Here is a 56,694-nt window from a genome sequence, read left to right as displayed (position 1 = left end):
TGTTGATCGCATCGATCAGGCGTTTGGCCAGCGCCGGGTAGTTTTCGTCGAAGTGGTGACCGCCTGGTAGCTCCAGGGCCTCACCGACGGCGGTCTTGGTGGTGCAGCCGCTTTCGTCGACTTCTTCCTTGCCATAGATGCACAGCACCTTGGCGGGCGGCAACTGGGCCATGTCGGGGCCGGTATCCAGTTCCATGCCGGCCTTGCCCAGCCAGCCATCGACATGAATCTCGAAGCTGCCGCTGCGGGCAAAGGCCAGCAGGATGATCGCGTCGACACGCTGCTGCTCGGCCTCCGGCAGTTTGTTGTAGATCGCCGGCAGCACATCGGCGCCGAAGCTGTAGCCGATCAGGATAAAGCGCTTGATGCCCCACTTCTGACGGTAGTGCTGCATCAGTTCGGTCAGGTCGACGGCGGTCTGTTCCGGGCTCTTGTGCTGCCAGTAGTAGCGCAGGGTGTCGATGCCGACGACCGGATAACCCATCTTCGCCATTTCGCCGGCGGCATCGCGGTCGAGGTCGCGCCAGCCGCCGTCGCCGGAGAGGAACAGGGTCACGGTGTCGGTGGTCTGGCCGGCCGGGACTTCGACCACGGGAATCGCCAGGCCGCCGTTCTCGTTGCCCACCAGCATCTTGCGCAGTTCGTTGTTCAGCACCTGTGGCAGGTGGATATCGTAGTCGCTGATGCTGGTCTCGGCGTTGGCCTGGTCGCGCACGAAGGCCGCGCTCGGATCATCCGGACCGTCGTTCCAGGCCACCAGCCAGTGGCCGTGGGCCGCCGACTTGGGAACCGGCGTGGTGCAACCCGGCTGTTCGAGGGCAAAGCCGACCGAGATGGCCTGGGCTTTGTCATCGGTCTGCGTCGCCAGCCAGTTCCAGGCCAGGGAAGCGCCCGGGCCGATACCGCTGACCAGCGTCGCCGGGCCGCTCAATTGTTGCCGGGCGTTGTCCAGGGCCTGTTGCTGCAGCTCGCAGTCGTCCTTGGGCAGGATCACCTGGACGATCTGCGCCGCGCCGCCACGGCTCAGTGCGGCCAACTGCTTGTCGCTCAGGGCGTCTTCGGCGAGGGTGGCGACGATGACCTGGGCCTTGGGCTTGGTGCCGGGAATCAGGCGGGTCAGGGTCGAGCCATCGGCCTGGCTCAGGTGTTCCAGGGTGGGTTCCGGCGCAGGACGGTTCCAGAACCAGTAGCCGGCGCCCGCGAGCGCGGCCAGGACTAACACTATTACCAGTAAAACCCGCCAGGAGCGTCGAATCATCAGCGTTTCACCAATCCAGTCAAGCCACCCGCGATCAGGGCGGCAGTATCAGCCAGAGCGACCAGCGGATCGAGTCCGGCTGGCACGGCCATGTAACGAGGTTCCCAGTCAGGCTGGAACTTGTCTTTGAAGCGGCGCAGTCCCTGGAAGTTGTAGAGCTGCTCGCCGCGCTGAAACACCATCGAGCCCAGACGCTGGGTCAGGGGAGCGCCGCGCCGGGGTTGCAGGCCGGAGAGCGGCACCATGCCGAGGCTGAAGCGTGCATATCCATGATTTTTATAATGTTGAATCAGGCCGACCATCAGGAACTCCATGGTCAGTTTCGGTGCGTCGGGGTGCGAGCGCATCAGGTCGAGGCTGGCCAGTTCATGGCTGTGGGTCTCGAGCAGGTTGGCGAACGCCACCGGGCGACCTTCGAAATGAATGATCGCCACGCGGAAATGGTTGATGTATTCCGGGCTGAAACGACCCAGGGAGAAGCCTTTCTCGCGGACGTTCTTGCCGGTCAGCCAGGCATCGGAGATCACCTTGAGCTCGTCCAGGGGCGCTTGCCCCGGCTCGTAGATTTCCAGGGACAGGCCGTCGCGACTGCCACGGTTCCAGGTGTAGCGCAGGTCCTTCATCTCCTTGCCCTTGGATTCAAGGTCAAAGCGGTGCAGGTCGACCCGCGCTTCCTCGCCGAGCTTGATGGCGGTCAGGCCGATATCCATGTAGTACGGCAGGTTCTCGGCACGGACCTGATAGAACACCGGGCGCGCGTGGTGGGTATCGCAGAGGTCGCGGAATTGCCAGATCAGTTCGGCGCGTTGGCGTGCCGGACCGATCGGATCGTATAGCGCGACCAGGCTGCGGCCGCGACGGGCGTACATGAGGAAGGCGGTGTCGGTCGGATGGAACAGGAAGGCCTTGTCGCCGGTCAGGGCCAGGCCGCCGTCGGGCTGGTCGGAAGCCATCAGGATCTTGTGGGCACGCTGCAGTTCTTCGGCATTGGGCTGATGGATCACCGGGCGTTCGGTGCGTAGCAGCCAGGTCAGCGAGACCACCACCAGCAGTACCGCGGCGCCCAGCAACGAGCGCAATCCGCGCGGGGCGTCGCCGTCCAGTGCGAACTGCCACCAGAGTTCATGGCTGTAGGGCACGTCCTGGTAGGCGAACAGCAGCAGCCACACCGAAGCCCCCAGTACGCACAGGCTGGCCACCAGGTAGAGCGGCGAGAACGGCAGCTCGGTCAGGCGGCTCGGGCGGTAGAAGGAGCGCCGGAAAACCCCCAGCAGACAGGCCGTGGCCGTCAGCATGCTGGCTTCTTCCCAGTCGAAGCCCTTGAGCAGCGAGAGCAGGGCGCCCACCAGCAGCAGGATCATGGTCAGCATCCAGGCCGCCGAGAGGCGTCGGCGCAGGCCCTGCGCCAACAGCAGGCACAACACGCCCACCAGGCTGGCACCGAAGTGCGAGGCGTCGATCAGGCGATCCGGCACGAGGAAGTCGATGCCTTCCAGGCGGGTGTCGATTTCCGGGGTGGCACCGGAGAACAGCAGGGCCACGCCGGAAAGGAATACCAGCACCGCGAGGATCGGCGCGGCCAGGCCGGATGCCACGCGCATGCTCTGGCGCGAGGCGATCAGGCGCTGGGCCTCGGTGCTCAGCAGTGTCAGGCAGGCCAGCAGCAACGGCAACAGTACATAGATCAGGCGATACAGCAGCAGTGCCGCTGCGAGCGGGGCAGCGCCCAGTTGATTGGCGAAGGCGGCCAGCAGGATCGCTTCGAACACCCCGACGCCACCGGGCACATGGCTGAGTACGCCTGCGGCCAGGGCCAGCAGGTACACCAGCAGGAATGCACCGAACGGCGGTGCTTCCGGCAGCAGCAGGTACAGCACTGTCGCGGCGGCAGCCACGTCCAGGGCGGTGATGACGAGTTGCAGCAGGGTCAGGCGCGCGCTGGGCAGGCGCAGGGTGCGGCGGCCGACCTTGACCAGCAGGTTGTTCGGGATGGGTTGTTCCGGCAGGCGACGACGATAGATACCCACGGCCAGCAGGGCGAACAGGGCGAGGATCGCCACGGCAATCGCGCCCAGCAGATAGGCGGGCAGGTGCAAGGCTTCGGAAGCGGCCGGCAGGTTGCTCAAGGTAGCCAGTGCCGCGAGCGGCGGCAGCGCGCAACCCAGCGACAGGCTGGCGAACAGCGTCATGCGCGCGACTTCGGCGGCCCCCAGGCCGTTGCGGGCGTAGAGGCGATAGCGTACCGAGCCGCCGGAGAGCAGCGACAGGCCGATGGCATTGCCGATGGCGAAGGCGGTAAAACCACCCAGGGCCAGGGTCTTGGCCGGCAGGTGGACGTCGGCATAACGACTGGCGGACCACTCATAGCCCAGCAGGATGATAAAGCCGATGGCGGTTGCCGCGATGGCCCCCCCCAGGGCCGGCTTGGGCACGCTGAGAATCGAATCGTGCAGCGCATCCAGGTCGAGTTCGATCAACAGATGGCGACAGGCGATCAAGGCAATGGCGAACAACAACAGGGTGACGGCCAGTCCAACGGATTGACGGTACTTGCTCAACAGATCCAGCCAGCGCAAACGGGCGGCTGCAATCGGCTGTGTCGCTGTGACGGTCTCTTGTGGTTCAGACGAGTTGGCGCGCATCAATCACCTCTAGGATTGTGCGCGACAGGATGGGGGTATCCAGCCAAGTTACCAATCCCTATGGACAAAATAATTACAAATATTAACGCGTCTCGCCGTCTTGCGGCGACCCACGCCCCGGGGCTGTTGTAGAGGAAGTTTGTTGCGAATTCAGCATAGCCTGTGCAGGCATTGACTCCGGTTTCCGTCGAGGGTTCGTTCTGCTCCAGCGCCATGTGCTGAACTGCTTTTTCGGCGGATACAAAAAAGGCCACTCTTTCGAGCAGCCTTTTCTGATGTTTGGTTGCGGGAGCCGGATTTGAACCGACGACCTTCGGGTTATGAGCCCGACGAGCTACCAGACTGCTCCATCCCGCGTCTGTGTGGCGGCATTCTACAGTCCAACGCCGGAGTGTCAACCGTTAATGATCCAGAGGGTCAAAATAATGCAAAAACACCCAAGTCTTCCGTTTGGATTGGATAAGTGTCAGACAATCAAGGTTTTTTTCTGATCGGGTGACGAGGGGTAGAGAAGAAACAAGCGGACACAAAAAAAGCCACTCTTTCGAGTAGCCTTTTCTGATGTTTGGTTGCGGGAGCCGGATTTGAACCGACGACCTTCGGGTTATGAGCCCGACGAGCTACCAGACTGCTCCATCCCGCGTCTGTGTGTCGGCATTCTACAGAGAAACGTTGATCTGTCAAACCATAATTTCGGAAAACCTCTTTATTGTTCAATTGCTTAGCCCTTCGAACAGGGTGTTTGAGGGGGCTTGGGGCCATGCCTGGCAAGGTTTTCAGCTCTATCGTGGGTGGTGTTTCGATTGAAAAACTAAATTCATATTGGTTATTTCCCACGACCTTGGAGGAAGAATCAAACTACTGGTGCTATATACAGGTGTCAGTGAGATACTGATGATCCGTGCCGTTTCTGCCTTTTGAATGAACACTGTCTTCCATGACGCAACGCAAAATCATCCACGTCGACTGTGATTGCTTCTACGCCGCCATCGAGATGCGCGACGACCCGAGCCTGGCGAGCAAGCCGTTGGCGGTGGGTGGGGCGGCAGATCGGCGCGGAGTGATCGCCACCTGTAACTACGAGGCGCGGGCATTCGGCGTGCGTTCGGCGATGTCATCGCGGCACGCCTTGAACCTGTGCCCGGACCTGGTGATCGTCAAGCCGCGCATGGATGCCTATAAGGAAGCGTCAAAGGAAATCCAGGCGATCTTTCGCGACTACACCGACCTGATCGAGCCGCTGTCACTGGATGAGGCCTACCTCGATGTGTCCGACAGCCCGCACTTTGCCGGCAGTGCGACACGGATCGCCCAGGATATCCGGCGCCGGGTATCGCGGCAGTTGCATATCACCGTCTCGGCGGGCGTCGCGCCGAACAAGTTCCTGGCGAAGATTGCCAGTGACTGGAAAAAGCCTAACGGGCTGTTCGTGATTACCCCTGATCAGGTGGAAGATTTTGTCGCCGGGCTACCGGTGAGCAAACTGCATGGCGTCGGCAAGGTCACGGCGGACAAGCTCGGGCGCCTGGGTATCGGCGACTGTCTGCAGCTACGTGAGTGGAGCAAGCTGGCCCTGGTACGCGAGTTCGGCAGTTTCGGTGAACGGTTATGGGGGTTGGCGCGGGGTATCGATGAGCGGTTGGTACAGAATGACAGCCGGCGGCAGTCGGTCAGTGTCGAAAATACCTACGATGTCGATTTGCCCGATCTGGAAAGCTGCCTGCAAAAGCTTCCGGAGCTGATGGAAACCCTCGCCGGACGCATGGCGCGGCTGGACAGCAGCTATCGGCCGGGCAAGCCGTTCGTCAAGGTGAAGTTTCATGATTTCACTCAGACCACGCTGGAGCAGGCTGGGGCCGCGCGGGATCTGGAGAGTTATCGACAGTTGCTCAGCCAGGCGTTTGCCCGTGGGGAGAAGCCCGTACGCCTGTTGGGCATCGGGGTGCGCTTGCAGGATTTGCGTGGCGGCCATGAGCAGTTGGAGTTGTTCAGCCGGTAAACAAACTGGCCACGTAACCTTGTAGGAGCCGGGCTTGCCCGCGAAGCTTCTGGCGGTCTTGCGGGCCTCATCGCTGGCAAGCCAGCTCCTACAGGGATCGTGTTCAGCTGGCTCCGGGGTCCGCGACCAGGCGTCCGGCATTCTTGGTCAGCGACTTGAGAAACTCGCGTTGCAACTCGGGATCGTTGCGTGTCAGTTCGATCAGGCTCTGTTCCAGCTCGCTCGCTTCTTCTTCCAGGCCCAGCTCGGACAGGCGCTTGACCCGATGTACCCATTGGCCGACATCGTCGCCCTCCAGGTCGTCATAGATCAGCGCATGGGCCTCCAGCAACTTGCCCCGAAGCTTGCTGCTGATGGACAGGCTCGAATCCGAATGGGCTTCATCCTGGGCGTCCTCGACGCGAATCGTCAGGCTGCTGATGTGATTCAGGTCCTGCTCGGCAAACGGGCTGTCCAGCAGGTTCAGGCGCAACACGCCATGGCGATCTGTGGTCAGCTCATAGGTTTGGCTACCTGCCACCACCTCCACCGGCCGCTCGGCCCATGGCAGGCTCGAATACTCCATGCGTTTGTCGCGCTGGACTTCTTCGATACCGGCCAGGTTCTGCTGCGCGCGCCCGTGGGACTCCACGTTCATGAACGGGTTGAGCCCGTCGATGCCGTAGCTGATCCAGTCGCGGGTCACGCTGGTGGGCAGGGAACCGAGGGCGAACATATTCACCACATTGGCGCCGATACCACCCACCAGCGCCACGGCGCCCAGCGGTATTTCATAGACTTTGCGCCAGGGCTGGTAAGGCGTGTAACGATCATAGCGACGGGTGACATCGAACTCGGTGACTTCGAAGGTCTTCTGCTCGTTGATCCGCACACGACGTTGCGGCAGCTCGAGGATCTTCGGGTCGCCGACATCGATCTGCAGGCTGTGCTCGAGCAGTTTGCGTTCGACGCGTTCCTCGTGCTCGCTGCGCTGTGACATCGGGTTGGCGCAGCCGCCGAGCAGCAGGGCGCCGCACAAGGCGGCGCCCCCGAGGGCTAAGGTACTTCGATTGAACATGAGGTCTCTATCTGGGCTCAGCGACGGATACGGGCCTGGAGGAACGCCAGCACATCGGCGACCGGCAGCGCTTGCGCCTCGGCCTCGGTACGGCTCTTGTATTCCAGGTTGCCTTCGGCCAGGCCGCGGTCGCTGACCACGATCCGGTGAGGGATGCCGATCAGTTCCATGTCCGCGAACTTGATGCCCGGGCTGGTTTTCTTGTCGCGATCGTCCAGCAGTACTTCGAAGCCCGCGGCCGTCAGTTCGGCGTAGAGCTTGTCGGTGGCTTCACGAACCTGTTCGGTTTCGTAGCGTAGCGGCACCAGGGCGATCTGGAACGGGGCGAGGCTGTCGCTCCAGATGATGCCGTTGTCATCGTTGTTCTGCTCGATGGCCGCGGCCACCACGCGGGAAACGCCGATACCGTAGCAGCCCATGGTCAGGGTCACCGGCTTGCCGTTTTCACCCAGGACCTGGCACTTCATCGCTTCGCTGTACTTGGTGCCGAGCTGGAAGATATGCCCGACTTCGATACCGCGCTTGATTTCCAGCGTGCCCTTGCCGTCCGGGCTCGGGTCGCCGGCGACGACGTTGCGCAGGTCGGCAACGGTCGGGACCGGCAGGTCGCGTTCCCAGTTCAGGCCGAAGTAGTGCTTGTCGTCGATGTTCGCGCCGACGCCGAAATCGCTCATCAGCTCGACCGAGCGGTCGATGATGATCGGCAGTGGCAGGTTCAGCGGGCCGAGGGAGCCGGCGCCGGCACCGATGGCGTCACGTAGTTCGGCATCGGAAGCCATGACCAGCGGACTGGCGACGCCAGGCTGGTTGGCGGCCTTGATTTCGTTCAATTCGTGATCGCCACGGATGATCAGGGCGATCAGCTTGCCCTCTTCCTCGGCATGGACGATCAGGGTCTTGACGGTCTTTTCGATCGGCAGGTTGTAGCCTTCGACCAGTTGCGCGATGGTTTTTGCATCGGGCGTGTCGACCAGGCGCAGTGCTTCGCTCGGTGCAGGGCGCGAGGTTTCCCGCGGCACGGCTTCGGCCTTCTCGATGTTCGCCGCGTAGTCGGAGCCGTTACTGAAGGCGATATCGTCTTCGCCGGACTCGGCCAGCACGTGGAACTCGTGGGAGCCGGCACCGCCGATGGAGCCGTTGTCCGCTTCGACCGGACGGAAACGCAGGCCCAGGCGGGTGAAGACGTTGCAGTAGGCCTGGTGCATGCGGTCGTAGGTGGCCTGCAGCGATGCCTGGTCGGCGTGGAAGGAGTAGGCGTCCTTCATGATGAACTCGCGACCGCGCATCAGGCCGAAGCGTGGACGGATCTCGTCACGGAATTTTGTCTGGATCTGGTACAGGTTGATCGGCAACTGCTTGTAGCTGCTCAATTCGTTGCGGCACAGATCGGTGATCACTTCTTCGTGGGTCGGGCCGGCGCAGAAATCGCGGTCATGACGATCCTTCAGGCGCAGCAGCTCGGGGCCGTACTGTTCCCAGCGGCCGGATTCCTGCCACAGTTCGGCTGGCTGGATGCCCGGCATCAGCACTTCCAGGGCACCGGCGGCGTTCATTTCTTCACGCACGATGGCCTCGACCTTGCGCATCACGCGCAGGCCCATCGGCAGCCAGGTGTACAGGCCAGAAGCGAGTTTGCGGATCATCCCGGCGCGCAGCATCAGCTGATGGCTGATCACGACCGCATCGGAAGGCGTTTCTTTCTGTGTGGCGAGCAAATATTGACTGGTGCGCATGGTTGGCCGTTGTCGTTGCTGATGGCTAGAAATGACGGAGCATTGTACGGGCGGGATCCGGCGACGTACAGGCGTGTGGCCGGTCTGACGCGGGGGGAGTCGGGCTCCCCCCTGTATTTACGGGGTTTCCTGCGCGTCTTCGGTGGTCGAAGGCGTATCGCCACCGCGACGAACTTCCTGATACCAGTGCAGCGCGATCAGCACCAGGGTCGGCACGCCCATTATCGCCGTGGCGATAAAGAATTTATGGTAGCCGAACTTCTCGACCATCACCCCCGAATAACCCCCGATCAGCCTTGGCAGCAACAGCATGATCGAACTGAGCAGGGCGTACTGGGTGGCGGAGAATTTCAGGTTGGTCAGGCTCGACAGGTAGGCGACGAAGGCCGAGGTCGCCAGGCCGGAGCTGAAGTTGTCCAGGGATATGGTGACGATCAGCATCTTCAGGTTCGGTCCCATGTCGGCCAGCAACATGAACAGCAGGTTGGTGCCTGCCGAGGCGGCGCCACCGATGAACAGGATCGGCAGGATACCGAAGCGCACGATCAGCAGGCCGCCCATGCCGGCACCCAGCAGGGTCATGATCAGTCCGAAGATCTTGCTGACCCCGGCGATCTGGTCCTTGGTGAAGCCCTGGTCGATGTAGAAGACGTTGGCCATCACCCCCATTACCGTATCCGACATCCGGTAGGTGGCGATCAGCCCGAGCAGCAGCAGGGCTTGCCAGCGGTAGCGGATGATAAAGTCGTTGACTGGCGTGAGAACCGGTGCCAATCCCCGACGTCCCATGCTCGACAGGCAGAGCACGGTCAGGGTGGTGTAGAGGATCGCGCGCAGGAAGGCGCGGTCTTCGAGGAGCAGGTCGAGCAGGCTGACGCCATGGAACAGCACGCTGGCGAAGTCAGTGTTGTAGAGCTGGGTGAACATCGCCGGTACCGAGACCAGCAGGATGATCAGCACGAATACCGAGGCCAGCTGGTGCACGAAACTGTAGCGTCCGGCGGAGAGCTGGGTACGCAACGGCACCGGCGGTTCGCGCATGAGGAAGGTGGTGAGCAGCGCGGGGATCATCAGGACGCCGAACAGCACGTAGGTGCCGGTCCAGGCCGAGTGTTTGTAGCTGAAACCGGTGGAGCCGAAGCCTTCGGCGAAAAACAGCGCGCCGGCGGTCGCCAGCAGGGCCGCGACCCGGTAGCCGGACATATAGCTGGCGGCGAGGGCGGCCTGCTGGCTGTCGTTGGCGATTTCCAGGCGATAGGCGTCGACCGCGATGTCCTGGGTGGCGGAGGCGAAGGCGACGAGCACGGCGATAGCGATCAGCCAGGACAGGTGTTTCTGCGGATCGCAGAAGCCCATGCCGATCAATCCGAGGATAATCAGGGTCTGTGCCAGGACCAGCCAGGAGCGCCGGCGCCCCAGTTTGCCGAGCAGCGGCAGACGCCATTGGTCGAGCAAGGGCGACCAGACCCATTTGAAGGCGTACGCCAGGCCGATCAGGCTGGCATAACCGATGGTTTCGCGGGCCACACCGGCCTCGCGCAGCCACACCGAAAGCGTCGAAAACACCAACATGTAAGGCAGGCCGGCAGCGAAACCGAGCAGCAACAGCACTAATGTCGAGGGGCTGGCATAGGCGGCGAGCGCGGCGCGCCAGGTTTTACGGGGCATGGGCTGGAGTCTGCCTCAGGGTTGACGGAAACAAAGCGCGCACTCTAACCGCTGTGCTCTATCGGACGCCAGCCATGACGCTTGATATCGACACGATTGTTCAGGACGCTGAGCCCCTCGGTGCGCAGCCGGGCGCGTTGTTCGTCGCCGGACGGGCTGCCGACCGGCAGACTGATCCGACCACCGGCACCCAGGACACGGTGCCAGGGCAGGCGGGTATCGGCCGGCAACTGGCTCAAGGTCCGCCCGACCCAGCGGGCGGCACGACCAAGCCCGGCGAGTTCGGCGAGCTGGCCATAAGTGACGACCTTGCCCTCGGGTACCTGCGCCAGGGTCAGGTAAAGGGCCGTACGCCGCATCTGGGCAGGGCTTTCACTGGCTGTTTCTTCGCTCACGGGGCCATTCCTGTGGGAGATCTTTGCCTCTAAAAGTAAGAGATTTCCGCTTATTAAGAGTGATTATTGAACTCGACTCCTGTTTGCCCGGTCAGTCCTTGCTGAGGCGTTATCCAGCGGGATAATGCCGGTTTTTTTCCGCAAACCCGAGCCCTGTGTTGCCTATGTTGTCCAGAACCCTGCTGTGCCTTGCTGTTTTCAGCGCCTCCATGCCCTTGCTGGCCGATACCGTCTGGTTGAAGAACGGCGATCGCCTCAGTGGCAAGATCAAGCTGTTCGACGGCGGCAAGCTGCTGGTCCAGACCGATTATGCCGGGGCCGTTGCGGTGGACTGGGCGCAGGTCAAGACCCTGGAAAGCGATCAGGAACTGCTGGTCAAGCAGGATGCCTACACCGGCGAGAAGATCAAGTCGCTGCAGGCCGCCGATGCCGGCAAGGTCACCCTGGCCAATGGCGAAGCGCCAAAAACCGTGGAGCTGGCCAGTATCCAGCAGATCGTCAAGCCCAGGCCTGTGATCGAAGACCTGGTCTGGAAGGGCAATGTCGACGTGGCCCTGGATTACAAGCGCGCGGAAAAAGACACCGACGACTACGATATTGACTTCAAGACCACGGCTCGCCATGGCGCCTGGCGGCATCACGCCGAAGGTGAGTACAACCGCGAGTTCCAGGACAACGTGGTGACCACGGACAACTGGGGTGTCGAGTATGCCCTCGATCGTTTCATCACCGAAAAATGGTTCTGGCAGGGGCGCCTGACCTACAAGCGCGATCGGGTCGAGGATCTGTCCCGCCAGCGCACTGTCGGTACCGGTCCGGGTTATCAGTTCTGGGATGATGAGCTGGGGGCGTTCTCCCTGGGTTCGCTGATCAACAACACCCACTATGAATATGACGATGGCGAGAAGAAGAATTTCTATTCGCTGGGCATGAAGTGGGACTACAACCGCTACCTGATCGGCAAGACCGTGGAGTTCTTCACCACCGGCGAGGTCGGCCGGCCGTTGAGCGGGCCCTCCAAATACTCTCTGGATGCCGACATGGGCCTGCGCTACAAGGTCACCGAGTGGGCTTCGCTGAACCTCAAGGCCGAACGCGACATTATTAATGGCGACGATGACACCAGCTTGAACAAGACGCGTTACACCGTCGGATTCGGCGTGGCCTGGTAAGGGGCAGGGGTGCTATAAGGCAGCCAGTGGATTTTGCATCGAGGAGTCACAAGGTGAGCGTTGAAGTTGCCAAGAATGCGCGTGAGTTGCTGCTCAAGGAATACCGGGGTGTGTTGTCGACGCATTCCAAGGCCATGCCCGGTTTTCCGTTCGGCTCCGTGGTGCCTTACTGCCTGGACGATCAGGGCCGGCCGCTGATCCTGATCAGCCGGATCGCCCAGCACACCCACAATCTGCAGAAAGACCCGAAATGCTCACTGCTGGTGGGCGAGCGCGAAGCCGAGGACGTCCAGGCGGTCGGTCGCCTGACCTACCTGGCCGAAGCCGAGAAACTCGCCGAGCCCGAGGCCATCGAGGCGGCCGCCGAGCGCTACTACCGGTACTTCCCGGATTCGGCGAGTTACCACAAGGCCCACGATTTCGATTTCTGGGTGCTCAAGCCGGTGCGTCATCGTTATATCGGCGGCTTCGGTGCGATCCACTGGCTGGATCAGGTGAGCCTGGCCAATCCATTCGCCGGCAAGGCGGAGGTGAGCATGGTCGAACATATGAACAGCGACCATGCCAAGGCGATTGCCCACTATGTCGAACTGACGGGGTTGCCAGGCACCGTGCCGGCGCAGTTGGTGGGTATCGACACGGAAGGGATGCACCTGAGGATCGGCCAGGGGCTGTATTGGCTCTGCTTTGAAACACCTTGCAACACGCCGACGCAGGTTCGCGAGGCCCTTGTTTCCCTGGCCCACGCGCAGCAATGGCCGAAAAAGCAGGTGGCCGAGGCTTGAATTCACGAAGTGCCGACGTCATCTGATGTTTACTGGAAGGCATTCTTCCGTAGAGGAACCATTTGATGCGCGCTTTTCTATTGCTCTTTGTGCTGTTTCCGGTGCTGGAGCTGTATGTGTTTTTCCAGGTCAGCACGGCCATCGGCTTTTTCCCGGCGCTGGCGTTGATCATTCTCGGCTCGGCGCTCGGTGTACTGGTCCTGCGGGTGGCCGGCCTGGCCACCGCGTTTCGGGCGCGCGAAAGCCTGAGTCGTGGTGAGCTGCCGGCCCAGACCGTACTTGAGGGCCTGATGCTGGCCTTGGGTGGTGGCCTGCTGTTGCTGCCAGGTTTCATCAGTGACGTGCTCGGCCTGTTGCTGCTGCTGCCCGTCACTCGTCGACTGGCGGTCGGCAAGATGCGTCGACGGGCCGAGGAGCAGGCAATGCGCCAGCGCGCCTTCGCCGATGACCTGCATGCCCGTGGCCAGCACGGCGCAGCGCCGGCCAATGGTCGCCAGCCGAATGTGATCGAAGGTGAGTTCGAGCACCGCGACTCCTGATCGATCGGCATCCTCCACACGGCACCTTCGGGTGCCGTGTGTGTTTTATGGGGACGCTCACTGCAAAAAAAATCGTCACCCGGCCCTTGTAATTATCTTTGGCGACCCTATGTAACGGTCACCGCAAGGTTTTTGGCGTAAACCGCCAGACAGTCTTCTGCGGTTCGCTTGTCGAGCCGCAACCGGCAACGCCGGATTTGCTAACAGGCCGGTATCGATACCGGTCGCTGAAAACCATAATTAGGAGAGATCGACAATGAAGCTTCGTCCTCTGCATGACCGCGTCGTCATCCGTCGCAGCGAAGAAGAAAAGAAAACCGCTGGCGGCATCGTTCTGCCAGGTTCGGCTGCCGAGAAAGCCAACAGCGGTGAAATTCTCGCTGTAGGTACCGGCCGCGTGCTGGACAACGGTGAAGTCCGTGCGCTGGCCGTGAAAGTGGGTGACAAGGTTGTGTTTGGCCCTTACTCCGGCAGCAACACTGTGAAAGTAGACGGCGAAGACCTGCTGGTAATGGCTGAGAACGAAATTCTCGCTGTTATCGAAGGCTGATTCCCGCTCATTTTTCCCGCTACGACAAAGTATTCAAGGAATTACGATCATGGCTGCTAAAGAAGTTCTGTTTGGCGACTCCGCCCGCAAGAAAATGCTCAAAGGCGTCAACGTCCTGGCTGACGCGGTAAAAGCGACCCTGGGCCCGAAAGGCCGTAACGTGATCATCGAGAAGAGCTTCGGCGCTCCGACCATCACCAAGGACGGCGTTTCCGTTGCCAAGGAAATCGAGCTGGAAGACCGTTTCGAAAACATGGGCGCGCAACTGGTCAAAGACGTTGCCTCCCGTGCCAACGATGACGCTGGCGACGGTACCACCACCGCTACCGTTCTGGCCCAGTCGATCGTCAACGAAGGCCTGAAGGCTGTCGCTGCCGGCATGAACCCGATGGACCTCAAGCGCGGCATCGACAAGGCGACCATCGCCATCGTCAAGGAGCTGAAGGCCCTGTCCAAGCCTTGCGCCGACACCAAGGCCATCGCTCAGGTCGGCACCATCTCCGCCAACTCCGACAACTCCATCGGTGACATCATTGCCGAAGCCATGGAAAAAGTCGGTAAAGAAGGCGTGATCACCGTTGAAGAAGGCTCGGGCCTGGAAAACGAACTGTCGGTCGTTGAAGGCATGCAGTTCGACCGTGGCTACCTGTCCCCGTACTTCGTCAACAAGCCGGACACCATGGTTGCCGAGCTGGACGGTCCGCTGATCCTGCTGGTCGACAAGAAAATCTCCAACATCCGCGAAATGCTGCCAGTGCTGGAAGCCGTTGCCAAAGCCGGCCGTCCACTGCTGATCGTGGCTGAAGACGTTGAAGGCGAAGCCCTGGCGACTCTGGTTGTGAACAACATGCGCGGTATCGTCAAGGTTGCTGCCGTCAAGGCACCGGGCTTCGGCGATCGTCGCAAGGCCATGCTGCAGGACATCGCCGTCCTGACCGGCGGTACCGTCATCTCCGAAGAGATCGGTCTGAGCCTGGAAAGCACCACCCTGGATCACCTGGGCAGCGCCAAGCGCGTCACCCTGTCCAAGGAAAACACCATCATCGTCGACGGTGCTGGCGTACAAGGCGATATCGAAGCGCGCATCGCCCAGATCCGTGCCCAGGTTGCCGAGACTTCCTCCGACTACGACCGTGAAAAACTGCAAGAGCGCCTGGCCAAGCTGTCCGGTGGTGTTGCTGTGATCAAGGTCGGTGCCGGTTCCGAAGTTGAAATGAAAGAGAAGAAAGCCCGCGTTGAAGACGCCCTGCACGCAACCCGTGCAGCCGTCGAAGAAGGCGTGGTACCTGGCGGTGGCGTGGCACTGATCCGTGCCCTGCAAGCCATCAGCGAACTGAAAGGCGACAACGCCGATCAGGACGTCGGTATCGCTGTCCTGCGTCGCGCTGTTGAAGCGCCGCTGCGCCAGATCTCCGCCAACAGCGGTGACGAGCCAAGCGTCGTGGTCAACGAAGTCAAGAACGGCCAGGGTAACTTCGGTTACAACGCCGCGACTGGCGAATACGGCGACATGATCGAAATGGGCATCCTGGACCCAACCAAGGTGACTCGTTCGGCGCTGCAGGCAGCTTCCTCCATCGGCGGTCTGATCCTGACCACCGAAGCGGCAGTGGCTGAAGCACCGAAGAAAGAAGGCGCAGCTGGCGGCGGCATGCCAGACATGGGCGGCATGGGTGGCATGGGCGGCATGATGTAAGCCACCCGGCTCCCGTACAGAAAAGCCCCGCCTGGTGCGGGGCTTTTTCATGGGCGCGATTCTGTCTCGCGGGCTGACCGGAGAGAGAGCGGATCGGGGGGGTAATACAGCGGGGGCGCCCGATTTTACCGGTGACACTGTGCCCAGGCCGTGAACCTCGAGTGAAAAAACCATTAAATCTTCGTGCCCTAGCGGTGAGCCGAACTACACCTTAAGCTGCGCGGGCCATGACGGCCGTTACTGCGTACGGAGAAAGTACCCATGCGAATTCTACTGGTTGAAGACAACCGCGATATCCTCGCCAACCTGGCCGACTACCTGGGGCTTAAAGGCTATACCGTCGATTGCGCGCAGGACGGCTTGTCGGGTCTGCACCTGGCCGCCACCGAGCACTACGACCTGATCGTGCTCGACATCATGCTGCCCGGGATCGACGGCTACACCCTGTGCAAGCGTCTACGCGAGGATGCCCGGCGCGACACGCCGGTGATCATGCTGACGGCCCGTGATCAGCTCGATGATCGTTTGCAGGGCTTCAAGTCCGGCGCCGATGACTACCTGCTCAAGCCCTTCGCGCTGTCGGAGCTGGCGGCGCGTATCGAGGCGGTGTTGCGGCGTGCCCAGGGCGGCGGTCGGCGTGCCTTGCAGGTCAGTGACCTGAGCTACGACCTGGATACCCTGGAAGTCACCCGCCAGGGGCGCCTGCTCAAGCTCAATCCGGTGGGCCTGAAACTGCTGGCGGTGCTGATGCAGAAAAGCCCGCACGTATTGCGCCGGGAAATTCTGGAAGAAGCCCTGTGGGGCGACGATTGTCCGGACAGCGACAGCCTGCGCAGCCATGTGCACCAGTTGCGCCAGGTGATCGACAAACCGTTCGACAAGCCGTTGCTGCACACCGTGCATGGTGTCGGTTACCGCCTGGCCGAGGGCCGTGATGGAGTTTAAGCAGAGTCTTGCCCAGCGGATCATCATTGCCTTTGCGTTGATGAGCGCGTTGGTGGCGGGTGCCTTTGCCATGGGCATCGTCGCCACGGTCCACCTGGTCGAGGAAAAACTGATCTCCGCCGGCCTGGGCGGCGATCTGCAGCGTCTGCTGCTGATGGACAGCGTGGGGGACTGGAGCCACCGGCCCGAACCCGACCAGTTGTTCTACTACAGCGGCGGCAAGGGCGATTTCGAGTTGCCCAAGGATTTGCGCCACCTCGATCCGGGATTTCATGAAGTCTTTCGCGAACAGCTGTCCTATCACGCCATGGTCGAGGTGGTTGATGGCCGGCGCTACGTGCTGTTGCAGGACCAGAGCGACTTCGAGGAGCGTGAGCGGGTGTTGTTCGCCGTAGTGCTGGTGGGGTTTGTCCTGGCCCTCGCCCTGGCGGTGTTCCTCGGCTGGGTCCTGGCTCGACGGGTGATGGCTCCAGTGGTGCGGTTGGCCCGCCAGGTACGTCACCGCGACCAGTTGCTCGGGCTCGCGCCACCCCTTGCGCCTGACTATGCGGCGGACGAGGTGGGTGAGCTGGCGGTGGCGTTCGATGCAACGCTGGGGCGCTTGCGTCAGGCCCTGACCCGCGAACGGCTGTTTACCAGTGATGTCAGCCACGAACTGCGCACGCCCTTGATGGTGCTGGCCAGTTCCTGCGAGCTGTTGCTGGAAAACCCGGCGATCGATCAGCGTGGTCGTAACCAGGTCGAACGTATCGCCCGGGCCTGCGAGGAAATGCGCGAGCTGGTGCAGACTTTCCTGATGCTGGCCCGTGCCCAGCGTGAAGACGCCAGCATGTCGCCGCAGGTTTCGCTCAAGCTGGTGGCCGAGGATCTGATCGGCCTCTGGCGGGCACCTATCGAGGGAAAAGGCCTGGAGCTGATCTTCGATCCGGGCAATCCCCTCGATACGCGTTACAACGCGACGTTCCTGCACGCGGTGATGGGCAATCTGTTGCGCAATGCCCTGCATTACACCGAACAGGGCTTTATCCGCCTGACACTCGAACCGACGGGCTTCGTGGTCGAGGACAGTGGTGTCGGGATCCCGGAAGAAAAGCGCGAGGCGATGTTCCAGCCTTTTGTGCGGGGTGATGAGAAGCGTGGTGAAGGCCTGGGCCTGGGGCTTTCGCTGGTGCAGCGGATCTGCGAGAACCAGGGCTGGTATGTCAGCCTGACGACCATGCAGCCCAATGGTTGTCGCTTCCATGTGGACCTGACGCGGCCCACTGCCTGATTCCTCCCGCCGTGCCCTGTTTCTTCAGGGCACAGACTTCGTCGAAGTGTACAGATATGGCCCTCGGCTATCACGGCTAGCCTGTAAAACTTTGTAATGGTTTGTTCGAGGCAGAACAAAATTTTCACGAGGGGACGACCTGTCGCTGACACGCACCGACCTACTGTGGCGGTGGTTAGCTACAGGAGATTGCGATGAATTCCCCGATAAAACTTGAATTTTCCGACAAGTACGACGACAAACATGCCCAGCAGTATCTGCTCAAGCACAAGGAAGGCTTGGCGCGTCGGTTGTCCCACAAGCGTGATGAGCAACTGGCGCGTGCCGCGTTGGCCCTGGCCGGCGAGCCTGGCCTGGTGCTCGACTTGCCGTGCGGTGCCGGACGGTTCTGGCCACTGTTGGCGGAGAAACCCAACCGGGTGATCATCGGTGCGGATAACTCGGCGCCCATGCTTGAAACCGCGCTCAAGGCGCAGCCGGCCGACGTGGTCAAGAGGATACGGCCGCTGCAAACGTCGGCATTTGATATCGACTTGCCTGATAACGCCGTCGACAGCATTTTCTGCATGCGCCTGCTACACCATATCGGCGAATCGGCGCATCGTATGGCCTTGCTGGAGGAGTTTCAGCGGGTAACCCGTGACAGCGTGATCGTTTCACTCTGGGTCGACGGCAATTTCAAGGCCTGGAAACGCAAGCGCCTGGAGCGCGAGCGGCAGGCCGACGGTGCACAGGACGGTTATCAGAACCGTTACGTGCTGCCTGCGGCCAAGGTAGAAGAAGAATTCAGGCAAGCGGGGTTTCGCATCCAGGAGCATCTGGATTTCTTCCCGCTCTACGCCATGTGGCGGGTTTATATATTGCGCAAGAGGTAACAGGATGACCGTTGAGTACGTATCGCACGCGAAAGATGTCACCAAGGATCGCTTCGAGTATTTCTGGCAACAGAAGGGTGAGTGGGTTGAAGAGCCCAACCAGCGTCGAGGCGGGGAGAGTGGCGTCCAGCGAGTGATGGGTAGCAGCGGTCGACTGTTGTATGTGAAACGCCAGGTGGGGCATACCTACCGCAGCCTGTTGCACCCCTTCGGTCGTCCGACGGTCCTGCGTGAGCAGGCTGCGCTGAAGGGGTTGCGCATGTTGGACGTGGCGGTGCCCGAACTGGTGTTCTGCGGCGCCCGGCGCGGTGACGAGGGGGCGTGGCAGGCCTTGCTGGTCACCGCGGCGCTGGATGGTTTCACCGAGATCGAGAACTGGTATGCCGAGGGCGGTCGTGAGCGCCACGGCGAGGTCGTGCATGATCGTGTGCTGCAGGAACTCGCCGAGACTCTGGCGCGGATGCACCGCGGTCGCTGGCAGCATGGCTGCCTGTACATCAAGCACGTGTTTGTTCGGGTCAGCGGCGAAGGTGAGTCGGCCAATGTCGAGGTGGCGCTGCTGGATCTGGAGAAGGCTCGCCAGCGCTTGAGCCGCCGACGGGCGGCGAGCCATGACATGAAGCAACTGCGGCGCCATTCGTCGTGGAATGACACGGACTGGAACAAGCTGAGCTATTTTTACGGTATGGCGTTCGGCAGCACCATCAAAGGTTTACGGCGATGAAGTTAGAAATAGCTCGAGGTTTGTTCTTGCTCAGTGCCCTGGCCATTGCTTCGCTGGCCCTGGTGGTCTGGGAGCAGCCAGGGACGAAGATACTCACCACGGCCAATGGCAGTGGTCATTGTCCCTTGCCGCGGGTGGCCAAGGCTGGCGCCGACGCCAAGCCCGATCACGATCTGCTGTTGTTCATGTTCGGTCTTTCCCAGGGACTGAAGCCGCAAAGTTGAAGAACCATTGGCCTCTCGAAAGCCTCGTGACTCACGAGGCTTTTTCTTTTTTGGCGGCATGCCCGTTGGGGCAACCCGTCGGGACTAGCGCCGCGTTGACAGATACGCGTCGTAGTCCGGTACCCGATACTCGTGGGCCTGCTCCATCAGCGGGCTGCTGAGCAGGTAGTCGGCGGTGCATTCGTTGCAGGCCACGGGGATGTTCCAGACCGCCGCGACGCGCAGCAAGGCCTTGATATCCGGATCGTGGGGCTGTGGTTCGAAGGGGTCCCAGAAGAACACCAGCAGGTCGACACGCTGTTCGGCGATCCGCGCGCCGAGCTGCTGGTCACCGCCCAGCGGACCGCTGATCATGCTTTCCACCGGCAGACCCAGGCGTTTGTTCAGCAGCAGGCCGGTGGTCCCGGTCGCCACCAGTTCGTGCCGGGCCAGGCGATCCTTCTGTCGCTCGGCCCAATCGAGCAGGAATACCTTGCAGTGATCGTGGGCCACCAGGGCGATGCGCTTGCGCGCCGCCATGGTGTTGCGGGTAAAACTGATACCTATCATCGGTTCCTGCTCCCTACCCGTTCCTTCGTTGCGCGTGCTTATTCCGCGTTGCAAAGCGCCAGGCAGTTATCCAGCATGCGGTTGGAAAAACCCCACTCGTTGTCGTACCAGGCCAGGACCTTGAGCAGCTTGCCGCTGGCCTTGGTGTGGTTGGCGTCGAAGATCGACGACAGCGGATTGTGGTTGAAGTCGCTGGAAACCAGCGGCAGGGTGTTGTAGCCGAGGATCTTCGAGTGCTGGCTGGCTTCCTTGAGCAGTGCATTGACCTCGTCGGCCGTGGCTTCGCGCTTGAGTTGTACGGTCAGGTCCACCAGCGACACGTTGATCACCGGCACGCGCACGGCCATGCCGGTCAGCTTGCCCGCCAGCTCCGGCAGCACCAGGCCCACGGCTTCGGCGGCACCGGTCTTGCTCGGGATCATGTTCTGGGTCGCCGAACGGGCGCGGTACGGGTCGGTGTGGTAGACGTCGGTCAGGTTCTGGTCGTTGGTATAGGCATGGATGGTGGTCATCAGGCCGCTCTCGATACCCAGCTCACGGTGCAGCACCTGGGCCACCGGGGCCAGGCAGTTGGTGGTGCACGAAGCGTTGGAGATGATCTGGTGCGACTGGCGCAGGATGTCATGGTTGACCCCGTACACCACGGTGGCATCGGCGCCTTTGGCCGGTGCGGAAATAATCACTTTGCGCGCGCCGGCGCTAAGATGCGCGGCAGCCTTGGCACGGTCGGTGAACAGACCGGTGCATTCGAAGACCACATCGATCTTCTCGGCGGCCCAGGGCAGTTCGGCCGGATTGCGGATCGCGCTGACCGAGATGCGGTCGCCGTTGACGGTCAGGCTTTCGTTGTCATGTTCTACGCTGGCATCGAAGGTACCGTGGACGGTGTCGTACTTGAGCAGGTGGGCATTGATGGAGCTATCGCCCAGATCGTTGATGGCGACGACCTGCAAGTCCTGGCGGTAACCTTGGGTATAGAGTGCGCGCAGGACGTTGCGGCCGATGCGGCCAAAACCGTTGATTGCGATTCGTAGCGTCATGAGGAAAGCGCCTGTCGTAGTTTTGTTGTTGGAATTACAAGATTATTCGCATAAAAATAGAAAACAAGCCTTTTTAGTGGCAATATTTTGTTTTATCTACAACGAGTGACCTGACTCAACAGGTCCAGATGATTGAAAAGCCCTGTCCTATGAGGCTTTCGGTCAGCTTGGAACCACAGGTCGCCACATCCGTTAGCCTGGAGTTCTACACATGCATCCCCGCGTTCTTGAGGTCACCGAACGTCTTATCGCCCGCAGTCGCGCCACCCGCGAGGCGTATCTGGCACTGATTCGCGGCGCCGCCAGCGACGGTCCGATGCGCGGCAAGCTGCAGTGCGCGAACTTTGCCCATGGTGTGGCCGGGTGTGGCACTGAAGACAAGCAGAGCCTGCGCATGATGAATGCCGCCAACGTGGCAATTGTTTCGTCATATAACGACATGCTCTCCGCGCACCAGCCTTATGAAACCTATCCGGAGCAGATCAAGCAGGCGCTGCGCGAGATCGGTTCGGTCGGTCAGTTCGCCGGTGGAGTGCCCGCCATGTGCGATGGCGTGACCCAGGGCGAACCGGGCATGGAGCTGGGGATCGCCAGCCGCGAAGTGATCGCGATGTCCACCGCCGTGGCGCTGTCCCACAACATGTTCGACGCGGCGCTGATGCTCGGCATCTGCGACAAGATCGTGCCGGGCCTGATGATGGGCGCGCTGCGCTTCGGTCATTTGCCGACCCTCTTCGTACCGGGCGGGCCGATGGTTTCGGGGATTTCCAACAAGGAAAAAGCCGACGTCCGCCAGCGTTACGCCGAAGGCAAGGCCAGCCGCGAGGAACTGCTGGAGTCGGAAATGAAGTCCTACCACAGCCCCGGCACTTGCACGTTCTACGGCACCGCCAACACCAACCAGTTGCTGATGGAGGTCATGGGCCTGCACCTGCCGGGCGCGTCCTTCGTCAACCCGAATACCCCGCTGCGCGATGCGCTGACCCGCGAGGCGGCCTTCCAGGTCACGCGCCTGACCAAGCAGAGCGGCAACTTCATGCCGATCGGCGAAATCGTCGACGAGCGGTCGCTGGTCAACTCCATCGTGGCCCTGCACGCCACCGGCGGTTCGACCAACCATACCCTGCACATGCCGGCCATCGCCCAGGCAGCCGGGATCCAGCTGACCTGGCAGGACATGGCCGACCTCTCCGAGGTGGTACCGACCCTGTCCCACGTCTACCCGAACGGCAAGGCCGACATCAACCACTTCCAGGCGGCGGGCGGGATGTCGTTCCTGATCCGTGAACTGCTGGAAGCCGGCCTGCTTCACGAAAACGTCAACACCGTGGCCGGCCACGGCCTGAGTCGCTACACCCGGGAGCCGTTCCTGCAGGACGGTGAACTGGTCTGGCGTGAAGGCCCGATCGAAAGCCTCGACGAAAACATCCTGCGCCCGGTGGCCCGTGCCTTCTCCCCTGAAGGTGGCCTGCGCGTGATGGAAGGCAACCTCGGGCGCGGGGTGATGAAGGTCTCCGCCGTGGCCCCGGAACACCAGGTCGTCGAAGCGCCGGCGGTAGTCTTCCAGGACCAGCAGGATCTGGCCGATGCCTTCAAGGCCGGTCTGCTGGAGAAGGACTTCGTGGCGGTGATGCGCTTCCAGGGCCCGCGCTCCAACGGCATGCCGGAGCTGCACAAGATGACCCCGTTCCTCGGCGTGCTGCAGGATCGTGGCTTCAAGGTCGCGCTGGTGACCGACGGGCGCATGTCCGGCGCCTCGGGCAAGATTCCGGCGGCCATCCATGTCTGTCCGGAGGCCCATGTCGGCGGTGCGCTGGCGCGGGTGCGCGATGGTGACGTGATTCGCGTCGATGGGGTCCACGGCACGCTGAAGGTGCTGGTGGATGACGCCGAGTTCGAAGCGCGCGAGCCGGCGATCGGTCTGCTGGGTAATAATACCGGCTGTGGCCGCGAACTGTTCGGCTTCATGCGTATGGCCTTCAGCTCGGCGGAGCAGGGGGCCAGTGCGTTCACTTCGGCCCTGGAGACCCTGAAATGAAATTGGCTTTGGTTGGCGATATCGGCGGCACCAACGCCCGCTTCGCCCTGTGGAAAGACAACGGCCTGGATTCGGTCAAGGTGCTGGCCACCGCCGATCACGCCTGTCCGGAAGACGCCATCAAGGTCTACCTGAGCGAGCTGGAGCTGGAATTGGGCGCGGTCGGCGCGGTGTGCCTGTCGGTGGCCGGTCCGGTCAGTGGCGACGAGTTCCGCTTTACCAACAATCACTGGCGCCTGAGCCGCAAGGCCTTCTGCGCGACCTTGCGGGTCGACGAGCTGCTGCTGGTCAACGATTTCTCGGCGATGGCCCTGGGCATGACCCGCCTCGAACCTGGTGACTTCCGTGTGGTTTGCGAAGGCACGCCGGAGCCGCTACGCCCCGCCGTGGTGATCGGTCCGGGAACCGGACTGGGCGTCGGGACCTTGCTGCACCTGGGTGATGAACGCTTCATGGCGCTGCCCGGCGAGGGCGGGCACGTCGACCTGCCGTTGAGCAGCCCGCGCGAAACCCAGCTCTGGCGGCACATTCATGATGAGATCGGGCATGTCAGCGCCGAGACCGCCTTGAGTGGTGGTGGCCTGCCACGGGTCTACCGGGCCATCTGCGCGGTGGATGGACACACGCCGGTGCTGGATACGCCGGAAGCGATCACCGCCGCGGGACTGGCCGGCGATCCGATTGCCCTGGAAGTACTGGAGCAATTCAGTTGCTGGCTGGGGCGGGTCGCGGGCAACAACGTGCTGACCACGGGCGGGCGGGGTGGCGTGTATATCGTCGGCGGCGTGATTCCGCGCTTTGCCGACTTCTTCGTCAAGAGCGGCTTTGCCCGCAGCTTCGCCGACAAGGGCTGCATGAGCGACTACTTCAAGGGCATCCCGGTATGGCTGGTGACGGCACCGTATTCCGGCCTGATCGGCGCGGGGGTGGCCTTGCAGCAGGCTTTTGCCAGCTGATCCGCAATGTTGAATCATGATCGTTCCCACGCTTTGCGTGGGAATGCAGCCGGTGACGCTCCGCGTCACAAGAGCGGACGCGGAACGATCAGCAGGGTTTGCCCGCGAAGGCGCCTGCTCAGACAACACGTGCTTCACGGCTTAATCGATTAAGGCATAATCCGCGTTTCGGTCCTACCCACAACAACAAGGACATCCACCGTGAGCGCAGTCAGTAAGTCCATTCTTCTGGTCGACGATGACCAGGAAATCCGTGAACTGCTGGACACCTACCTCAGTCGTGCCGGTTTCCAGGTGCGTACGGTCGGTGATGGCGCCGGTTTTCGCCAGGCGCTGAACGACGCCCACAGTGATCTGGTCATCCTTGATGTGATGCTCCCCGACGAAGACGGCTTCAGTCTCTGTCGTTGGGTCCGCCAGCATCCGCGCCAGGCCCAGGTGCCGATCATCATGCTCACCGCCAGTTCCGACGAAGCCGACCGTGTCATTGGTCTGGAGCTGGGTGCCGACGATTACCTGGGCAAGCCCTTCAGCCCCCGCGAACTCCAGGCCCGGATCAAGGCGCTGTTGCGCCGTGCCCAGTTCGGCCAGGAACGCAGCGGCAGTGAAGTGCTGGCCTTCGACGAGTGGCGCCTGGACACGGTCAGCCACCGGCTGTTCCATGTCGACGGCGAGGAAGTGATTCTCTCCGGTGCCGACTTCGCGCTGCTCAAGCTGTTTCTTGACCATCCCCAGGAAATCCTCGATCGCGACACCATCGGCAATGCCACCCGTGGGCGTGACCTGATGCCCCTGGATCGTATCGTCGACATGGCGGTCAGCCGGTTGCGCCAGCGCCTGCGGGATACCGAGAAGCCCCCCCGGCTGATTCGCACGGTGCGCGGCAGCGGTTACCAGTTGGCCGCCAACGTCACCACCGCCAATGCTCTCTGAGCTGCGCCGGCGCTTGCCGGTCCCGCGCTCGCTGCTGGGGCGAATGCTGCTGTTGACGCTGTTCGCGGTGCTGCTGGCCCAGACCCTGTCCAGTGCGATCTGGCTCTCGCAATTGCGCGCCACCCAGCTTGAAGGCCTGGTGACCAGTGCCCGCAGCCTGGCGCACTCAATGACCGCCAGTGTCAGCTACCTGCGCTCGTTGCCTCTGGCCTACCGGCCGCTGGTGCTCGACCAGCTGCGCAGCATGGGCGGTACGCGCTTTGTCGTGACTCTGAACGACAAGCCGCTGGACATGAAACTGCTGGGGCCGACCCCGCGCAAGACCGCGGTACTCGATGCGGTCCACGAAGTGCTGCGCCAGTCCCTGGGCAACGATGTCGATATTTCCGTGAGTTTCGTCAGTCCCGACGATCTGCGGATTTTCAACGGTGGCCTGAAGCTCGACGAGCTGCCGCGCTCCTGGGCCCACTACGCCCTGACCCTGGAACCGGTCAACCCGCCGGTGCTGGTGACGCAGATCCAGATGTCGCCGGGCGAGTGGCTGTATATCGCCTCGTTGCTGCCCGAGCCCTACACCAGCCTGGAGGAGGAGGGGCTGCCGTCCCAGCAGCTCTGGTTCATCCTGCTCACCAGCGGTTTCCTGTTACTGTTCATCGGTCTGCTGGTGCACTGGCAGAGTCGCCCGCTCAAGCGCCTGGCCCGCTCGGCTCGGGACATGTCGCTGGGGGCGGAGGAAGTGCGGCCAGTGCTGGAGGGCGGTGGCAGCGAAGTGATGGAAGTCGGCCGGGCCCTCAATACCATGCGTGAACGCATCAGCCGCTACCTGACCGAGCGCAGCCAGTTGTTCAGCGCCATTTCCCATGATCTGCGCACCCCTATCACACGCTTGCGGCTGCGGGTCGAATTGCTCGAAGACGAGAAGCTGCAACTGAAGTTCGGCCGCGATCTCGACGAACTGGAGATGTTGGTCAAGGGGGCACTGCAGTGTGTGAAGGACACCGATATCCACGAGAATATCGAGCCGGTGGACCTCAATCACGCCCTCGATTGCCTGATCGAACCCTACCTGCCGCCCAACGGCAACGGTCGGGTCACGCTGGACGGCCGCGCATTGGCAGCCTTTCCCGGCAAGCCGCTGGCGCTGCGGCGTTGCATGGGCAACCTGATCGACAACGCCCTCAAGTACGGTGACAAGGCTCACCTGCATATCGAGGACGATGACGAAGTGTTTGTCCTGCACGTCGATGATGAAGGCCCAGGGGTGCCCGAGCAGCGTCTGGAGCAGGTGTTCGAGCCGCATTTCCGTCTGTCCGGGCAGCAGCAGGGCTATGGGCTGGGGTTGGGCATCGCGCGCAATATCGCCCACAGCCATGGCGGTGAAGTGAGCCTGCAGAACCTGCGTGAGGGCGGCCTGCGGGTTACTTTGTACTTGCCGCGAAATGCCGACTGATGGAAAGCAGCGCCTGCTCCGCGCTGATCGTCAGGGACGGCTCCTGGGCATTCGGCAACTGGCTGTCGGCTGAGGCGGCTGTCTGCCGGGCCTGACCGATGGCGGCCTGGATACGATGTTCGCGCAAGCGCGAATTGGTCTGGCTGAAGTGTTGCTGCAGGGTTGCCATGGCCTGCTCATAGGGTTCGTCACACAGCGCCAACTGCCGTTGGCGCTCGGCCAGGGCCAGGCGCTTGGCCTGCTCCTCGCCATACCGCTCGACACTGAAGCTGCGGCTCAGGTTGTAGCCGTGGATCCGCGTACTGGCCCGCCAGTAACCGGTGTTGTTGGACTCGATCCGCAGTACGCCCGGATGACCGCTGGTGTTATGCGGCAGCAGGCGCTGGCGGCTTTCATAGGTAAGCACCGGCGGCATCTTCAGCACCAGCGCGTTGCGACATGATTCGGCGGCCAGGCGCGCGCCCGGTTCGCCACCATATTCGTCGAAGGTGAAGGTCCTGCCCACGGGCTGACCGTCGCGCCGCACTTCCACTTTCCAGGCGTACTGCGTCCCTCCCCGGTACAACGGAAAAATGCAGCACTGACGGGCCAGGCGCGGATTGTCGTTAACCATGGGGCATGCCTCCTTGCGGGCGTGGGCTTTCATGGGTCGTGTCATGGGTGAAGTCTGGAAGATTCGCCCAGGCAACGGCGGCCTTCAATGTGGGAAAACTGCTTAGGGAGTGCTCCTACACCGAAAAGGGAAGCGGCCTAGTCGGCGTTTTTCCTACTTGATGGCAAAAAAGCGCTGATGCAGCGGATTATCAGGACAAGTCATTGTCACCGGGTGGTGACATTTTTACCGGCCTTCGTTACCTGTTGTCTGCCGGGTGCTGGTTAGAATCCGCACGATCACAGGCATAAGACCTGGCTCTGAATAAAAACTGAATAACAAGAAAAGGCGACGCCCATGACTGGCGACAGCGTTGAATTTCCATTCGGCAGTTGGCTGGATGCTCCTGCTCACCAAGCCTGGTTGATGGCAGAAGGACAGCGCCTGCTGTCGTTCGCCAAGGCCTCCAGGTTAACTGAAGGTTTCGGCAATCTGGATGCGCGTGGCTGCCTGCCACCCGAGGCCATGGCCGAGACCATGAACACCGCACGCATGACCCACAGTTTCGCCATGGCCCATATCCAGGGGATCCCCGGTTGCCGCGAGCTGGTCGACCACGGTGTCGCCGCGCTCTGGGGACCGCTGCGCGATGCGACCTTCGGCGGCTGGTACGCGGTTGCCGAGCATCGTGATGGCAACAGTGGCAAGGCCGCCTACCTGCATGCCTTCGTCGCGCTCGCCGCCAGTTCGGCGGTGGTTGCCGGCAGCCCGGAGGCCCCTGGCCTTCTAGCCGAGGCGATCCGTGTGATCGACGCGCATTTCTGGAGCGAGGAAGAGGGCACGCTGCGCGAATCCTTCGCCCGCGACTGGAGCAACGAGGAAAGCTATCGCGGTGCCAACAGCAATATGCATGGCACCGAGGCTTTCCTCGCCCTGGCCGATGTCACCGGCGACAGCCGCTGGCTCGATCGCGCGCTGCGCATCGTCGAGCGATTGATCCATCGGCAGGCGGCTGCTGGCGGCTTCATGGTCACCGAGCATTTCGATCATCATTGGCAACCCCTGCCGGGCTACAACGAAGACAACCCCGCAGACGGTTTCCGTCCCTACGGCACGACCCCGGGTCACGGTTTCGAATGGTCGCGGCTGGTGTTGCATCTTGAGGCGGCCCGCCGCGCGGCCGGGCTGGAGACTCCCGGATGGCTGCTGGAGGATGCCCGCGAACTGTTCGCCAGCGCCTGCCGTCATGGCTGGGCGGCGGATGGCGCGCCCGGTGTGGTCTACACCCTGGACTGGGAAAACCGTCCGGTGGTCCGCGAGCGCCTGCACTGGGTGCATTGCGAGGCGAGCGCGACGGCGGCGGCGCTGCTGCGGCGCACGGGCGAGGAGCAGTACGAAACCTGGTACCGACGCTTCTGGGATTTCAACGACCTGCACTTTATCGACCGGCTGCACGGCAGCTGGCATCACGAACTCGATGAGCACAATCAGCCGAGTGCGCGCATCTGGGGTGGCAAGCCCGATCTCTATCATGCCTACCAGGCGGTGCTGTTACCCTGCCTGCCACTGGCGCCTAGCCTCGCGAGCGCTCTGGCACGGGCCTCTGCGCCAAAAAAACGGTTATAAATACATGTAACCATGCCGTGACATTTGCGCATCCCTTCGTTACCTGCGACGGGGCGTGCCTTGACTAGAATCCCATGCAGCGCAAGCACCAGACTTGCATGCATAACAACAAGAAAGGTACTCAGATGAATTCGATTTCTCGCCTCGCCGCAGTGATTTCTCTCGCCTCGTTGTTCCCCCTCAGCGCACAGGCCGCAGACTCGAAAGGGACTGTGGAAGTGGTTCACTGGTGGACGTCCGGTGGTGAAAAAGCGGCTGTCGATGTGCTCAAGGCCCAGGTCGAAAAAGATGGTTTCACCTGGAAAGACGGCGCTGTCGCCGGCGGTGGCGGTGCCACGGCCATGACCGTGCTGAAAAGCCGCGCGGTTGCCGGCAACCCGCCAGGCGTTGCGCAGATCAAGGGTCCGGATATCCAGGAATGGGCGTCTACCGGTCTGCTCGACACTGACGTCCTGAAGGACGTTGCCAAAGAAGAGAAGTGGGACAGCCTGCTCGACAAGAAAGTCTCCGATACCGTGAAGTACAACGGTGAGTACGTGGCAGTGCCGGTGAACATCCACCGTGTCAACTGGCTGTGGATCAACCCTGAAGTCTTCAAGAAGGCCGGGATCGAAAAACCGCCGACCACCCTCCAGGAATTCTACGCTGCCGGTGACAAGCTCAAGGCCGCGGGATTCATTCCGCTCGCCCACGGCGGCCAGCCTTGGCAGGACAGCACCGTTTTCGAAGCGGTGGTGCTCTCGGTCATGGGCGTCGACGGCTACAAGAAAGCTCTGGTCGACCTGGACAACGCCACCCTGACCGGTCCTGAAATGGTCAAGGCGCTGACCGAACTGAAGAAAGTCGCGACCTACATGGACGTCGATGGCAAGGGCCAGGACTGGAACCTCGAAGCGGCCAAGGTCATCAACGGCAAGGCCGGCATGCAGATCATGGGTGACTGGGCCAAGAGCGAGTGGACAGCAGCCAAGAAAGTCGCCGGCAAGGACTACGAATGCGTAGCCTTCCCGGGTACCGACAAGGCCTTCACCTACAACATCGACTCCCTGGCGGTGTTCAAGCAGAAAGACAAGGGCACTGCTGCCGGTCAGCAGGACATCGCCAAGGTCGTGCTGGGTGAAAACTTCCAGAAAGTCTTCAGCATCAACAAGGGCTCGATCCCGGTTCGCAACGACATGCTGAGCGACATGGGCAAGTACGGTTTCGACTCCTGCGCCCAGACCGCCGCCAAGGACTTCCTGGCGGATGCCAAGACCGGCGGCCTGCAGCCGAGCATGGCGCACAACATGGCGACCACGCTGGCGGTACAGGGTGCGTTCTTTGACGTAGTGACCAACTACATCAATGACCCGAAAGCCGATCCTGCCGATGCCGCGAAGAAACTCGGCGCGGCGGTCAAGTCCGCGAAGTAGTTTTCAGCACCGCAGGCTTCCTGTGTAGGAGCTGGCTTGCCAGCGATAGCGGAATATCGGTCACCGGATTTATCCACTGATAAACCGCAATCGCCGGCAAGCCGGCTCCTGCAAGGGATCTGCATGTAGTCCCTTTCCCTGTACTGGATTTTCCCATGAGTTCTGTTGCTGTGTTCAGCAAAGCCTCGCCGTTCGATGCACTGCAGCGCTGGCTACCCAAACTGGTGCTGGCGCCCAGCATGTTCATCGTCCTGGTGGGCTTCTACGGCTACATCCTGTGGACGTTCGTTCTGTCGTTCACCAACTCGACTTTCCTGCCGACCTACAAATGGGTAGGCCTGGCGCAATACGCGCGGTTGTTCGACAACGATCGCTGGTGGGTGGCGAGCAAGAACCTGGCGGTCTTCGGTGGCTTGTTCATCGGCGTCACCCTGGTGATCGGCGTGCTGCTGGCGGTGTTCCTCGACCAGCGCATCCGTCGCGAAGGTTTCATCCGTACCATTTACCTGTACCCGATGGCGCTCTCGATGATCGTCACCGGTACCGCCTGGAAATGGCTGCTCAACCCCGGCATGGGCCTGGACAAGCTGCTGCGTGACTGGGGCTGGGAAGGCTTCCGCCTGGACTGGCTGATCGACCCGGACCGCGTGGTGTACTGCCTGGTGATCGCCGCGGTATGGCAAGCCTCGGGCTTTATCATGGCGATGTTCCTCGCCGGCCTGCGCGGTGTCGATCAATCGATCATCCGTGCCGCCCAGATCGATGGCGCGAGCCTGCCGCGGATCTACTGGAAAGTGGTGCTGCCAAGCCTGCGTCCGGTGTTCTTCAGTGCGGTGATGATCCTGGCGCACATCGCGATCAAGAGCTTCGACCTGGTGGCGGCGATGACCGCCGGCGGTCCTGGCTACTCGTCCGATCTGCCAGCCATGTTCATGTATTCCTTCACCTTCAGTCGCGGCCAGATGGGCATGGGCTCGGCCAGTGCGATTCTGATGCTCGGTGCGATTCTCGCGATCATCGTGCCTTACCTGTACTCCGAGCTGAGGACCAAGCGTAATGACTAGTTTCGCCGCCAAACCTTCCATCAGCCTGAGTCGCATCGCGATCTACGCGGTGCTGATTCTCGCCGTGCTGCTCTACCTGGTGCCGCTGGTCGTGATGCTGCTGACCAGCTTCAAGTCGCCGGAAGATATCAGTACCGGCAACCTGCTGAGCTGGCCGACGGTGATCACCGACATCGGCTGGGTCAAGGCCTGGGCCACGGTCAACGGTTACTTCTGGAACTCGATCAAGATCACCGTCCCGGCGGTACTGATCTCCACCGCCATCGGTGCGTTGAACGGTTACGTGCTGTCGATGTGGCGCTTTCGTGGTTCGCAGCTGTTCTTCGGCCTGCTGCTGTTCGGTTGCTTCCTGCCGTTCCAGACCGTGCTGCTACCGGCCTCGTTCACCCTCGGCAAGATGGGCCTGGCCAGCACCACCAGCGGCCTGGTGTTCGTCCACGTGGTCTACGGCCTGGCGTTCACCACGCTGTTCTTCCGCAACTACTACGTGAGCATTCCCGATGCCCTGGTGAAAGCGGCACGCCTCGATGGCGCGGGTTTCTTCACCATCTTCCGGCGGATCATCCTGCCGATGTCGACCCCGATCATCATGGTCTGCCTGATCTGGCAGTTCACTCAGATCTGGAACGACTTCCTGTTCGGCGTGGTGTTCTCCAGCGGCGATTCGCAGCCCATCACGGTGGCGTTGAACAACCTGGTCAACACCAGTACCGGGGTCAAGGAATACAACGTTGATATGGCAGCGGCGATGATCGCCGGGCTGCCGACCCTGCTGGTCTATGTGGTCGCAGGCAAGTATTTCGTGCGCGGGCTGACGGCCGGCGCAGTCAAGGGGTAATCATGGCAACGCTCGAACTTCGCAATGTAAACAAGACCTACGGCGCCGGCCTGCCGGACACCCTGAAGAACATCGAACTGTCGATCAAGGACGGTGAGTTCCTGATCCTCGTGGGACCTTCGGGTTGCGGCAAGTCGACGCTGATGAACTGCATCGCGGGCCTGGAAAACATCACCGGCGGCGCGATCATGATCGGCGACCAGGACGTCAGCGGCATGAGCCCGAAGGATCGCGACATCGCCATGGTGTTCCAGTCCTACGCGCTGTACCCGACCATGAGCGTGCGCGAGAACATCGAGTTCGGCTTGAAGATTCGCAAGATGAGCCAGTCGGCCATCGACGAGGAAGTCGCTCGTGTGGCCAAGTTGCTGCAGATCGAGCACCTGCTCAATCGCAAGCCGGGCCAGCTCTCCGGCGGCCAGCAACAGCGCGTGGCCATGGGCCGGGCGCTGGCGCGTCGGCCGAAGATCTACCTGTTCGACGAACCGCTGTCCAACCTCGACGCCAAGCTGCGGGTCGAGATGCGTACCGAAATGAAGCTGATGCACCAGCGCCTGAAGACCACCACGGTCTATGTCACCCACGACCAGATCGAGGCGATGACCCTGGGCGACAAAGTGGCAGTCATGAAGGACGGCATCATCCAGCAATTCGGCACCCCGAAACAGATCTACAACGATCCGGCCAACCTGTTCGTCGCCAGCTTCATCGGTTCGCCACCGATGAACTTCATTCCGCTGCGTCTGCAACGCAAGGACGGCCGCCTGGTCGCCCTGCTGGACAGCGGGCAGGCACGCTGCGAGTTGCCGATGAACATGAGCGACGCCGGCCTCGAAGACCGTGAGGTGATTCTGGGCCTTCGTCCCGAACAGATCGTGCTAGCGTCCGGCGAGGCTGCGGGCATGCCGAGCATCCGCGCCGAGGTACAGGTCACCGAGCCGACCGGCCCGGACACGCTGGTCTTCGTCACGCTCAATGACAGCAAGGTCTGCTGCCGCCTGGCGCCGGATGTGGCGCCGCAGGTGGGCGAGACCCTGACACTGCAATTCGATCCGGCCAAGGTGTTGCTGTTCGACGCCAAGACCGGTGAACGCCTGGGCCGAGTGGGCAAGCCCGAAGCGCAGGCGCATAGCGACAACGTGGCGCAGTTCAAGGGCCGCTGAGTTGGCAGCGGGTGGTTCGCCACCCGCTGCGATCGATGTAAACCACGTTCAATAAAAACTGTTAATAAAAATAAGACGAGGATGTAGGGATGAAAAAGAAGAACACCAACGCCCAACTTATCTGCCAGTTGTCAGTGGTGGCGGCGTTAATGCTGGCCGGGAGCGTGCATGCAGCCGACGCTTTCAGCTCTGATTCGAAATGGATGACCGGTGACTGGGGTGGTGAGCGGACCAAGCTGATCGAGCAGGGTATCGATATCCAGGCCGACTACGTGGGTGAAGTCGGCGGCAACCTCGGCGGCGGCTACAACAACGACAAGACGGCACGCTACAGCGACCAGTTCGGCCTGGGCGTGAAGTTCGACCTGCAAAAGCTGCTGGGCTGGGATAACACCCAGGCCAAGATCCAGCTGACCAACCGTAATGGCCAGAACATCTCCAACGACCGCGTTGGCGATCCACGTGCCGGCACCCTGAGCTCCTCGCAGGAAGTCTACGGTCGTGGTCACATGGTCCGCCTGACCCAATTGTGGGTGCAGCACCAGTTCCTCGATGGCAAGCTGGACGTCAAGGCCGGTTACTTCGGTGAAGGCGAAGACTTCAACACCTTCCCATGCGACTTCCAGAACCTGGCGTTCTGCGGTTCCCAGGTGGGTAACTGGGCGACCGGCATCTGGTACAACTGGCCGGTCAGCCAGGCGGCACTGCGCGTGAAGTACAACATCACGCCTGAGTTCTACGCGCAGATCGGTGCGTACAACCAGAACCCGTCGCAACTGGAACACGGCAACGGCTTCAAGCTCAGCGGCAGCGGCACCAAGGGCACCGTGCTGCCGGTCGAACTGGTCTGGTCGCCGAAGGTCAACAACCTGCCGGGCGAATACCGTGTGGGCTACTACAAGAGCACCGCCGACGCCAATGATGTCCGCGAAGACAGCAATGGCCAGGACGCCGCCACCACCGGCAACGGTTTCCGCGTTCACAACAGCAAGCACGGCTACTGGTTCGTTGCCCAACAGCAACTCACCAGCCACAACGGCGACGCATCCCGCGGTCTGAACGTCGCGGCCAACGCCACCTTCCACGACAAGGACACCAACGTCGTCGACAACTACCAGTCGCTGATGTTCGTGTACAAGGGCCCGTTCGATGCCCGTCCGAAGGATGACATCGGTATCGGTTTCGCCCGTATCCATGTCAACGATGACGTGAAGAAAAATGCCGAGCTGGCCAACGCCGCCATTGGCGTTAGCGACTACGACAACCCGCTGTACTCGCCACTGCGCGACACCGAGTACAACTATGAGCTGAACTACGGTATCCACGTCACCAACTGGCTGACCGTGCGTCCGAACCTGCAATACATCACCCATCCGGGTGGCGTGGACAAGGTGGATAACGCCGTGGTTGCCGGTCTGAAAATTCAGTCGGTCTTCTAAGGCCTCGACTGATAAGCTCTCTCTCTATGTGCGCATCTTGCGGATGGTCCACCAGACCGTCCGCTTTTTTTTGGTGGGTGCGGGTGAGGACGGTTCGCCAGGGCAATACGCTTGGCAGACGCCGCATAACCTGTAGGAGCCGGCTTGCCGGCGAAAGGGCCCTCGCGGCCGCCAAAAGCTTCGTGGGTAAGCACCGCTCCCACAGTCACATGGATACGGCAAAACGATTTTCAGGATTCGCGGCACATGCATGAGCAACCGCTACAACGCTTTTTCAAATCCCGGCGCGAACAGCCGGTGTTCCAGTGGGAGCGCTTTCAACAGCGTGAAGTGCTGGTGATCGACCATCCACTGTGCCAGGCGGTGTTCAGCCGCCAGGGTGCGCAGTTGCTGCATTTCCAGCCACGGGGACAGAAACCCTGGCTGTGGTGCGCGGCGAAGTGGCCGCAGGTCGGGGCGATTCGCGGTGGCGTACCGGTGTGCTGGCCCTGGTACGGTCGACACCCGAGTGAAAATGCCTGGCCTTCCCACGGCTGGGCCCGCCTGATCGACTGGAAATTGTTGGAAAGCAGTTCCGATGACGAGGGGGTCAGCCTGCACTGGCGCCTGCAGTTGTGCGACTGGCAGGTGGACCTGCATGCCCGTCTCGGCGAGACCATGGAGTTGCGCCTGAGCACCGAGCACCAGGACAGCGAACCCTGCCAGTTGAGCCATGCGCTGCATGCCTATTGGCGCATTGGTGACGTGGGTGAGGTAGCGCTGTCTGGGCTGGAAGGCGCCCAGGGTTACGACCAGTTGAATCGCCAGGTTTGCCAGCAGGAAGGCGAGTTACGCGTGGATGGCGGTTGTCAGCGGGTGTTCCAGCACGACGGCGAATTGCACCTCAAGGATCACGCCTGGCAGCGCGAGTTGTGCATCGATACCGGTGACAGCGCCGATACCGTGGTCTGGCATCCGGGGCATCGGCCATTGCTGGGCGTGAGCTGGAACGAGGTGATGGGCTTTGTCTGTGTCGAGGCCGCCAGTGGTGGCACCGACAGCCTGTGCCTGGCGCCGGGGGAGCGGGCGCACCTGAGCTTGCAGGCGCGGGCTTCAGCCTAGGCAGGCGCTGTGGCGGATGACGCCATCGTCGGCAAGCCGGCTCCCGCAGGTGGTGTTCTATCGTACTTGTGGGAGCCGGCTCATCCGGCACAGAATCAGTGCCGTTCTCAGTCGAACTCGTCACCCACCGGGTAGCGACTGGCATTGAGGCTTTCCTTGATCTTGCGCAGGTGCGGCTGGAAGTCCACGCCACGGCGCAGGGTCATGCCGGTGGCGAGGACATCGAGCACCGTCAACTGGACGATCCGCGAGGTCATAGGCATGTAGATGTCGGTGTCTTCGGGCAACGGGATATTCAGGCTCAGGGTGCTGGCCTTGGCCAGTGGCGAACCGGCTGCCGTCAGGCCGAGTACCGAGGCGCCGTTCGCGCGGGCGATGCGCGCCACCTCCACCAGCTCCCGCGTGCGCCCGGTGTAGGAAATGATCACGAACAGCTCGCCGGTATGGGCGACCGAGGCGATCATGCGCTGCATCAGTACGTCGACGTGGGCGGTGACCGCCATGTTGAAACGGAAGAACTTGTGCAGGGCGTCCATGGCCACCGGTGCCGAGGCACCGAGACCGAAGAAGTGGATCTGCCGGGCCTGGGTCAGCAGGTCGACGGCGCGGTTGATCAGGGCCGGATCCAGTACCTGGCAGACGCTGTCCAGCGAGGCGATCGCGCTGCCGAAGATTTTCTGGGTATAGGCTTCGGCGTTGTCGTCGGCCTCCACCGCGCGGCTGACATAGGCCGCGCCGCTGGCCAGGCTCTGGGCCAGTTGCAGCTTGAGTTCCGGGTAGCCGCTGACGTCGAACGAACGACAGAAGCGGTTGACCGTCGGTTCGCTGACCGAAGCCGCCTGGGCAAGGGCGGCGATACTGTAGCGGGTCGCCTGCTGCGGGTTGAGCAGGATGACTTCGGCGACTTTGCGCTCGGCCTTGTTCAGGTCTTCGAGACGGCTCTGGATCTGTTCCAGCAGGTTGCGGATGCGGTCCATGTGGGTGTTCCTTGGTTCTGCAATGCCTATGAGAACGTGCTTTGGCGGCTCTCGGCGGTGGCCTATCCTACTGATGGCGTCTGTGGACCACCACTCGCAATCGTCATTTTGATAAAATGTTGTGGTTATTACTACATTTTTCCTTGAGTGATGCCTCAAAAAAAGGTATTTATCGTTTAACTTGATAAAAGAACAAACATCATGCCTTCGATAACGGTTGAACCGTGCACCTTTGCCTTGTTCGGCGCCCTGGGCGATCTGGCGCTTCGCAAGCTTTTTCCTGCCTTGTACCACCTCGATAGCGCCGGTCTGCTGCACAAGGACACGCGGATCCTGGCCCTGGCCCGCGAGCCGGGCAGCGTCGACGAACACCTGGCGACCATCGCCGCCGAGCTGCGCGAGTTCGTCGAGGCCAAGGAAATCGACGAAGTGGTCGTCGAGCGTTTCCTCGGCCGCCTGAGCTACCTGCATGTGGATTTCCTCAAGGCCGACGACTACGTGGCCCTGGCGGAAACCGCCGGGACCGCCGAGCGGTTGATCGCCTATTTCGCCACGCCGGCCTCGGTGTATGGCGCGATCTGCGAGAACCTGGCGAAAGTCGGCCTGGCCGAGAACACCCGGGTGGTGCTGGAAAAGCCTATCGGCTCGGACCTGGAGTCGTCCCGCAAGGTCAATGACGCGGTGGCGCAGTTTTTTCCGGAGAACCGTACCTACCGCATCGACCACTACCTGGGCAAGGAGACGGTGCAGAACCTGATCGCCCTGCGTTTCGCCAACAGCCTGTTCGAAACCCAGTGGAACCAGAACTACATTTCCCACGTGGAAATCACCGTGGCCGAGAAGGTCGGCATCGAAGGCCGCTGGGGCTATTTCGACAAGGCCGGTCAACTGCGCGACATGATCCAGAACCACCTGCTGCAGTTGCTCTGCCTGATCGCCATGGACCCGCCGGCCGATCTCTCGGCCGACAGCATCCGTGACGAGAAGGTCAAGGTGCTCAAGGCCCTGGCGCCGATCAGTCCGGAAGGCCTGACCACTCAGGTGGTGCGTGGCCAGTACATTGCCGGGCACAGCGAAGGCAAGTCCGTGCCGGGCTACCTGGAAGAAGAGAATTCCAATACCCAGAGCGACACCGAGACCTTTGTTGCCCTGCGTGCCGACATCCGCAACTGGCGCTGGGCCGGCGTGCCGTTCTACCTGCGTACCGGCAAGCGCATGCCGCAGAAGCTGTCGCAGATCGTCATCCACTTCAAGGAACCGTCGCACTATATCTTCGCCCCCGAGCAGCGCTTGCAGATCAGCAACAAGCTGATCATCCGCCTGCAACCGGACGAAGGTATTTCCTTGCGCGTGATGACCAAGGAGCAGGGCCTGGACAAGGGCATGCAACTGCGCAGCGGGCCGCTGCAACTGAATTTCTCCGACACCTATCGCAGTGCGCGGATCCCGGATGCCTACGAGCGTCTGTTGCTGGAAGTGATGCGCGGCAACCAGAACCTGTTTGTCCGCAAAGATGAAATCGAAGCCGCGTGGAAGTGGTGTGACCAGTTGATCGCCGGTTGGAAAAAGTCCGGTGATGCGCCCAAGCCGTATGCGGCCGGGTCCTGGGGGCCGATGAGCTCCATTGCACTGATCACGCGGGATGGGAGGTCGTGGTATGGCGATATCTGAACTGAAACTGCCGCAAGGCGTGACGGGCCGCGAGTTCGGCACCCCGGCGCTGTTGGCCGAAGGCCAGGCCAAGGACGTCGCCCAACAGCTGCGTACGGCGATTGCCGCCCGTGGCGTAGCAACCCTGGTGGTTTCCGGCGGGCGCAGCCCGGTGGCGTTTTTCCAGAGCCTGGCCAAGCAGGACCTGGACTGGAGCAAGGTGGTGATCAGCCTCGCCGACGAGCGCTGGGTGCCGGTCGAGCACGCCGACAGCAATGCCGGCCTGCTCAAGCGTTACCTGCTGCAAGGCCCGGTGGCCAAGGCCCGCTTTATCGGCCTGTATAACGCCGCGGCCAATCTGGACGAGGCCGCGCAGCAAGCCGACCAGTTCCTCGCCGAGCTGCCGGATATCGACGTGCTGGTACTGGGCATGGGCGATGACGGTCATACCGCCTCGCTGTTTCCCAACAGCCCGAACCTGCAGGTCGCCTTGCAGGTGGATGGCAGCCGGCGCGTCTGGCCGATGCTGGCACCGACCGTGCCGCACCAGCGCCTGACCATGAGCCGGGCCCTGTTGTCTTCGGCGACCTTCACCGTGCTGGCGATTTCCGGCCAGTCGAAATTGACCACCCTGAACGCCGCGTTGGCGGGCGATGAGCTCGCCCTCATGCCGATTCGCGCGTTTCTGAAACCTACATTAGAGATTTACTGGTGCCCATGAGCCAAGGATCAGCTGCTATGAAAAACAATGCCCCGACCGTCTCCATGGCAGACAAGGTCGCCCTGATCGATGAACTGTGTGCCCGTGCGCGGATCCTGCCGGTCATCACCATTGCCCGTGAGCAGGATGTCCTGCCGCTGGCCGATGCCCTGGCCGCCGGTGGCCTGACCGCCCTGGAAGTGACCTTGCGTTCGCAGTTCGGCCTCAAGGCCATCCAGATCCTGCGTGAGCATCGTCCGGAACTGGTGACCGGTGCCGGCACCGTGCTCGATCGCCAGATGCTGACGGCGGCGGAGGCGGCGGGCTCGCAGTTCATCGTCACCCCAGGGATCACCCGTGACCTGCTGGAAGCCAGTGTCGACAGCCCGATTCCCTTGTTGCCGGGCATCAGCAATGCCTCGGGCATCATGGAGGGGTATGGCCTGGGCTATCGCCGCTTCAAGCTGTTCCCGGCGGAAGTCAGCGGCGGCGTGGCGGCGATCAAGGCGCTCGGCGGCCCGTTCGGTGAAGTGAAGTTCTGCCCGACCGGCGGCGTCGGCCCGGCCAATATCAAGAGCTACATGGCGTTGAAAAACGTCATGTGCGTGGGCGGCAGCTGGATGCTGGATCCGGAGTGGATCAAGAACGGCGACTGGGCGCGCATCCAGGAGTGCACCGCCGAGGCGCTGGCCTTGCTGGATTGATTCACCGTTACTGAATTCGTTGTGTGTACTACGGCTTTACGGTGCGCTTGGTCGGCGCACCGTTTTTTTATGCCAGCAGAAAGCCCCTCGCTTGCCTGGGGGCGAGCCACCCTGTGGGAGCGGGCTTGCCCGCGAAGAGGCCCTTGAGGCTTACAGCGCCCTTGCGGCCGTCTTCGCGGGCAAGCCCGCACACAATGGCCTGGTCAACCTCGGATACGCAGCCAATACAAAACCCTGCGTGCTGGCTTGCTGGCGATAGCAATAGGCCTGGCAATTACGGCCTTCAGCTCATGCGCTCAAATCGGCGAGGGCCCTTGTCAATAAGCCGATATCTTCGGCCGAGGTGGTAAAGCCCGGGGTGATGCGGATGCACGGTCCGCAGGCCGAGCCGCCGCGGGTCACGGTGAACAGGTTGTAGTCCTGCAACAGTCGATCGACCATCACCTGCTGGTTCGCCTGGCGGGTAAACCGCATCGAGGTGATCGCGCAGTACAGCCGCGGGTCATCCGGTGTCACTACCTCGATGCCCGACATCTTGCGCGCTTCGCCGACCCACAGGTCGCGCAGGTAATTCAGCCGTGCTCCCTTGGCCGCCGCGCCGCCGATTTCCCGATGCTCGGCGAACACCGTCGGCAGGGTCATCAACGCCGGAATATTCGGGGTACTGTGGGGTGTGCGCGAGCGCACGTCCGTGATCGGATAATGCATTTCGCCCATGTCCGGGTCGATATCGGCCAGGCGTTCGGGATCGATGTAAATGACGCCCAGGCTCAAGGGGGCGCCGATCCATTTCTGCAGGTTGAAGCCGGCGAAGACCACGCCCATTGCCGGCAGGTCGAATTCGATCTGCCCCAGGGCATGGGCGCCATCGAGGATCACATCGACCCCATGCTCCCGCGCCGCCTCGACAATCGCCTGCACCGGCATCACCAGTCCGGTACGGTGGGTGACGTGGGTCAGCGCCATCAGCTTCAGGCGCGGATAGCGCACGAACGCCTCGCGGTAGCTCGCCAGCAATGATTCGAAGCTCGCCGGGTGGGTATGCTCGATGCGGATCACCTGCACACCGCGATGGCGTTCGAGCCAGTTCAGCGCGCCCTTGACCGTGTCGTATTCCAGGTCGCTGTACAGCACCTGGTCGCCCGGTTGCAGGCGGTTGTAGTTGCGGATCAGTGATTGCAGGGCATCGGTGGCACAGCGGGTGAGGGCGATGGCTTCGTCGCTGACGCCCATCAGTTCGGCCAGCTCGGCGCGAATCGCCACGCTGCCGACCTTGTCGAAGTACTGGCGGACATGCACCGAGTTGCTGCGGTTGATGAATTCGATGTTGTGCTGGTAGTCCGCGATCACCCGGCGACTCATGCGCCCGAAGTAACCGTTTTCCAGGTTGAGCGGGCCGGGCTCGACGTCGTAGCGCCGGGCCACGGCCTGCCAGAAGTGTTCGTCGCGGGCGTTGTCTTCATTCCTTGGCATGGCGGGGCTCGTCGGGTCAGTGGCGGGGTTTGGGTTTGCCGTGCTTGGCACGCAGCGGGTCGAGCAGGTCGGACAGACCGTTGTGGTCGATCTCCTGCATCAACGCCAGCAGGCCGCCGAGTTCACCATGGGGAAAGCCTTCGCGGGCGAACCAGTTGAGGTACGGGCCGGGCAGGTCGGCGATGATCCGCCCCTTGTATTTGCCGAAGGGCATTTCGCGGGTGACCAGCAGTTCGAGCTTTTCGGGGTTCATTCGGGACCTTGCCTCAGGTGTTCAAGCGACTGGAAAAATACAGGCATTCTGCATGCAGGCCAATTGACAGATCATGCAAATAACGGCGATACAGATTTTTAGGATTTTTATAACCTACTGAAAAATATAATAAAAATCATAAGATGAGGGCTGGCATGGTGACTGCAACGGTATAGCTAACTTCCACCACCAGAAGGAATTGAGTCATGACCAACTTGAATAAAGAAGCCATTTCGGTTCTCAATCATCTGATTGAAGTCAGCAAGGATGGCCAGGAAGGCTTCAAGACCTGTGCCGAAGATATCAAGAACCCCGAGCTCAAGGCGCTGTTCGTCAAACGTTCGAGCGAGTGCCAGGCGGCGGCCACGGAATTGCAGGCCGAAGTACGCAAGCTGGGCGGCGATCCGGAAACGTCCACCAGTGTCTCCGGTGATCTGCACCGTCGCTGGGTGGACGTGAAGGCGCTGTTCACCGGCAAGGGCGAGGAGGCTGTGCTCAACGAGGCCGAGCGCGGTGAGGACCATGCCAAGAAGGCTTATCGCGAGGCGCTGGAGAAACTCGCCAAGCACAACATGCTGGGCTTGCGTGACCTGGTGGATCGTCAGTACCAGGGCGTGCTGCGCAATCATGATCAGGTCAAGGCGCTGCGTAATATCGCTCGCGCCAGTTAAGTCGCCGCTATTGCTCCTGTGGGGCTGGCTTGCCAGGGAAGGCGAGCCTCAAGGCCCTCTTCGCGGGCAAGCCCGCTCCCACAGGGATCGGCGTTTCGATACAACTGTCGCAGCTGCCTCCACTCCCCTGTGGGAGCTGGCTTGCCAGCGAAGAGGGCTTCACGAGCGCTACAAGCCTCAAGGTTCTCATCGCCAGCAAGCCGGCTCCCACAGTTTTTGTCGTGATCAGCCAATGGTGATCGGCGGCGGGCTGGTCAGGGTCACGGTCTGCTGCTTGCGAGGGGCGAGGATTTCCGCCTCGCCGTCCACCACCAGCTCATCGCGCTGGTTGAACACGCGGGTGGCGATGCGCACACGAAACTTCGGCAGTTTCTCGAGGATTTCCAGGCGCACGGTCAGGGTGTCGCCGATCTTCACCGGTTTCTGGAAGCTCATCTGCTGGCCCAGGTAGATGGTGCCCGGTCCAGGCAGCTCGCAGGCCACCGCGGCACTGATCAGCGCGCCGCTGAACATGCCGTGGGCAATGCGTTCCTTGAACATGCTCGCGGCGGCGAATTCGGCATCCAGGTGTACCGGGTTGTGGTCACCGGACATCGCGGCGAACAACTGGATGTCGCGTTCTTCCACGGTCTTGCTGTAGCTGGCGGTCTGGCCGACTTCGAGGGCTTCGTACGGCGTATTGGTCACCTGGGTCATCTGATACCTGTCCTGTGAAAGTTTATTAAAATCAACTAATTGATTTTAAAGGAAAATAATCATTCTGAACGCGCTGGTCGACGGTGCGCGAGGGTCTGCTCCAGCCATTGCAGCACATCGGCGGTCACTTCATCGCGATTGGTCTCATTGAAAAGTTCGTGCCGCGCCTGTGGGTAGACGCTCAATTGCAGGTTTTGGCTACCGGCTTCGCGCAAGGCATCGGCGAGATGTTTGAGGCGCTTGCCTTCACTGACCGGATCGCGTTCGCCGCCCATGACCAGCAGCGGCAGGCCGGGGTCGATCTGCGTCAGGTTCCTGGCTTTGCTGATCTGTTGCAGGCCACCCAGCAGATCGATCCACAACTGGTTGGTGCAGCGGAAACCGCAAAGCGGGTCGTTGACGTACTTGTCGACTTCCTCCGGGTCGCGGCTCAGCCAGTCGAAGGCCGTACGGGTAGGCTTGAAGGCCTTGTTGAACGAGCCGAATGACAGCCAGTCGATCAAGGCACTACGCCCCGTGGCGCCCTGGCGCCAGCGTTCACCGCGGGCAATCGCGGCGGCGGCGCGGTACAGCGCCACGGGCTGGAAGTTCGAACCGCTGAGGATCGCCCCTTGCAGGCTGGCGCTGTGGTGCAGCAGATAGGCCTGGGCAATGTAGCTGCCCATGCTGTGGCCGAGCAGGATGATCGGCTTGCCCGGCTGCTCTTCGCCGATGCGCTGGTTGAGGCTCGCCAGATCACTGACCACCACGCACCAGCCGTCGCGGTCGGCGAAATGCCCGAGCACGCCGTTTTCGGCGGTCTTGCCGTGCCCGCGCTGATCGTGGGCGTAGAGCCCGTATCCGGCCTCGCACAGTGCCGCGGCCAGGCGGGCGTAACGGCCACTGTGCTCGGCCATGCCATGGGACAGCAGGACCACTGCCTTCGGCTCGCCCTCCGGCAACCAGCGATTGACATAAAGGCGGCTGTGGTCACTCACGGTCAGCCAGAAAGTGTCGTGGATCATGGCGGTTCCTTTGCTCAAGAAGAGACGGGCACGAGGCGAGACAGGGCACGGGATGGCATGCGGAGTCGATCCATTGTATAGCGCATCCTCGTCAAGGAAGCAGGTCATGCTGCGCATTGGCAGCAAGATTCATGATGTTAATGACTGTGTCCGCCATATTTGCCTGATTCCACATTGCTGCTAACGTCCGCTAAGCACCGCTTTTTTGCTGTATGAGAACGCGGCCCCGGAGAGGCTCAGGCAAGAGGACAAGAACAATGCAAGCTGATTTCTGGAACGACAAGCGCCCCGCCGGCGTGCCCCTGGATATCGAGGCGGGCGCCTACAAATCCGTGGTCGAGGTATTCGAGCGCTCCTGCAAGAAATTCGCCGACCGTCCGGCCTTCAGCAATATGGGCGTGACCCTGACCTACGCCGAACTGGAACGCTACAGCGCAGCCTTTGCCGGTTACCTGCAAGCCAATACCGACCTGCAACCCGGCGACCGCATCGCCGTCCAGTTGCCCAACGTCCTGCACTACCCGATTGCCGTGTTCGGCGCCATGCGCGCCGGGTTGATCGTGGTCAACACCAACCCGCTGTACACCGTTCGCGAGATGCGCCACCAGTTCAAGGACTCCGGGGCCCGGGCGCTGGTCTACCTGAACCTGTTCGGCGCGCGGGTCGAGGAAGTGCTGCCCGATACCCGCATCGAGTTCCTGATCGAGGCGAAGATGGGCGATCTGATGGCACCGGCCAAGGGCTGGCTCACCAACCTGGTGGTCGACAAGGTGAAGAAGCTGGTACCGCCTTATCGGCTTCCCCAGGCGATCTCGTTCAAGAGTGCCTTGCACCTGGGCCGCGGCCAGAGCATCCAGCCGCTCAAGGTCAGCCTCGATGACCTCGCGGTGCTGCAATACACCGGCGGCACCACGGGCCTGGCCAAGGGCGCGATGCTCACACATGGCAACCTGGTGGCGAACATGCAGCAGGCGCGGGCCTGTCTGTCGCAGCCGGGGCCCGACGGTCAACCGCTGCTCAAGGAAGGCCAGGAAGTGATGGTCGCGCCGCTGCCGCTGTACCACATCTATGCCTTCACCGCGAATTGCATGTGCATGATGGTCACCGGCAACCACAACGTGCTGATCAGCAATCCGCGGGATATCGGCGGCTTTATCAAGGAGCTGAAAAAGTGGCGCTTTTCCGCGCTGCTGGGGCTCAACACCTTGTTCGTGGCGTTGATGGAACACCCGGACTTCAAGACCCTGGATTTCTCCAGCCTGAAGCTCACCAACTCCGGCGGCACCGCGTTGGTCAAGGCCACCGCCGAACGCTGGGAGAAAGCCACGGGCTGTCGCATCACCGAGGGCTACGGCCTGACCGAGACTTCGCCGATTGCCTGCACCAACCCCTATGGCGACAAGGGCCGCCTGGGCTCGGTCGGCATCCCGGTACCCGGCACCAGCCTGAAGGTCGCCGATGACAACGGCGTCGAGCAGCCGTTGGGCGAGCGTGGCGAGTTGTGCATCAAGGGCCCGCAGGTGATGAAGGGCTACTGGCAGCAACCGGAGGCGACGGCTGAAGTACTGGATGCCGAGGGTTGGTTCAAGACCGGCGATATCGCGGTGATCGACCCGGATGGTTTTGTCCGTATTGTCGATCGCAAGAAAGACATGATCATCGTCTCCGGTTTCAATGTGTACCCGAATGAAATCGAAGATGTGGTGATGGCCCACCCGAAAGTCGCCAACTGCGCGGTGATCGGCGTCCCGGACGAGCGTTCGGGCGAGGCGGTGAAGTTGTTCGTGGTGGCGCGGGAGGCGGGGGTCAGCGTTGAAGAACTGAAGGCCTACTGCAAGGAAAACTTCACCGGCTATAAAGTGCCCAAGCATATCGTGCTGCGTGATTCGTTGCCGATGACGCCGGTGGGCAAGATCCTGCGGCGGGAGTTGCGTGATAACGCCTAGGCCGCAATCGATGTTGTGTCAGTGAGGGCCTCTTCGCGGGCAAGCCCGGCTCCTACGGACTAGAGTCGTACTCGAAATAACGATACGACGCGAAACTGTAGGAGCCGGGCTTGCCCGCGAAGCTTTTAAAGGAGGCTGAAACACCCCGGCCAGAGCGAAATCCAGCGCAATAGAATCTTTACTCTAAAAATGACTATTGCAGTTTCTTGAGTCAAGTTTATGACCGTGGAGCCCATCTTTGGCTCTAGGCGACCCTTGGCAAAGCTGCTACTCTCGGCGCGCTTTGTGACTTCTCGGCGTAAGTTAAAGCCAGATTCACCCAATAAAAAACACAGACAAATAATAATCGCATTAAATGCGGTGCTGAATTCGCGTTGCTGAGGAGTGGGCTTCCATGATCGAAGACTTTTGGAAGGATAAGTACCCAGCTGGGATTGCTGCCGACATCAATCCCGATGAGTACCCGAATGTTCAGACGGTATTGAAACAGTCTTGCCAACGATTCGCCAGCAAACCGGCCTTTAGCAACCTCGGCAAGACACTCACTTATGGTGAGTTGTACGAGTTGTCCGGTGCTTTCGCCGCCTACCTGCAACAGCATACGGACCTGCAACCGGGCGATCGGATCGCCGTGCAGTTGCCCAACCTGCTGCAATACCCGATTGCCGTGTTCGGTGCCATTCGCGCCGGGCTGATCGTGGTCAACACCAACCCGCTGTACACCGCGCGGGAAATGGAACACCAATTCAATGACTCCGGCGCCAAGGCCCTGGTGTGCCTGGCGAACATGGCGCACCTGGCCGAAGCGGTGGTGCCCAAGACCGGCGTGCGGCATGTGATCGTCACCGAAGTGGCCGATCTGCTGCCACCGCTCAAGCGCGTGCTGATCAACAGTGTCATCAAGTACGTGAAGAAGATGGTGCCGGCCTATCACCTGCCCAAGGCTGTCAAGTTCAACGACGTGCTGGGCAAGGGCCTCGGCCAGCCGGTCAAGGAAGCCAATCCGGCCAGCAGTGACGTCGCGGTGCTGCAATACACCGGCGGCACCACCGGCGTGGCCAAGGGCGCGATGCTGACCCACCGCAACCTGGTGGCGAACATGCTGCAGTGCAAGGCACTGATGGGCTCGGACCTCAATGAAGGCTGCGAGATCGTCATCACCCCGCTACCGCTGTACCACATCTATGCCTTCACCTTTCATTGCATGGCGATGATGCTGATCGGCAACCACAACATCCTGATCAGCAACCCGCGCGACCTGTCGGCGATGGTCAAGGAACTGTCGAAGTGGAAGTTCAGCGCCTTTGTCGGCCTCAACACCCTGTTCGTCGCCCTGTGCAACAACGAGACGTTCCGCAAGCTGGACTTCTCCGCGCTCAAGGTCACCCTGTCGGGGGGCATGGCCCTGCAACTGGCGGCGTCCGAGCGTTGGAAGGCAGTGACCGGCTGCTCCATCTGCGAAGGTTACGGCATGACCGAAACCAGCCCGGTGGCCTCGGTGAACCCGAGCCAGAAGATCCAGCCCGGGACCATCGGCATTCCGGTGCCGTCGACCCTGTGCAAGGTGATCAACGACGAAGGCGTCGAGCAGGCGCTGGGCGAGATCGGCGAGCTGTGCATCAAGGGCCCGCAGGTGATGAAGGGCTATTGGCAGCGCCAGGATGCCACCGACGAGATCCTCGACAGCGAAGGCTGGCTGAAGACCGGCGACATCGCGATCATCCAGCCCGACGGCTACATGCGCATCGTCGACCGCAAGAAGGACATGATCCTGGTGTCCGGTTTCAACGTCTATCCGAACGAGCTGGAAGACGTGCTGGCGGCTCTGCCGGGCGTGCTGCAATGCGCGGCCATCGGCGTGCCGGACGAGAAGTCGGGTGAAGTGATCAAGATCTTCATCGTCGCCAGGCCGGGCGTGACCCTGACCAAGGATCAGGTGATGGAGCATATGCGCGCCAACGTGACCGGCTACAAGGTGCCGAAGTCCGTGGAGTTCCGCGATGCACTGCCGACCACCAACGTCGGCAAGATCCTGCGCCGCGAGTTGCGTGACGAGGAACTGAAGAAGCTGGGCCTGAAGAAAATCGCCTGATGCTGCAGAAATGACAAAGCCCCGCCGATGCGGGGCTTTGTCATTTCAGGCGTATCCCTGTAGGAGTCGGCTTGCCGGCGATGACGTCCGAATAATCAGTGCAAGGCTTGCGGGCCTCATCGCTGGCAAGCCAGCTCCTACACAGGCCATCTCCTGGAGGCTTCAGGGTTGCTGGAACTGCGCGAAACCTACCCCGGCACCCGTCGGGCGCACATCCTTGAGGAACGAGTCCTTGTCGGCGCTCAGTTCCAGGCTCAGCTCCGGCTTGCGCTTGCCGGCATTGCGCACCACCAGGCCTTCCATCCGTTCACGCAGGAACACCGTCGGCACCTTCAGGTGCAGCAATTCGCCGGTGGCCGGGGTATGCAATAGCAGGTGCACCCATTCGTACTGGCCGATCGCCAGGCGTGCCAGGGGAATATCGAACCACCAGATATTGCGGTTGCGGTTCAATTCGGTGAAATGGCAGTTGTTCAGGCCGAGCACCGCGCCGCCCAGTTCCTGGTTCCTGCGGGCAATCGCCTGCTTTTTATCGAGTTTCATCACTTTCCTACCGTTATCGATCTTCAGCGCCTGAGCCTGAATCTGGCGGCTATTCTCATGGGTCGGCGGGCAAACATAAAGGCAAACCTGCTGTCTGTGATGAACAACCGGTCGAAAATAATTGAAACTCCGCACAAAAGCCTCGGGTCAACCTTTATGTCGGGACACTGACGCCCCGCACTTAACTGATGGAGAACGACCATGAGCAGCACTGGCGATAAGATCAAAGGCACAGCGAATCAAGCGGTTGGTAACGTCAAGCAGGCTGTCGGCAAAGCCACCGACAACAACCGGCTGCGCACCGAAGGCAAGGCCCAGGAAATGAAGGGCGACGCGCAGAAAGCGGTGGGCAAGACCAAGGAGGCGATCAAGAAGGCGGTCGATAAATAGACCGCGTTGCGATCGAACGAACGGCCATCCCAGGATGGCCGTTCTTGTATAGCGGATGGGCGAACAAGACAGAGAAATTGTTTAGCGCTTGCCAACTGCGCTACCGTGGCACTGCACTACCGTGAACAAGAAACCTGCCCTTGAGTCGCCTGCTGACCTGGCCCCCATGATTGCGGCGAAAGGAGACGCTATGATTTTTCCGGACTTGCGTGGTCTTCCCTTGCACCGTGTGCTGATACGCACGGTGCAGGAGTTCGTCGACGACGAAATGTCGACCTATGCCTCGGCACTGGCCTACCAGATGCTGTTTTCGCTGTTCCCCTTCCTGCTGTTCCTGATAGCCCTGATCGGTTTCCTGCATCTGCCGGACTTCTTCACCTGGCTGCGCATGCAGTCGGAGCTGGTGCTGCCGCCCCAGGCGCTGGACCAGGTCAACCCGGTGATCGACCAGTTGCAGCAATCCAAGGGCGGCCTGCTCTCGGTGGGTATCGTCATCGCCCTGTGGACCGCCTCGGCCGGTGTGCGGCTGATGATGAGCGCGATGAACGCTGCCTACGATGTGGTCGAGGCGAGGCCGATCTGGAAGCGCTTTCCGCTGTCGATCTTCTACACCGTGGGCATCGCTGGCATGTTGCTGGCCGCGGCTGCGCTGATGGTCCTCGGACCGCAGGTGATGAGCTGGCTGGCCGGGCAGATCGGCATGGAAGACTTCGTGGTTACCCTCTGGACCATCCTGCGCTGGCCGGTGATCGTGCTGTTGCTGATGTTCGCCGTGGCCCTGATGTACTACGTGATGCCGGACGTGAAGCAGAAATTCGTGTTCATCACCCCCGGATCGGTGCTGGCGGTGGTGGTGTGGATCGTGGCTTCGCTGGGCTTTGGTTATTACGTGAAAACCTTCGCCGATTACAATGCGATGTATGGCAGTATCGGTGCGATCATCGTGCTCCTGCTGTACTTCTATATTTCCGCGGCGGTGCTGCTGCTGGGCGCGGAAATGAATGCGGTGATCGAACACATGTCGTCGGAAGGCAAGAATCCCGGCGAGAAGGACTTCCACGAACACCACGACAAGATGCCCGTCTCCGGACTGGGGCGCGACCACTCCCTGAAACCGACTACTGACGAAACCTGATCATGATCCGTGAAATCCTGAAAATGGGCGACGAGCGCCTGCTGCGCATCGCCCCGCCGGTTCCCCCGGAGATGTTCGATACCGCCGAGCTCTGGCAACTGATCGACGACATGTTCCAGACCATGGAGCATGTCGGCGGGGTCGGCCTGGCCGCGCCGCAGATCGGTGTCGACCTGCAACTGGTGATCTTCGGTTTCGAGCACAGCGAACGTTATCCGGACGCCGAGGCGGTGCCCCAGACGATCCTGATCAACCCGCTGATCACCCCCCTGGGGCCGGAGCTGGAAGAGGGCTGGGAAGGCTGCCTGTCGGTACCGGGGCTGCGCGGCGCGGTGGATCGTTATACGCGCATTCGCTACGAAGGCTTCACGCCCAAGGGCGAGCCGCTGGTGCGGGTCGCCGAAGGTTTCCATGCGCGGGTCGTGCAGCACGAATGCGATCACCTGATCGGTCGCCTGTATCCGTCGCGGATCAGTGACTTGCGCAAGTTCGGTTTTACCGAAGTGCTGTTCCCCGACCTCGACCCGACCGCCGACGACTGACCCCTAGCGGGCCGCCACCTTGCCGGGCTTGACGAAGCGCAGGGTCAGGCGGTCAGACTCGCCAATGGCCAGGTACCTGGCCTTGTCCTGTTCGCCCAGGCGCAACGACGGCGGCAGGGTCCAGACGCCGCCGGCATAGTCCTTGGTGTCCTTCGGATTGGCGTTGATTTCACTCTGTCCCTCCAGCACGAACCCGGCATCGGTGGCCAGTTTCACCACGTAGGTGGTGGGCAGGTAGCCGCTTTGCCTGATGCTCTCCAGGTCTGCACCGTCCTTGGCCCGATGATCCACCACGCCCAGCACGCCGCCGGGCTTGAGTACCTTGAAGAACGCCGAGAACATTGCTGGCGCGTCATCGGCCATGACCCAGTTGTGTACGTTGCGGAAGGTCAGCACCCGATCGGCCGAATCCGGCTTGCCCAGCACCGGCGCCTGGGGATCGAACTCGACCACGGCAGCCTTGGCGTAGTGTGTCGGGTCCTTGGCGAATTTCTGCTTCAGGCCGTCGGCCGAGCGCTTGGCGTAATCGCTGGTGGCGGTGGCCTGCACGGCGGCGATGTACTGCCCGTGATCCTTGAGCAATGGCGCCAGCACTTCGCTGTACCAACCGCCGCCCGGCGTGATTTCGATCACCGTCTGGTTGGCCTGCAAGCCGAAGAACTGCAAGGTCTGTCGCGGGTGGCGATAGACGTCGCGCACGCTGTTTTCCGGGGCGCGCCAGTTGCCGGCGAGGACCTTGGCGTATTGCCCGTCGCTGATGGTCGCGGGGATGGCGGCCTGGGCGAGGGCGGGAGCGAGCAGGGCGGTGAAGGATAAAGCCACGAGGGTGCGGTTCATGATCATCCTGGCAGGAACGGGTGGACCATCGAGGCTATCACGCAGCCCCGGGCGGTCGATCACACATTTTTCGCAGTCGAGCTAACCAACGGTTCTATGCCCAGGGCCACCAGCGGCTTGCTGCGCGAGTAGCGCGCCAGACGGTCCGCCAGGGATTGCGGGAGTGTTCGCGCGGGACTGAAACCCTGGCGTGCATAGAAGCCTTGCAAGTCCGGATGACAGAACAGCCAGACCGGACCCTCGGCCTCGCGCCGCGCCCGGGCGATCAATGCGCTGGCGATGCCCCGGCCTCGCCAGCACGGATCCACCAGCAGGCCGGTCAGCCAGAAACCTTCGGCGACCGCGGTGAGGCACAGCCCGGCGATGATCCCGTCGCACCGCGCGACCCACAATTGGCCATCGCCGGCTGAACGCATCGACGAGTTGTGGGCGCTATAGAACTTGTTCAGCAACGGTCGCAGCGGCTCCGGGAGCAGGGCGTAGTCAGCGGTCGGCATGGGATCGGGCAACGGACAAGGCGGGGGTCGATTATAAAACAGCCGGCGCCAGCGGATAGGTGTATACCTGAATCTAAATCCTGACGGAGTGCACATCATGAGCAAAGGCATGGATTCAAAGAAAGCCGCGAAGAAGAAACCGGCCAAGACCGCCGACGAGAAACGCGCGGAGAAGAAGGTCAAGAAGGCCAACGTATTCGGTCACTGAGCTTCAAGGGTTCTTGAGCGCCAAGTTGGTTCTAAGCTGATAACCAATCGATCTGCAAGATTTTGCGTCGCCAATGCACATCAGGGGATAAAGCCGAGGTTTGTCCCTCGGCCTGTCCTGTGCGAAGCCGATCGATGCCCAATTACCTCGACCCTGTTCACCGTGAAGAAATCCTTTCCCTGTCCCGCACCTTTACCGGTCGTACCGAATGGCCGACCTGGCTGTTGCTGATCGCCGTGTATGGCGGCTGGTTCGCGGTTGTCCTTGGCAGTCATCACCTGGGGCTGTGGCCGAGCACACTGTTATTGATCCTGCTGGTGGCGTTGTGGCTGTCGGTGCAGCACGAATTGCTGCACGGTCACCCGACGCGCCTTGACGGGGTGAACAAGCTATTGGGCTACGCGCCGTTTGCCGTCTGGTATCCCTATACCCTGTATCGTGACAGCCACCTGATCCATCACCGCGACGAAGACCTGACCCTGCCCGGCATCGACCCCGAGAGCCGCTATCTGCGACAGCAGGACTGGCAGCGCTGTTCCCTCTTTGAAAAAGCCCTGCACCGGTTGAACAAGACGGTCTTCGGCCGCTTGCTGGTGGGGGCGCCGCTGGCCTTGTTCACCCTGGTACGGGAAGAGAGCGGGCGCTTGCGTCGAGGTGAGCTCCGGGCCTGGCTGATGTGGCTGACCCACGGCACGCTGACCGTGCTGATGCTGGTGTTCGTCGCCCGCCACAGCATCATCCCGGTATGGCATTACCTGCTGCTGGTCAGTATCCCGGCACTGTCGGTGGCCATGCTGCGTTCCTACTACGAACATCGTCCCCACGCCGAACCCGAGCAGCGCACGGTGATCAACGAGGCCGGCTGGCCCTTGAGCTGGCTGTTCCTCAACAACAACCTGCACCTGATGCACCACGACCTGCCGAAACTGCCCTGGTACTTCCTGCCCCGGGTCTACCGCGCGCGCCGTGAACAGTGGCTGGCGCGCAGCGGTGGCTTTCTAGTAAAAGGCTACGGCGAGCTGCTGCGGCGCCATGCCATGAAAGCCATCGATAGCCCCCAACACCCGTTCTCCTGAGGAGTCGCCATGACCGCCCGTTACGCCGAATTGCTCATGTACGTGGCCCCGCAAGCCGTGCAGCAGGCCAACGAACAATGGCTGGGGCGGATTCTCGACACGCTCGCTGTCAGCCGTCGCCCGGCCGAGGACCTGGACCTGATGCAGCTCTGGTTGTCCCCGCAGTTGCTGCTGACGCAGACCTGCGGCTACCCGCTGATGACCCTGTTGCGCGGCCAGGTCACGGTGATCGGCCGGCCACGCTATGAACTGCCGGACGCCAGCGCGGGCAACCATTGCAGCCTGCTGTTGACCCGCGAGGACAATCCGCGCACGACCCTGGAGGACTTTCGCGACAGTCGCGGCGTGCTCAATGATGAAGGCTCCAACAGTGGCATGAACCTGCTGCGCCAGCGCCTGGCACCGCTGCAGCGTGGCGGCCGCTTCTTCGCCAGCGTCGACTACAGCGGCGCTCACCGCGAAAGCCTGCGCTGGTTGCGCGAGGATCTGGCCGACCTGGCGGCGGTGGACAGCGTGACCTTCGCCTACCTGGCGCGGTTCGCCCCCGAGGAAGTGGCCGGGCTGCGGGTGGTGGCACGCAGTGCGCCAAGTCCGTGCCTGCCGTATATCGGGCCGGCTGGCCTGGACGAAGCGCAGCGCGGTCGGCTGCGCGAGGCGATGAACCAGGCCCTGCGCGAACTGCCTGAAGTGGCCGAGGTACTGGGGCTGGCCGAGGTGCTGCCGGCCAGCGAGGCGGATTACCGGATTCTCCTCGATTATCGGGATGAAGCGGCCGCGCTGGGCCTGGCCCGGCTGGGCGCATAACCCCTTTCACTACCTCCACCCCTGTAGGAGCCGGCTTGCCGGCGATAGCGGTCTGTCAGGCGACAACGATGTCGAGCCGCGGATCGCCATCGCCGGCAAGCCGGCTCCTACAGGTTGTAATTTATGTTTTTGGTTATATAAAAATACCTTTTAAGTATTATTAAAGAATAAGCCGTGTTGGTAGCATCCTGCCACCGGAACACCGGACATACAGCGCAACTCTCTTGATCTGGAGCCATCATGTCCGGCGCCGACACACCTCACAGCGATTACGTGGGCGGGTTATTCCGCACGCATTACGATTGGCTCTGCGCCCGTTTGCGCCGCCATCTCGATTCCAGCGCCAGCGCCGAAGACATCGCCGCCGACACCTTCGTGCAACTGCTGATGGCCGCGGACAGCCTGCCGATTCGCCAGCCCCGCGCGCTGTTGACCACCATTGCGCAACGATTGATGTACCAGCTCTGGCGCCGTCGCGACCTGGAACGTGCCTACCTCGACGCCCTGCAACAGGAGGATGACGCGCAGGTACCCTCGCCGGAGGACCTGGCCCAGATGCTCGAAGCGCTGGAGACCATCGACCGTCTGCTCAGCGGTCTGCCGGACAAGGTCAAGGCGACTTTCCTGCTGTCCCAGGTCAATGGCCTGACCTATCCCGAGATCTCGGTCGAGTTGGGTATCTCCCAGCGTTCGGTCAGCGACTACATGACCCGGGCGATCAGCCGTTGCCTGCGTGCGAGGCTGGACTGAGATGAGTCGCGAACAGGACCCGGACCCGCTGATCGAAGAGGCTGCGCGCTGGATCGTCCGGCTGCGTTCCGGCCAGGCCAGCGACGCCGACCGGCGTGCCTACCAGCAGTGGCGCAATCAGGATCCGCGCCATGAGCAACTGTGCAACCAGTTGGAAAACCGTCTCGGAGTGTTCCGGACTCCCATCGACCAGGGCATCAGCGGCGAACTGCTGCAGCGGGCGCTGAGCGCTCCGGCCAGTCGTCGCAAGTTACTGCAGGGGGCCTTGCTCGGTGTCGGCGTGATGCTCGGTGCCGGCCTGTTGTTGGGCGATGCCGGCACCTCCCTGGCCGAACTGACCGCCGACCTGCGTACCGGCACCGCCGAGCGCCGCAGCCTCGAATTGCCCGATGGCAGCGAGTTGCAACTCAATGCCAGGAGCGCCGCCGATATTGACTTCGACCCCCGGCGGCGGCAGGTGCGTTTGCTCGATGGCGAGCTGTTGGCGAGAGTCGCCAGGGATACCGCGCGGCCCTTTGTCGTGCAGGCGCCCCAGGCCCGGGTACATGCCTATGGCGATCATCTGCTGGTTCGCGAGCGGGATGGCCAGGGCCATGTCGTGGCCCTGGGCGGTGCCGTGGAAATCGTCGGTCCGACCGGCGAACGCCTGCAATTGCCGGCCGGCCATGAAGTCTCCTATGACCGCTATCGATTCGGCCCGATCCGGCTCAGTCACGGCAGTGCCACGGCCTGGGTCGACGGCCTGCTGGAAGTGCGCGACGGCACCCTCGGTGAGGTGGTCGAGGCCCTGCGTCCCTGGCGTCCGGGTGTCTTGCGCCTTGATCCGGCGATTGCCTCGTTGCGGGTCAGCGGGCTGTTCCGGCTTGATCGGCCAGAGCAGATTCTCGACACCCTGGCCCGCACGCTGCCGATCCGTGTCGCCCGGCATACCGACTTGTGGGTGACCTTGAGCCCGGCGTAGCGGGTTGGTTCTAAGACCATAACCAAAGGGTCTGCAAGTTTTTCGCCGGTCACTGCACATCACTCCCGTAAGCGCTGCCGAGGGAGCAGCGTTGTTCGATTCCATGGGGGGAGTCATTTTGCGTTCGTCCAACACCACAACATTTTCGCGTCATCCGCTTCGGGCCCTGGCCTTCGCTCCACTGGCCAGCCTGCTGTTCGCCACTGGCGCCTATGCCGCGGAAGATGCCCGGCAGGTCTATCACATCGCCTCGGGCCCGCTGGACGAGGTGCTGCTGAGCATCAGCCGGCAAAGCGGCCAGGTGATTTCCTTCACGCCGCAGTTGAGCAACTACTCCTCGGCACAGGTCGACGGTTCCCTGTCGGCCCAACAGGCGGTCAGCGAAGCGCTGCGCGGCACTGGCCTGCAACTGCAGGTCAGCCCGGACGGGGCGTTCATCATCCAGGAGGGCGCCAGGCCGACCCAGGTCAGCGCGCAATCCAATGTCCAAACCAATGCCAAGACACGCACCAGCGAGGCCGCCGCGCCGACCCTCGATCGGGTCATCGCCCTCGGCACCCGGCGCAACGATGCCACCGCGTTGACCAGCGCCGCGCCGGTGGATGTGCTCACCAGCGAAGAACTGAAGCAGACCGGCGCCACCAGCCTCAACCAGGCCCTGTTCCAACTGCTGCCGTCGTTCAACTATCCACAGAACCAGAGCGCGACCCGTGGGCAGAACCCCAAGGGCGCCTCGCTGCGCGGCCTGGCGCCGGACCAGACACTGGTACTGATCAACGGCAAGCGCCGGCATGCCTCGGCGGTGGTGAACATCTCCGGTGGCGTGCCGTTCATTGGCGCCCAGCCGGTGGACCTGGACATGATTCCCCTCAGTGCCATCGACCATGTCGAGGTGCTGCGTGACGGTGCCTCGGCACAGTACGGTTCCGACGCGGTGGCCGGGGTGGTGAACATTGTGCTCAAGGAGCGCGACACTGGCGGCCAGCTCAATACCCAACTGGGCAAGTACTCCCAGGGCGACGGCTTCAGCAAGACCGCCGACGGCTGGTATG

The 56,694-nt window shown here is 61.8% G+C and carries 53 protein-coding genes and 2 tRNA genes (2 of these 55 only partly in view); 36 read left to right on the top strand and 19 right to left on the bottom strand.

The window, feature by feature from the left end; all coding sequences use genetic code 11:
* From HX851_RS39250 to HX851_RS39235, 4 genes are all read right to left on the bottom strand, one after another.
* Positions 1-1,258: the 5' portion of a virulence factor family protein gene (locus tag HX851_RS39250; protein WP_177065278.1), read on the bottom strand. 23 nt of this gene lie to the left of the window's left edge; only the first 1,258 of its 1,281 coding nucleotides appear in the window; its start codon is at positions 1,256-1,258; its stop codon lies beyond the left edge, outside the window.
* Complete coding sequence (mprF, locus tag HX851_RS39245; protein WP_177057707.1) at positions 1,258-3,900, bottom strand: bifunctional lysylphosphatidylglycerol flippase/synthetase MprF; 2,643 nt, start codon at positions 3,898-3,900, stop codon at positions 1,258-1,260. Before mprF ends, HX851_RS39250 begins: the two co-directional genes overlap by 1 nt.
* 280 nt (positions 3,901-4,180) lie before the next feature.
* A tRNA-Met gene (locus HX851_RS39240) sits at positions 4,181-4,257 on the bottom strand.
* A gap of 209 nt (positions 4,258-4,466) precedes the next feature.
* Positions 4,467-4,543, bottom strand: a tRNA-Met gene (locus tag HX851_RS39235).
* A 294-nt stretch (positions 4,544-4,837) separates the two neighbouring features.
* Between HX851_RS39235 and dinB the strand changes: the two genes are divergently transcribed.
* The gene (gene dinB / locus HX851_RS39230; protein WP_177058923.1) at positions 4,838-5,899 is read left to right on the top strand and encodes a DNA polymerase IV; all 1,062 of its coding nucleotides are present in this window, start codon (positions 4,838-4,840) and stop codon (positions 5,897-5,899) included.
* A gap of 103 nt (positions 5,900-6,002) precedes the next feature.
* Here the strand turns inward: dinB and HX851_RS39225 are convergent, their stop codons facing one another.
* From HX851_RS39225 to HX851_RS39210, 4 genes are all read right to left on the bottom strand, one after another.
* Positions 6,003-6,956, bottom strand: coding sequence for a hypothetical protein (locus HX851_RS39225; protein ID WP_177065279.1), 954 nt, complete (start codon positions 6,954-6,956; stop codon positions 6,003-6,005).
* 17 nt (positions 6,957-6,973) lie between these two features.
* The gene (locus HX851_RS39220) at positions 6,974-8,689 is read right to left on the bottom strand and encodes a proline--tRNA ligase (protein WP_177058927.1); all 1,716 of its coding nucleotides are present in this window, start codon (positions 8,687-8,689) and stop codon (positions 6,974-6,976) included.
* Positions 8,690-8,806: 117 nt separating this feature from the next.
* Positions 8,807-10,357 (bottom strand): AmpG family muropeptide MFS transporter, encoded by a 1,551-nt coding sequence (locus HX851_RS39215; protein WP_177058929.1) that lies wholly within the window; start codon positions 10,355-10,357, stop codon positions 8,807-8,809.
* A 44-nt stretch (positions 10,358-10,401) separates the two neighbouring features.
* Positions 10,402-10,716 carry an MGMT family protein gene (locus tag HX851_RS39210; protein WP_218165327.1) on the bottom strand — a complete coding sequence of 105 codons (315 nt, stop codon included), beginning with the start codon at positions 10,714-10,716 and terminating at the stop codon, positions 10,402-10,404.
* A 200-nt stretch (positions 10,717-10,916) separates the two neighbouring features.
* On the opposite strand from HX851_RS39210, the gene HX851_RS39205 reads away from it, so the two are divergent.
* From HX851_RS39205 to HX851_RS39160, 10 genes are all read left to right on the top strand, one after another.
* A complete protein-coding gene (locus HX851_RS39205; RefSeq protein WP_177065280.1) occupies positions 10,917-11,924 on the top strand; it encodes a DUF481 domain-containing protein in 1,008 nt (335 codons plus the stop codon).
* Positions 11,925-11,977: 53 nt separating this feature from the next.
* On the top strand, positions 11,978-12,709 hold the full coding sequence (locus HX851_RS39200) for a HugZ family pyridoxamine 5'-phosphate oxidase (RefSeq protein WP_177065281.1): 732 nt from the start codon (positions 11,978-11,980) through the stop codon (positions 12,707-12,709).
* 65 nt (positions 12,710-12,774) lie between these two features.
* Positions 12,775-13,248 (top strand): FxsA family protein, encoded by a 474-nt coding sequence (locus HX851_RS39195; protein WP_177058937.1) that lies wholly within the window; start codon positions 12,775-12,777, stop codon positions 13,246-13,248.
* Between the two features lie 256 nt (positions 13,249-13,504).
* Positions 13,505-13,798: a co-chaperone GroES gene (locus HX851_RS39190; protein ID WP_019827816.1), complete on the top strand. Its 294-nt coding sequence runs from the start codon at positions 13,505-13,507 to the stop codon at positions 13,796-13,798.
* 49 nt (positions 13,799-13,847) lie between these two features.
* Positions 13,848-15,494 carry a chaperonin GroEL gene (groL, locus tag HX851_RS39185; protein WP_177058939.1) on the top strand — a complete coding sequence of 549 codons (1,647 nt, stop codon included), beginning with the start codon at positions 13,848-13,850 and terminating at the stop codon, positions 15,492-15,494.
* Positions 15,495-15,755: 261 nt separating this feature from the next.
* Positions 15,756-16,439 (top strand): two-component system response regulator ColR, encoded by a 684-nt coding sequence (gene colR, locus HX851_RS39180; RefSeq protein ID WP_177058941.1) that lies wholly within the window; start codon positions 15,756-15,758, stop codon positions 16,437-16,439.
* On the top strand, positions 16,429-17,709 hold the full coding sequence (locus HX851_RS39175; RefSeq protein WP_177058943.1) for a sensor histidine kinase: 1,281 nt from the start codon (positions 16,429-16,431) through the stop codon (positions 17,707-17,709). The genes colR and HX851_RS39175 overlap by 11 nt, the downstream gene beginning before the upstream one ends.
* A 194-nt stretch (positions 17,710-17,903) precedes the next feature.
* Positions 17,904-18,584 carry a class I SAM-dependent methyltransferase gene (locus HX851_RS39170; RefSeq protein ID WP_177058945.1) on the top strand — a complete coding sequence of 227 codons (681 nt, stop codon included), beginning with the start codon at positions 17,904-17,906 and terminating at the stop codon, positions 18,582-18,584.
* Between the two features lie 4 nt (positions 18,585-18,588).
* A complete protein-coding gene (locus tag HX851_RS39165) occupies positions 18,589-19,308 on the top strand; it encodes a lipopolysaccharide kinase InaA family protein (protein WP_177058947.1) in 720 nt (239 codons plus the stop codon).
* Positions 19,305-19,532, top strand: a complete 228-nt coding sequence (locus tag HX851_RS39160) for a hypothetical protein (protein ID WP_177058949.1) — start codon at positions 19,305-19,307, stop codon at positions 19,530-19,532. The genes HX851_RS39165 and HX851_RS39160 overlap by 4 nt, the downstream gene beginning before the upstream one ends.
* 84 nt (positions 19,533-19,616) lie before the next feature.
* Here the strand turns inward: HX851_RS39160 and HX851_RS39155 are convergent, their stop codons facing one another.
* Positions 19,617-20,081, bottom strand: a complete 465-nt coding sequence (locus HX851_RS39155; protein WP_177058951.1) for a methylglyoxal synthase — start codon at positions 20,079-20,081, stop codon at positions 19,617-19,619.
* 38 nt (positions 20,082-20,119) lie between these two features.
* On the bottom strand, positions 20,120-21,121 hold the full coding sequence (gene gap, locus HX851_RS39150; protein ID WP_177058956.1) for a type I glyceraldehyde-3-phosphate dehydrogenase: 1,002 nt from the start codon (positions 21,119-21,121) through the stop codon (positions 20,120-20,122).
* Positions 21,122-21,332: 211 nt separating this feature from the next.
* Here gap and edd point away from each other — a divergent pair, with 211 nt between their 5' ends.
* From edd to HX851_RS39130, 4 genes are all read left to right on the top strand, one after another.
* Positions 21,333-23,159: a phosphogluconate dehydratase gene (gene edd, locus HX851_RS39145; RefSeq protein ID WP_177065282.1), complete on the top strand. Its 1,827-nt coding sequence runs from the start codon at positions 21,333-21,335 to the stop codon at positions 23,157-23,159.
* Entirely contained in the window at positions 23,156-24,115 is a 960-nt protein-coding gene (locus HX851_RS39140) for a glucokinase (protein WP_177058958.1), read from the top strand. Before edd ends, HX851_RS39140 begins: the two co-directional genes overlap by 4 nt.
* 201 nt (positions 24,116-24,316) lie before the next feature.
* On the top strand, positions 24,317-25,048 hold the full coding sequence (locus HX851_RS39135; protein WP_017126236.1) for a response regulator: 732 nt from the start codon (positions 24,317-24,319) through the stop codon (positions 25,046-25,048).
* Entirely contained in the window at positions 25,038-26,498 is a 1,461-nt protein-coding gene (locus HX851_RS39130; protein WP_177065283.1) for a HAMP domain-containing sensor histidine kinase, read from the top strand. Before HX851_RS39135 ends, HX851_RS39130 begins: the two co-directional genes overlap by 11 nt.
* On the opposite strand, the gene HX851_RS39125 is transcribed toward HX851_RS39130, so the two are convergent.
* Entirely contained in the window at positions 26,467-27,111 is a 645-nt protein-coding gene (locus HX851_RS39125; RefSeq protein ID WP_177058962.1) for an AP2/ERF family transcription factor, read from the bottom strand. The two genes, HX851_RS39130 and HX851_RS39125, sit on opposite strands and share 32 nt — an antisense overlap.
* A 336-nt stretch (positions 27,112-27,447) precedes the next feature.
* Here HX851_RS39125 and HX851_RS39120 point away from each other — a divergent pair, with 336 nt between their 5' ends.
* From HX851_RS39120 to HX851_RS39090, 7 genes are all read left to right on the top strand, one after another.
* On the top strand, positions 27,448-28,716 hold the full coding sequence (locus tag HX851_RS39120) for a D-mannose isomerase (RefSeq protein WP_177058964.1): 1,269 nt from the start codon (positions 27,448-27,450) through the stop codon (positions 28,714-28,716).
* A gap of 125 nt (positions 28,717-28,841) precedes the next feature.
* Positions 28,842-30,128 carry an ABC transporter substrate-binding protein gene (locus HX851_RS39115; protein ID WP_177058966.1) on the top strand — a complete coding sequence of 429 codons (1,287 nt, stop codon included), beginning with the start codon at positions 28,842-28,844 and terminating at the stop codon, positions 30,126-30,128.
* Positions 30,129-30,283: 155 nt separating this feature from the next.
* Positions 30,284-31,192 carry a carbohydrate ABC transporter permease gene (locus tag HX851_RS39110; RefSeq protein ID WP_042935312.1) on the top strand — a complete coding sequence of 303 codons (909 nt, stop codon included), beginning with the start codon at positions 30,284-30,286 and terminating at the stop codon, positions 31,190-31,192.
* A complete protein-coding gene (locus HX851_RS39105; RefSeq protein ID WP_177058968.1) occupies positions 31,185-32,030 on the top strand; it encodes a carbohydrate ABC transporter permease in 846 nt (281 codons plus the stop codon). The genes HX851_RS39110 and HX851_RS39105 overlap by 8 nt, the downstream gene beginning before the upstream one ends.
* Before the next feature lie 2 nt (positions 32,031-32,032).
* On the top strand, positions 32,033-33,193 hold the full coding sequence (locus HX851_RS39100) for an ABC transporter ATP-binding protein (protein ID WP_177058970.1): 1,161 nt from the start codon (positions 32,033-32,035) through the stop codon (positions 33,191-33,193).
* Positions 33,194-33,282: 89 nt separating this feature from the next.
* Positions 33,283-34,632 carry a carbohydrate porin gene (locus tag HX851_RS39095; RefSeq protein WP_177065284.1) on the top strand — a complete coding sequence of 450 codons (1,350 nt, stop codon included), beginning with the start codon at positions 33,283-33,285 and terminating at the stop codon, positions 34,630-34,632.
* A 246-nt stretch (positions 34,633-34,878) separates the two neighbouring features.
* On the top strand, positions 34,879-35,733 hold the full coding sequence (locus tag HX851_RS39090) for a D-hexose-6-phosphate mutarotase (protein ID WP_177058974.1): 855 nt from the start codon (positions 34,879-34,881) through the stop codon (positions 35,731-35,733).
* Between the two features lie 107 nt (positions 35,734-35,840).
* Here the strand turns inward: HX851_RS39090 and HX851_RS39085 are convergent, their stop codons facing one another.
* Complete coding sequence (locus tag HX851_RS39085; RefSeq protein WP_177059095.1) at positions 35,841-36,701, bottom strand: MurR/RpiR family transcriptional regulator; 861 nt, start codon at positions 36,699-36,701, stop codon at positions 35,841-35,843.
* Positions 36,702-36,911: 210 nt separating this feature from the next.
* On the opposite strand from HX851_RS39085, the gene zwf reads away from it, so the two are divergent.
* The 3 genes from zwf to HX851_RS39070 are packed head-to-tail and all read left to right on the top strand — an operon-like array spanning position 36,912 to position 39,764.
* Positions 36,912-38,381: a glucose-6-phosphate dehydrogenase gene (gene zwf / locus HX851_RS39080; protein ID WP_177058975.1), complete on the top strand. Its 1,470-nt coding sequence runs from the start codon at positions 36,912-36,914 to the stop codon at positions 38,379-38,381.
* Positions 38,368-39,081: a 6-phosphogluconolactonase gene (pgl, locus tag HX851_RS39075; RefSeq protein WP_177065285.1), complete on the top strand. Its 714-nt coding sequence runs from the start codon at positions 38,368-38,370 to the stop codon at positions 39,079-39,081. The genes zwf and pgl overlap by 14 nt, the downstream gene beginning before the upstream one ends.
* A 17-nt stretch (positions 39,082-39,098) precedes the next feature.
* On the top strand, positions 39,099-39,764 hold the full coding sequence (locus tag HX851_RS39070; protein WP_177065286.1) for a bifunctional 4-hydroxy-2-oxoglutarate aldolase/2-dehydro-3-deoxy-phosphogluconate aldolase: 666 nt from the start codon (positions 39,099-39,101) through the stop codon (positions 39,762-39,764).
* 288 nt (positions 39,765-40,052) lie between these two features.
* Here the strand turns inward: HX851_RS39070 and HX851_RS39065 are convergent, their stop codons facing one another.
* Positions 40,053-41,237 (bottom strand): aminotransferase class V-fold PLP-dependent enzyme, encoded by a 1,185-nt coding sequence (locus tag HX851_RS39065; protein WP_177058981.1) that lies wholly within the window; start codon positions 41,235-41,237, stop codon positions 40,053-40,055.
* A 16-nt stretch (positions 41,238-41,253) separates the two neighbouring features.
* Positions 41,254-41,490, bottom strand: coding sequence for a DUF3820 family protein (locus tag HX851_RS39060; RefSeq protein ID WP_027619874.1), 237 nt, complete (start codon positions 41,488-41,490; stop codon positions 41,254-41,256).
* A 206-nt stretch (positions 41,491-41,696) separates the two neighbouring features.
* Between HX851_RS39060 and HX851_RS39055 the strand changes: the two genes are divergently transcribed.
* Positions 41,697-42,161 carry a PA2169 family four-helix-bundle protein gene (locus HX851_RS39055; protein ID WP_177058983.1) on the top strand — a complete coding sequence of 155 codons (465 nt, stop codon included), beginning with the start codon at positions 41,697-41,699 and terminating at the stop codon, positions 42,159-42,161.
* Between the two features lie 225 nt (positions 42,162-42,386).
* Here HX851_RS39055 and HX851_RS39050 read toward each other — a convergent pair whose 3' ends face one another.
* On the bottom strand, positions 42,387-42,857 hold the full coding sequence (locus HX851_RS39050) for a MaoC family dehydratase (protein WP_017126221.1): 471 nt from the start codon (positions 42,855-42,857) through the stop codon (positions 42,387-42,389).
* Between the two features lie 59 nt (positions 42,858-42,916).
* A complete protein-coding gene (locus HX851_RS39045; RefSeq protein WP_177058985.1) occupies positions 42,917-43,861 on the bottom strand; it encodes an alpha/beta hydrolase in 945 nt (314 codons plus the stop codon).
* Between the two features lie 257 nt (positions 43,862-44,118).
* Between HX851_RS39045 and fadD2 the strand changes: the two genes are divergently transcribed.
* Both fadD2 and fadD1 read left to right on the top strand, forming a co-directional pair.
* The gene (gene fadD2, locus HX851_RS39040) at positions 44,119-45,807 is read left to right on the top strand and encodes a long-chain-fatty-acid--CoA ligase FadD2 (RefSeq protein WP_177058987.1); all 1,689 of its coding nucleotides are present in this window, start codon (positions 44,119-44,121) and stop codon (positions 45,805-45,807) included.
* A gap of 394 nt (positions 45,808-46,201) precedes the next feature.
* Positions 46,202-47,899, top strand: a complete 1,698-nt coding sequence (gene fadD1 / locus HX851_RS39035; protein ID WP_177058989.1) for a long-chain-fatty-acid--CoA ligase FadD1 — start codon at positions 46,202-46,204, stop codon at positions 47,897-47,899.
* A gap of 162 nt (positions 47,900-48,061) precedes the next feature.
* Here fadD1 and HX851_RS39030 read toward each other — a convergent pair whose 3' ends face one another.
* On the bottom strand, positions 48,062-48,442 hold the full coding sequence (locus tag HX851_RS39030) for a hypothetical protein (RefSeq protein WP_177058991.1): 381 nt from the start codon (positions 48,440-48,442) through the stop codon (positions 48,062-48,064).
* Between the two features lie 201 nt (positions 48,443-48,643).
* On the opposite strand from HX851_RS39030, the gene HX851_RS39025 reads away from it, so the two are divergent.
* The 3 genes from HX851_RS39025 to def all read left to right on the top strand — a co-directional run bounded on the left by HX851_RS39025 (position 48,644) and on the right by def (position 50,509).
* Positions 48,644-48,832 (top strand): CsbD family protein, encoded by a 189-nt coding sequence (locus tag HX851_RS39025; RefSeq protein ID WP_177058993.1) that lies wholly within the window; start codon positions 48,644-48,646, stop codon positions 48,830-48,832.
* A gap of 190 nt (positions 48,833-49,022) precedes the next feature.
* Positions 49,023-49,967 carry a YihY/virulence factor BrkB family protein gene (locus tag HX851_RS39020; protein ID WP_017126216.1) on the top strand — a complete coding sequence of 315 codons (945 nt, stop codon included), beginning with the start codon at positions 49,023-49,025 and terminating at the stop codon, positions 49,965-49,967.
* Positions 49,968-49,969: 2 nt separating this feature from the next.
* Positions 49,970-50,509, top strand: a complete 540-nt coding sequence (gene def / locus HX851_RS39015) for a peptide deformylase (RefSeq protein ID WP_177058995.1) — start codon at positions 49,970-49,972, stop codon at positions 50,507-50,509.
* A gap of 3 nt (positions 50,510-50,512) precedes the next feature.
* Here the strand turns inward: def and HX851_RS39010 are convergent, their stop codons facing one another.
* Positions 50,513-51,346: a class I SAM-dependent methyltransferase gene (locus tag HX851_RS39010; protein ID WP_177058997.1), complete on the bottom strand. Its 834-nt coding sequence runs from the start codon at positions 51,344-51,346 to the stop codon at positions 50,513-50,515.
* A gap of 59 nt (positions 51,347-51,405) precedes the next feature.
* Entirely contained in the window at positions 51,406-51,843 is a 438-nt protein-coding gene (locus HX851_RS39005; protein WP_177065287.1) for a GNAT family N-acetyltransferase, read from the bottom strand.
* Positions 51,844-52,185: 342 nt separating this feature from the next.
* Between HX851_RS39005 and HX851_RS39000 the strand changes: the two genes are divergently transcribed.
* The 5 genes from HX851_RS39000 to HX851_RS38980 all read left to right on the top strand — a co-directional run.
* On the top strand, positions 52,186-53,127 hold the full coding sequence (locus HX851_RS39000) for a fatty acid desaturase (protein WP_177059000.1): 942 nt from the start codon (positions 52,186-52,188) through the stop codon (positions 53,125-53,127).
* 9 nt (positions 53,128-53,136) lie between these two features.
* On the top strand, positions 53,137-53,931 hold the full coding sequence (locus HX851_RS38995) for a phosphate/phosphite/phosphonate ABC transporter substrate-binding protein (RefSeq protein WP_177059001.1): 795 nt from the start codon (positions 53,137-53,139) through the stop codon (positions 53,929-53,931).
* Positions 53,932-54,171: 240 nt separating this feature from the next.
* Positions 54,172-54,681, top strand: coding sequence for a sigma-70 family RNA polymerase sigma factor (locus tag HX851_RS38990; protein ID WP_177059002.1), 510 nt, complete (start codon positions 54,172-54,174; stop codon positions 54,679-54,681).
* A 1-nt stretch (position 54,682) separates the two neighbouring features.
* On the top strand, positions 54,683-55,642 hold the full coding sequence (locus HX851_RS38985; protein ID WP_177059003.1) for a FecR domain-containing protein: 960 nt from the start codon (positions 54,683-54,685) through the stop codon (positions 55,640-55,642).
* Between the two features lie 118 nt (positions 55,643-55,760).
* On the top strand, positions 55,761-56,694 hold the beginning of the coding sequence (locus tag HX851_RS38980) for a TonB-dependent receptor plug domain-containing protein (protein WP_256262759.1). It continues 1,742 nt past the right edge of the window; 934 of the gene's 2,676 nt are visible here — the first part of the coding sequence; it begins with the start codon at positions 55,761-55,763; its stop codon lies off the right edge, out of view.

Origin of the sequence: Pseudomonas gingeri, assembly GCF_013385635.1 — a bacterium.
Lineage (GTDB): Bacteria > Pseudomonadota > Gammaproteobacteria > Pseudomonadales > Pseudomonadaceae > Aquipseudomonas > Aquipseudomonas gingeri_A.
The sequence above is the reverse complement of the archived record's forward strand: the minus strand, read 5'-3'. Positions and strand labels throughout refer to the sequence as shown.

Bases quoted from the DNA above. Each gene is read 5' to 3' on its own strand.
- HX851_RS39210 (WP_218165327.1), bottom strand. From the start codon at position 10,716: ATGCGGCGTACGGCCCTTTACCTGACCCTGGCGCAGGTACCCGAGGGC.
- HX851_RS38985 (WP_177059003.1), top strand. From the start codon at position 54,683: ATGAGTCGCGAACAGGACCCGGACCCGCTGATCGAAGAGGCTGCGCGC.
- HX851_RS39060 (WP_027619874.1), bottom strand. From the start codon at position 41,490: ATGAACCCCGAAAAGCTCGAACTGCTGGTCACCCGCGAAATGCCCTTC.
- HX851_RS39160 (WP_177058949.1), top strand. From the start codon at position 19,305: ATGAAGTTAGAAATAGCTCGAGGTTTGTTCTTGCTCAGTGCCCTGGCC.
- fadD1 (WP_177058989.1), top strand. From the start codon at position 46,202: ATGATCGAAGACTTTTGGAAGGATAAGTACCCAGCTGGGATTGCTGCC.
- HX851_RS38995 (WP_177059001.1), top strand. From the start codon at position 53,137: ATGACCGCCCGTTACGCCGAATTGCTCATGTACGTGGCCCCGCAAGCC.
- HX851_RS39020 (WP_017126216.1), top strand. From the start codon at position 49,023: ATGATTTTTCCGGACTTGCGTGGTCTTCCCTTGCACCGTGTGCTGATA.
- HX851_RS39065 (WP_177058981.1), bottom strand. From the start codon at position 41,237: ATGCCAAGGAATGAAGACAACGCCCGCGACGAACACTTCTGGCAGGCC.
- HX851_RS39100 (WP_177058970.1), top strand. From the start codon at position 32,033: ATGGCAACGCTCGAACTTCGCAATGTAAACAAGACCTACGGCGCCGGC.
- mprF (WP_177057707.1), bottom strand. From the start codon at position 3,900: ATGCGCGCCAACTCGTCTGAACCACAAGAGACCGTCACAGCGACACAG.
- HX851_RS39090 (WP_177058974.1), top strand. From the start codon at position 34,879: ATGCATGAGCAACCGCTACAACGCTTTTTCAAATCCCGGCGCGAACAG.
- dinB (WP_177058923.1), top strand. From the start codon at position 4,838: ATGACGCAACGCAAAATCATCCACGTCGACTGTGATTGCTTCTACGCC.
- HX851_RS39045 (WP_177058985.1), bottom strand. From the start codon at position 43,861: ATGATCCACGACACTTTCTGGCTGACCGTGAGTGACCACAGCCGCCTT.
- HX851_RS39175 (WP_177058943.1), top strand. From the start codon at position 16,429: ATGGAGTTTAAGCAGAGTCTTGCCCAGCGGATCATCATTGCCTTTGCG.
- HX851_RS39190 (WP_019827816.1), top strand. From the start codon at position 13,505: ATGAAGCTTCGTCCTCTGCATGACCGCGTCGTCATCCGTCGCAGCGAA.
- HX851_RS39070 (WP_177065286.1), top strand. From the start codon at position 39,099: ATGAAAAACAATGCCCCGACCGTCTCCATGGCAGACAAGGTCGCCCTG.
- HX851_RS39115 (WP_177058966.1), top strand. From the start codon at position 28,842: ATGAATTCGATTTCTCGCCTCGCCGCAGTGATTTCTCTCGCCTCGTTG.
- HX851_RS39195 (WP_177058937.1), top strand. From the start codon at position 12,775: ATGCGCGCTTTTCTATTGCTCTTTGTGCTGTTTCCGGTGCTGGAGCTG.
- HX851_RS39165 (WP_177058947.1), top strand. From the start codon at position 18,589: ATGACCGTTGAGTACGTATCGCACGCGAAAGATGTCACCAAGGATCGC.
- zwf (WP_177058975.1), top strand. From the start codon at position 36,912: ATGCCTTCGATAACGGTTGAACCGTGCACCTTTGCCTTGTTCGGCGCC.
- edd (WP_177065282.1), top strand. From the start codon at position 21,333: ATGCATCCCCGCGTTCTTGAGGTCACCGAACGTCTTATCGCCCGCAGT.
- HX851_RS39095 (WP_177065284.1), top strand. From the start codon at position 33,283: ATGAAAAAGAAGAACACCAACGCCCAACTTATCTGCCAGTTGTCAGTG.
- HX851_RS39120 (WP_177058964.1), top strand. From the start codon at position 27,448: ATGACTGGCGACAGCGTTGAATTTCCATTCGGCAGTTGGCTGGATGCT.
- HX851_RS39220 (WP_177058927.1), bottom strand. From the start codon at position 8,689: ATGCGCACCAGTCAATATTTGCTCGCCACACAGAAAGAAACGCCTTCC.
- HX851_RS39030 (WP_177058991.1), bottom strand. From the start codon at position 48,442: ATGAAACTCGATAAAAAGCAGGCGATTGCCCGCAGGAACCAGGAACTG.
- gap (WP_177058956.1), bottom strand. From the start codon at position 21,121: ATGACGCTACGAATCGCAATCAACGGTTTTGGCCGCATCGGCCGCAAC.
- HX851_RS39105 (WP_177058968.1), top strand. From the start codon at position 31,185: ATGACTAGTTTCGCCGCCAAACCTTCCATCAGCCTGAGTCGCATCGCG.
- pgl (WP_177065285.1), top strand. From the start codon at position 38,368: ATGGCGATATCTGAACTGAAACTGCCGCAAGGCGTGACGGGCCGCGAG.
- fadD2 (WP_177058987.1), top strand. From the start codon at position 44,119: ATGCAAGCTGATTTCTGGAACGACAAGCGCCCCGCCGGCGTGCCCCTG.
- HX851_RS39205 (WP_177065280.1), top strand. From the start codon at position 10,917: ATGTTGTCCAGAACCCTGCTGTGCCTTGCTGTTTTCAGCGCCTCCATG.
- HX851_RS39155 (WP_177058951.1), bottom strand. From the start codon at position 20,081: ATGATAGGTATCAGTTTTACCCGCAACACCATGGCGGCGCGCAAGCGC.
- HX851_RS39005 (WP_177065287.1), bottom strand. From the start codon at position 51,843: ATGCCGACCGCTGACTACGCCCTGCTCCCGGAGCCGCTGCGACCGTTG.
- HX851_RS39170 (WP_177058945.1), top strand. From the start codon at position 17,904: ATGAATTCCCCGATAAAACTTGAATTTTCCGACAAGTACGACGACAAA.
- HX851_RS39110 (WP_042935312.1), top strand. From the start codon at position 30,284: ATGAGTTCTGTTGCTGTGTTCAGCAAAGCCTCGCCGTTCGATGCACTG.
- HX851_RS39140 (WP_177058958.1), top strand. From the start codon at position 23,156: ATGAAATTGGCTTTGGTTGGCGATATCGGCGGCACCAACGCCCGCTTC.
- groL (WP_177058939.1), top strand. From the start codon at position 13,848: ATGGCTGCTAAAGAAGTTCTGTTTGGCGACTCCGCCCGCAAGAAAATG.
- HX851_RS39130 (WP_177065283.1), top strand. From the start codon at position 25,038: ATGCTCTCTGAGCTGCGCCGGCGCTTGCCGGTCCCGCGCTCGCTGCTG.
- HX851_RS39125 (WP_177058962.1), bottom strand. From the start codon at position 27,111: ATGGTTAACGACAATCCGCGCCTGGCCCGTCAGTGCTGCATTTTTCCG.
- HX851_RS39215 (WP_177058929.1), bottom strand. From the start codon at position 10,357: ATGCCCCGTAAAACCTGGCGCGCCGCGCTCGCCGCCTATGCCAGCCCC.
- HX851_RS39000 (WP_177059000.1), top strand. From the start codon at position 52,186: ATGCCCAATTACCTCGACCCTGTTCACCGTGAAGAAATCCTTTCCCTG.
- HX851_RS38990 (WP_177059002.1), top strand. From the start codon at position 54,172: ATGTCCGGCGCCGACACACCTCACAGCGATTACGTGGGCGGGTTATTC.
- HX851_RS39050 (WP_017126221.1), bottom strand. From the start codon at position 42,857: ATGACCCAGGTGACCAATACGCCGTACGAAGCCCTCGAAGTCGGCCAG.
- HX851_RS39025 (WP_177058993.1), top strand. From the start codon at position 48,644: ATGAGCAGCACTGGCGATAAGATCAAAGGCACAGCGAATCAAGCGGTT.
- HX851_RS39225 (WP_177065279.1), bottom strand. From the start codon at position 6,956: ATGTTCAATCGAAGTACCTTAGCCCTCGGGGGCGCCGCCTTGTGCGGC.
- HX851_RS39010 (WP_177058997.1), bottom strand. From the start codon at position 51,346: ATGAACCGCACCCTCGTGGCTTTATCCTTCACCGCCCTGCTCGCTCCC.
- def (WP_177058995.1), top strand. From the start codon at position 49,970: ATGATCCGTGAAATCCTGAAAATGGGCGACGAGCGCCTGCTGCGCATC.
- HX851_RS39055 (WP_177058983.1), top strand. From the start codon at position 41,697: ATGACCAACTTGAATAAAGAAGCCATTTCGGTTCTCAATCATCTGATT.
- colR (WP_177058941.1), top strand. From the start codon at position 15,756: ATGCGAATTCTACTGGTTGAAGACAACCGCGATATCCTCGCCAACCTG.